This window comes from Bacillus thuringiensis, assembly GCF_022095615.2.
Classification (GTDB): Bacteria; Bacillota; Bacilli; order Bacillales; family Bacillaceae_G; genus Bacillus_A; species Bacillus_A cereus_AG.
Genome location: NZ_CP155560.1, coordinates 115,343 through 173,013, shown reverse-complemented (window position 1 = coordinate 173,013; position 57,671 = coordinate 115,343). Strand labels below are relative to the sequence as shown.

Genomic DNA, 57,671 nt, shown 5'->3' with positions numbered 1-57,671 from the left:
CTCACCATAACCATCGACATACACCTTTGTTCTTAGAGGGATTACTTTCGGATCAACAGCGATTAGTTTAATATTAGGATTTTTACCTATATCAATACCAGCTGCTGTAATTCTTTCACTTGGAGAACTTTTTTCTACACTATATGCAGTAGATTCAACATAAAATTCAACACTCTCATTTTCTTCAAACATGTTAAGCCACTTATCGCCTTCCCATGTTTGAACCTTCAACCAACCATCCGTTGTTCCGTCGATAATGTTAAAATCCTGTGGATTATATTTATAACCACCATTTCCTTTTACAGCGTTAAATGAAGGCTCATTATAGACATACAAAGATTTATTTACGAACCTTAGTTCTCCATTTGGAATCATCCATTTATCGCCTTCCCATGTTTGAACCTTTAACCAACCATTCTTTGTTCCATCGATAATGTTAAAATCCTGTACATCATATTTATAACCACCATTTCCTTTAGGTGCATTAAAAGATGGTTCGTTATATACGAAAGAAGGTGTATCTATTAATCTTAGTTCTCCATTTGGAGCGAGCCATTTCTCTCCTTCATAAGTAGCTACTTTCCACCAACCATTATTACGCTTTTCAATTACATTCCAGTCCTGCGGACCATATGGATGACCACTATTTGCTTTTTGTGAATTAAATGATGGTTCATTATAGCTAAAAACGTCTTTACCCACATACTCAGTTTGTTGTTGAGCTCTAGGATTTATCCATTTGTCGCCTTCCCATGTTTGAATTTTTAGCCATCCGTCTGTTGTTCCATCAATAATTATAAATGTTTGACGACCGTATTTCTGTCCACCATTTGCTTTTTGTGATGAAAAAGAAGGTTCTTCGTATGCGTAAAGATCTGCTAAAATACGTGATTCACCGTTTACATTAATCCATGAATCACCTTCCCAAGTTCCAATTTTCCACCAACCATTATCTCGTTTTTCAATTATTCTTACATCCTGAGGACCATATTGTACTCCACTATTTTGCTTTGCAGAGTTAAATGAAGGTTCTATATAACTGTAAAATGATTTATTAACATACTCAAGATTATTTTCGGCATGAGTCACCATACTAAATGTAGAGATAGATAAAAAGAGAATTAATAGCAATGATACGCTTTTTTTTAACATATAAATTTTTCACCTCTTTCTTTTTACAACGATATATTAACATAAAAACATTAACATAATTTTCTTTATTTATCTATAAAACCCCAAATGAGATAACAAATTTTTTAGAATCTTATAACCCTTTTAAACCCTCTCCGTTCAAAGGGTTATAAGGAGCAGCTTAATAAGAAATATAAAATATGCAATTTTGCATATTTTATATTAAATTATAGTTCCATTCCCTTCTTATATTTATTGCTAGTTGCTCTTCCTTTAAGAGGGAAAAGGTGGAATCTTATTCTCACAAGAAATTTCCCTTTTTCTTTCCCTATAATTCTATGCATCTTTTTATACATTCCTATTCTGGCGCGATTTTAGGGTTCTTCCTTGTTACTGAATTAGCCGAAAAAATGTATAAAATCTTGCATACTCTTAGCGTTGGAGTTTTCCAAAATGCTGGCGGTACCCCATGCCCATCAACTTAAGAGTGTAAACAAACTGAACTTTCGTTCAGCCGGGTTAAAGCATTCTTAAAATAGAAGTATATTCTTAAAAATACGCATACCAAATAAACCCTAACGGGTTTCACTTTTTTAATTATGCAATTTTCTTTTGTTTTCTCAACCATTATACTCATAGACAACACCCATAATATCAAAGACAGTCTTCTTCTCATATCTGTGAGATTTTCGTCCATTCTTCTGTAGAAGATGGAACAGGCGGATTAAAATCTTTGTTATTTCTCGGGTGTTTTGCTGTATGGTTCGATATAAAATGTGTAAATGATCTTGAATCATTCCAATTGCTTTATATTCACTTAATTCTTGTTTCTTCTTTTGTAAAATTAATTGTCGCATCTTAAACATAGTAGAAGAACATAGAAAAATGGCAATGAGTTTTCCATAAACATGGCATTCTAATCGCTCTTGTTTAATATTTTGCCAATGATGAATTTGAAATAGAGATTTCCATGTTTTAAATACAATCTCTATTTGCCAACGGAGAGAGTAAAAATCATGGATTTGTTCCATCGGAACAATTTCCCAAGGTGTATGGGTAACATATAGGTTCATACCAGCTAATCGTTTGCTTTTTTTCGAATATGTAATACCTTTTTTACTTTCCGTATATACTTGTTTTTTCATACGCTCACGAAGTTATTTTTCTGTTAATCGATACATAATCAATCGAGTGAATAGCTTTTTATCCTTTCCAATATAAGCTTCTTTTATTTCATAGGACTGCCCTGGTTTTAAGGTAACCATAATGTGTTCTAGATCAATTTTGATGTACTGAGATTGTTTTTTTATTGTCCCATTTTGAAAGTATTCGGGAAATTCATTTTTGATATATACCCTATTGTTTAATTTAAGCCGTGATATATAATACACACCACGTTGATCCATTTGATCTAAATCATCCAATGAATAATAGCCTAAGTCCCGAATACATAGATCCCCAGGACGTAATGTCGCTAAACACTCTGTTCCAAAGGTTTTATCATTATTTTTTCCCGGTTCAATTTGAACATTTAAAAACTGGCCACTGTGTAAGTCATATTCTAATTGAATTTTTATACCCGCTGTTTGGGCACAACCACCTGACCCAGGGTACACACTAGCTAAATGTTTTGGTACCTGGAAAATCGTTGCATCTAAAATACGAATTCGTTGAAAATAAGCGATTGAAGCGCTTGGAATCACTGATGTTTCACAAATTTTACTTTTTAATAGTGCAGAGAAAATATGCTTTAAAAAGAAAACAGCTTTTTTATTGAAACGCTTATTGAGTCCTTCTGGACTCATAAGTGTTCCTGTAACAGCATGAAGTTGACTACACAGTCTCACTAAAGAATCACTCGCTACTCGTTGACTGATCCAAACACATATAGTAGCTAAATCATGCCCTGAAAATTTACGTTTTCGTTGTACAAAACCTAGTTTTCTAGCAAGATTTTCTAAAAATGAAGGAGTAAGATATTCATATAATTCTTCAGAAAATAATTGTAATTCACTTTGAATCGAAAGACTCATAAAAAACGTCATCCTTTCTGTATATTTTTACAAAAAGAATAACGCTTTTTTGTATTTGAGGGTATTAAAATCTCTTAAGTTGAGGGGCATATAAGGTTAATTTTGTAAAAATGTATTATAATGGATTTTAGAAATATAAAATGTTAAATGTATTAGAGGGGAGATATATTATGGCAACATTTATACTTGTACACGGTGCATGGGATGGTGGATATGTTTGGAGGGAAGTTGCAACACAGCTGAGAAAAAAGGGACATGAAGTATATACACCTACATTAACGGGACTTGGAGAAAGAGCGCATCTTGCACATCCGGGTGTAGGATTAAAAACATATATTCAAGATATTGTGAACGTTATTCACTATGAAAAATTAAAGGAAGTTATTTTAGTAGGGCATAGCTATGCTGGAATGGTAATAACCGGGGTTGCAGATATTATTCCAGAATGCATTAAAAATATTGTGTATATTGATGCAATGATTCCAAATAACGGAGATTCTGTAATGGATATTTCTGGTCCGGAAATGTCTTCACATTTTATAGAAGAAGTAAAGGTTCATGGAGATGGATGGCGTATTGTTCCAAGAAATGCGTCAGATCAAAGAAAAGTTGCTATGCCGCTATTAGCATTTACACAATCAATTGAAATGAATAATTCGATAATGAATGAGATCCCACATACATATATAGAAATTCTTGATCATCCTGCAAATTGGCCAATGGCTCCTATTTTTCAAAGATCAGCTGAAATAGCAAAGGAGAGAAAATGGGATGTATATTCTATTCAAAGAGGTGGGCATTGGGTTATGCAAACAAACTATGAAGAATTAACTCTTATTTTAGAAAGATGTAGTTGATAACATAAAAGAATGTACATATGAAATTTGCTTAGTGTATATTTTCATTAAAATGCTGGTGGTACGTCTATTATGGATAATATTAAACCGGGAAAATTGCTAGACGTGACTGAAGTAGTTATTAAAAATCAAAAATAATCGTTGGACTTATATAATCTTAAAGGCTAAGGTATCTATGAAAATAAATTCTCACCGTTTGTAAAGGCTGTTCCAACTAATCAATAATTAAGAAGACTATCCCTATGCACAAGCAAGAAGATAGTCTTTTTTTTGAAAATCAAGTAACTGAGAAATAACGTTTTTTTACACTTGGGGATATTTCAAAATCTTAAGTTGATGGGCATGTGGCTGAACCCCATCGCTATCAACCTAAGCTTATGCAAAGTCAATTTTAGGCGAGATTGTTTCTTTTTTCTAAAGGGCAAGTGTAGGTGATTGAAAGATTTGCATACGAAATAAACCCTAACGGGTTTCACTTTTTTGAATTAAGCGGCTTGATTATCAGACATGGTACAATTGTAAACAACACCTAATATATCAAAGACTGTTTTTTTCTCATATCGATGAGATTTCCGCCCGTTTTGCTGTAGGAGATTGAACAGGCGAAGTAACATCTTTGATAGCTCTTGGGTGTTTTTTTGTATAGTTTGGAATAGAAGAAGAAAATAGTCTTTAATCATATATATGGCTTTATACTCACTAAGCTCTCGTTTTTTCTTCATGAGGAGCAATTGGCGCATCTGAAACATGATAGAAGAACAGAGTAGAATGGCAATCAACTGACCATATAAATGGCACTCCAATCGTTCAGGTTTTATCTTTTTACAATGATGAATTTGAAAGAATGACTTCCACGTTTTAAATAAAATTTCGATTTGCCAACGCAGAGAATACCAGTCATGTACCTGTCCCATCGGGACAATATCTGTAGGGGTGTTTGTCATATATACATTGATACCACTGAGTCGTTTACTACGAGGAGAATACTTCATTCCTTTCTTTTTTTCTCTTACAGTTTGATCTTGTAATCGTTTTTGTTGCTGTTGTTTTGTTAATCGATGAACAATTACACGAGCTGGCACTTTATCAATCATTCCTACATAAGCATCAGCTATTTCACATGTTTGTCCTGGTTGAAGGGAGTTCATTAACGCCTCCATGTCTATCTGTATATACTCCGTACCTTTCTTAATTCTTCCATCTTGAAAATAATCAGGGTTAGGATTTTTTTGATAAATACGTGTATTCGACTTAATACGAGAGATATAGTAGGCCTCTTTATCTTGTATATATTGAAGGTCTTTTAAATGAAAATAACCTAAATCTCGGATACATAAATCATTCGCTGCCACAGTTGGGACACACAGAGAGCCGTAAGTGCGATCATGTTGTTTACCTGGACCTGTATGAATATGTAGGAACTGTCCACTTAACAAATCATACTCAAGTTGAATTTTTATCCCAGCTGTATGGCTACATCCTCCTGCACCTGGATAAACTGATGAAAATACATCCGGGAGTTGAAATGCAGTTGAATCTAAAATACGAATACGCTTGAAAACAGAAGTGTATGGAGAAGAAATCGGCATAGATGCGACCAATTTTTTGCTTAGTAGTTCGGCTAGTATGTGTTGTAAAAGTTGGACGGCGGCCTTATTAAACCGTTGATTCAGTCCCTCAGGACTGATGAGTACTTCTGTTGATGCTTCTAAACAGCTAGATAACTGAGTTAAAGAAGTCATAGCTACATTTTGGCTCACCCATACACATAAAGCTACTAAATCTTTTGCTTGGTACTTACTGGTTCGTTGTACAAAACCAACATCTCTAGCAAGATCCCGTAAGGTATTTGGAGATAAAAAACTTTGAATCTCTTGAGCAAATAGTTGTAATTCATTGGATACAGAAATAGACATAAAAAACCGCCATCCTTTCCTATGATTCTACAGAAAGAATAGCGCATTTTTTCATTTTGGGGGAGAACTTTGTTTTATTAGTTTGATAGCGATTGAGTAGCACCACAGCGTTTAAGAGTACATCTGTATAACAGTTACTCATTAGGTATTCTATATTTCTGCTAAACAAGACTCCTAAAAATCAGTGCGTTTATAAATTCTCACCGTTAAGAAGTAAGAGCCGATAAATATAAGTATGGTAACGATTGAAACAAGTATAATGAGTTGATTAATAGTAAATTGTGTAGTCACGCTATATGCAAGGTCAGTAATATTTACATATGCCTCAATTGTTCTCCATAAAACAACAAATACAGGAAAAATAATGCTGACAGCAGCTATCAAATATTTATTGGTAAAGCGATAGAAAAATGGTAAGTAGAGAGATGTAAACAACATTGCAGTAAGAATACTAATCACAATTTCCTGTGGAGTTGCAATTTGGCCATAAGTCGGAGATACAAACTGAATTATTGCTTGAATCGATAAAGAAAATGACACCACTATAAGCATAAAAATCATTGTACCTATATATTTTGACATAATAATTGAATTTCTACTATAAGGAAGGCTGTTAATAAACTTGTGACTATTATTCTTTGCATCATAATAATGTAGATTTATCACATAAGACCCAACTGGTAAAACGACCATTAAGTAAAAGCTTCCAAATGTCATAATAAAAAAGCATATGATAATCAAATACAATAATATAATTAATTTTTGCAATCGAAAGTCCTTTAATATTAAATTATACATATTGAATATTCCCCTTTTTTGTATAGTACATAATATCTTCTAATGTCGCTTCTTCAATTAAAAAATCATTCCCTAGTTGAGTATGTGTATGGAGTGCATTACTTGTAAGTGCTTCAAATCCAATGTTTGTTTCACGAATCCCAATCAATTGTTCCCTGATTTTTGGTGTAAGTAAAGCTGTATCCCCTTTTACAATTGCATATTCTTCAGAAATACTATGCATATCTTTTTCGAACACAATTTCTCCATTATGAATAAATACAATATAATCAGCTATACGGTCTAAATCAGTTGTAATGTGCGTAGAGAAAAAGATTGTTTTATCTTGATCGACCATTAAATCATAAAGAATGTCTAAAATTTCTCTCCGAAATACAGGGTCAAGCCCAGAAGTTGGTTCATCCATAATAATAAATTCGGCATGGTGCGAAAGTGCAAACGCTAGAGAAGTCTTCATTTTCATCCCTTTAGACATCTTTTTCATTTTTATGTTAGTCGGTAACTCAAAGTTTCGTATGTAGGATTGGAAGCGATTTTCATCCCATTTTTTATAAGCTGGAGCAATGAATTTTTTCAGTTGATGAACTGTCATATCTTCATAAAAGATATTGTCATCATATACGAATCCAATACGCTCTTTAATAGAAACTTGATCCTTTTGATAATCCTTACCAAAAACTTTGATATCTCCACTATCCTTGCTAATAAGATCCATAATTAGTTTAATTGTTGTACTTTTTCCTGCGCCATTTCCGCCAACAAATCCCGTTACAAACCCCTTTTTTATGTTGAACGATACATTTTTTAAAGAAAATCCATTATATGTTTTTGAAACATTTTTCAGTTCTACAATGTTTTCCACTTCTATTCCTCCTCATAAATACGATGAATAATCTGTATTAACTCATCCTTTAATAAATGATTAGCCTTACTCTCTCGGACGATTATGCTGAACTTTTCACGTATTGGATCACTTGGTTCATCTACTTGTTTCTTTTTTGTTTGTTTTGCAACAAATGAGCCTTTCCCCACTATAGAGTAGATGTAACCTGCTTTTTCAAGTTCTTCGTATGCTCTTTTTGAAGTAATAACACTTACCTTCAAGTCTCTAGCTAATGAACGCATGGAAGGTAATGCATCATCTTCTTTCAATGTCCCATTTGATACTTGTAATATAATTTGGTCAATGATTTGTTGATAAATAGGAGACTTAGACTTATTTGATAGTAAGATTCTCATGATTCAACTCCTTGCGTCTTAAATGCTTATGAACACATTATACACACTATGCACAATATATACAATATATACATTTGGAGCGATGTTAATTTTTCATATAGGATACCGTCACATTGATAAAAAAACGTTATCCTTTCCTATGATTTCTCAGAAAGAATAACGTCTTTTTCATTTTAGGGTGTATTTTGTCTTGTTAGCTTGATAGCGATGTGGCTGAACCCCTAAACGTACAATTTTCTTTTTTCGTTCGTGTCGGGTCTTATAACATTTAGGTAATCAGCTATTTGTTAATTGTCAGGCAGATATTTTTAGCTAAAAAAACTATAATTGAAATATAATACAGATTACGAACCGTTTTACACGTATCTCGGTTGAACTTCTGAATCACATATTGTTATAATCACTGCTATTCTTCTCTAATTACATCTATAACGTTATCCTTTTTAATTTTCCCCAGCGGAATTAGTACCGATACATAACTAATCAACAGTGCAGTTATAAAAGTGATAAAGCTAGATTGATAAGGAATAATCCATTCAAACGAAACCGTATTTGACAGTGCTACATAAAGAATATATGACAACATACAGCCGAAAAAGATTCCTTGTATGCTTCCAAAGAAACCGTACAGGAGCCCTTCATATATAACCATCTTTTTCAAATCCTTTTGCGACATGCCAATCGATTTTAAAGCAGCTAATTCTTTTCTTCTCATAATGATGCTGACTGTGATGGTATTTAAAATATTTACACAACCAATTAGTGTAATAACAGCTATAAATCCGTACCCTAATATTTTTATATAAAGTATATTGTCTGTATGGAAATTACTTTGAACAATATTATTTTTCACTTCTATAGATGCATCTCCACCCAGTTTCTTTTGTATATCTAAAATTGTAGCATCAGCCTGAGATTGATTCTCTAAATCAATTTCAAAACCTGTTAATTTTTGTGGCGATGGTGTAATATTTTCGGCTATTTGTTCACTAGTAATAAAAGTTATGGTATCCATCACTCTGCTCATATTAAAAATATCCAATTCTACAATTGCAGCTATTTTTAAAGTTTCTAGTTTTTCTTCATTGTAGGAGATTTCCTCTATAGGTTTTCTTTCCTGCCGACTTGTTATTTGGATTTCATCCCCTACCTGAAAAGTACTTAGAGAACCTATATATTTTTTACTTGTATTCATATCATTTGATGCAGCTTGCTTTACTAAAATAACCTCTTTTTCACGATTTAATTTTGAAATATCAATTCTTCCACTAGTTACATTTTCAGCTAATTTCTTTAAACTATTCTCATCGTATGCTTTTATTTGCGTTTCCATAATTTCTACAGTTTGATTATTGTATTTTACTTTATGATACAGCGATTCATTTCCTTGTAATTCTTTAATTTGTTTATTTTTTGGTACTCTCGTATAAAAATCATTTGCCTGATATTGCTTGTACAGATTCTCTACGTTATTAACTTTATAAATATTTCGACTCATACGATCTATGCTAGGCTTGTCTAAATTTGAATTAACCGTAACTGATATATCCGATTTTAGAGCTTGAATTTCCGGTTGTTTACGCTGAATGACAGTATCTATGAGAAACGTAAACGTGATATACAGTACACTACTTATAATAATAGACAAAATTGTAACTGTATATCTATTGGGATTTCTTTGGATATTTTTCAATGCCATACTTAACGGAAAAGATAGTGGTTTCTTTAGTTTTGTTCTCTTTTTTTTCTTTATTTTTTCTTTTTTTATAGCCAATCGGCTACTTACGGCCAGTAGCGGTGAAATTCTACCTGCAAAAAAAGCAGGAAAATAGCTTGAAATATAAACAGTTATCAATGTAATTAACGAACTTACACATATAATTAACCAATCTAATTTAATTGTATATCCCATAGAGTTTTTAAGTACGTTTATCAGTACTTGATTAAGTAAAAAGACTACTGATATACTGCACAAAATCCCAAAAAAGATAGCAATAATAGAAAGAAATGTTGCTTCTCTTATCACAATTTTTCTGATTTGTTTTTTTGTAGCTCCAATACTCCTCAATAGCCCAAACTGTTTCATTCGCTCTACTATACTAATTTGAAATGCATTGTAAATAATAACAATCGTAGAAATCACAACAATCCCAATACTAATAGCGGCTGCCACCATTATCTCCACACTAGGCTTTAAGGATTTCTTTAATTCGTCATTCACTCTTATATTTTCTTTATTCGTCAATAATTTAAATTGGTTTTCAACTTCCTCAAAGTTTGCGTACTTATGCAATTCAATCAATACGCTACCTTCACCAACTTTGAACTTATTTTTATATGTAAATAATTGACCAGTTTTATTTTCCTGAGTACTACTAGACTTATTTAGCAAACCAACAAGTTTATATTTTTTTTCATGAATAGTAAACATACCGCCTAATTTAAGATTGGGACCGAAGTAAGGCAGCATCCATTTTTCCAAAACAGCCTCGCCTTCATTTGAAGGCAGCTTACCTTCCACAGGAATACTAGACTGTAACAGCTTCAATGCTTGATGATCTGCATACATATAAGAAACAGCTATATCATCAACATGGAGCACCTCTCCTGGAGTTATGATGCCATAAGAAGATATATTCGGATTACTTTTTATCATATTGAAAAGCTTTTGATTATAATTTTCAACTGAAATATTTGCAGAACCCATAGAACCTTTTTTAGCATTATCAATTCCCGAAGTGTATCCACTATTTAAAAAAAGTCCAATCGTTGTTATTAGCGCCAATGCTAGAATAATACCTGTTAATGTTAGCAGAGTACGTTTTATATTACTTCTGAGATATTTTTGACTTAACTGTTTGTAACTATGAATCAATACTCCTCCCCTCCACATTTCTCTTGATTTTGTACTAATTTTTCATCTGAAATAATCATGCCATCTGTAATGGTTATAATTCGATCAGAGTTTGATGCGATAGCAGGGTCATGAGTAATTAAAATCACCGTCTGATTATATTTTTTAGCCGTTACTTTCAATAAATTCAGAACTTCTTTTGTATTTTTTGTATCTAGATTTCCGGTTGGTTCATCCGCTAATATAATATCGGGTTTATTTATAAGAGATCTACCAATAGATACCCTTTGTTGTTGACCACCCGATAATTCAGAAGGCAAATGATCTCGTCTTTCATTTAACCCTAGCGTTTTTATAATTTCATCCAGGTAATGATCATCTACCTGTTCTTCGTCCAACAGTGCTGGCAAAGCAATATTTTCTTGTACATTTAAGACAGGAATTAAATTGAAAAACTGAAATATAAAGCCAACTTTTCTTCGGCGAAAAATGGAAAGTTCATTATCTTTATAATTGTAGACATTTTCATCACCTATAAACACATTTCCCGAACTCGGACGATCCAGCCCTCCTAAAATATGCAATAAGGTACTTTTACCAGAACCTGATGCTCCAACTATGGTTACGAATTCTCCCCTATGAATGGAAAGATTAATTCCTTTTAACGCCTGTACTTGCGTTTCTCCCTCTCCATATGTTTTTACAACATTTTCTAATCTAACAACCTCCATACAACTCATCCTTTTCACAGATTAATTTTGAATCTCTACAAAATAGATTTTATCCTTATCGTACTCACCATTCTCGTCTTTTACTGCATACACTTTTGAAACGTATTCGACCACCTTTTTTACTTTGTTTTTATTTTTATAATCAAAATTTTCTTTTGCAAACTGAATTAACGAAAGGCTTACTTCTTTTTCTTTTAATTGTTTATATGTTTCCTCATTAACAATTACTATCGGTGATGAAAAATAGCCAATCCAATTATTTTGTTTAATATGTTGAACAGGTATCATTTGTCCATCTAAATTTAAATTTCCATCCTTAACTTCCTCATCTTCCGCATTTTTTCTATAAAATAAGTTTTTTTCACTCGCTAATTCTTTTATTTCTCTTACCGGGGTTGAAGTTATTGAACTATCTTCTTTAGATAAGGGTGTTCTTACAATTCCTTTTTTTAAGAATTTTTCAGCTGTAGATTTTGTAATTACCGCATATTGTTTCTTGCTAACAGATGATGTATCAATTTGCTTGTCCATCTCTTCTTCAGTCATATTTTCTCCTTTTTCTTTCCATTCTTTCTTAATTTCTTCTTTCTGTTCGGTAGTGAGTTCTTGTTTTATTATTTCTGTAACCAATTTATAACTATAATCTGCTGTTCGTACGTTTTGATCTTTATACAGATTTTTGACAGCTGATATATTTTCTTTCGTTCCAGATACCATGATACCGTTTACTGGTTGTGAGGGACCATTTATATACCGATTTACAGCAAACCCTATACCTATAAAAATTACTGTTACTACTAGAAATCCTATTATCTTTTTCATTTTCTTCCTCCTCATATACTATGTTTAATCTGGGATTAGAACAGTAGGTTTTTTCTTTATATAAACAGTGGCTAAAATGTTACAAGTCTTAATAAAGAATGATTACCTTCAGTATAGACGTCTTTAATTGTTAATTGAATAACTCTTGTCTTACTATATATACTTTAATCTTACAGTTTAGTAAGATTACTAAATCTAACTTTTTATATACTCGTAACTCTGATCAAGATATACTTTAAAATTAAACGGCTTTTATACACTTATTTAAGTACACACATACTTTTCAAATTCTCAAAAATACGCTCCCATTCGGCTCTTATTCTCAATGATCTGTTTTTAAAAATTCATTTACATAATTAATGCGAATTTAAATTTCATTTAACATTTTTGTATTAGATAACTTAAACAAAACTTTACTGATTGTATAAAAACGTACAAATTCAACAAGACACTATTACAAGTTTTTTCAAAATATAAGCGAGTACATGTATGAATTACGTAAATATTCTGCTTTAAGTAATTGTTGTATCTGATTATGTACTGAAAAGCATTAAGCCAATTTGGGTATTATGCTTATACTCAGAAAAGCCTCTAAAAGTCCATTTCCATACTTAACTATTTTAAATTAGCCAATCAACGTGTAAAATAACTGTCATAATCTAAAATACTGCCATAATCAAAGACAAATGAGGAGAGATACTGTGGATAAAGTATTATTCGTTGAAGACGATAACGATCTAGGAATGGCTATTGAGTTTACTCTAAAAGGAGAAGGACTTGAGGTTATAAGAGTTTCTACTGTACAAGATGCAAAAGACCAATACGAAAATAATAATTTTGACTTAGCTATATTGGATGTTGGACTCCCAGATGGAAATGGGTATGATTTATGTACCTATCTTAAAAGAAAGGGTGATATACCTATTATTTTTCTCACAGCACTGGATGAGGAGGCAAATGTAGTAATGGGCCTTGATATTGGTGGAGATGATTATATAACAAAACCCTTCAGGGTAAAAGAGCTATTATCTAGAGTAAAAGTACAATTAAGAAAAAAAATTAAAACAGCTTCTAATACTATATTGAGGTCTGAAAATATACAGCTTGAAGTTGAAGCGGCCAGAGCCTTTAAGCATGAGAAAAGTATAAATTTAACACATTTAGAATACAAACTCTTATTAACGTTAATGCTAAATCCTCATAAAGTGTTACAAAGAAATGAGATATTGAAAAAAATAGCAGATGAAGGTGAAGTGTTTTTCGATGAAAATACTCTTTCTGTTTATGTAAAAAGATTGAGAAGTAAAATTGAGGATAATCCACAAAATCCTGACTGTATAATCACACAAAGAGGTGTCGGATATTTCTGGAATAAAGACGTCAGTAAGGAGTAATTTAATGATAAATAGAGAAATAAAAATTAATATACTTACATTAGCATTAATCTGTTTTTTATTTATTATATATCAAGTTATCACAGTTCATATTCTATATGACCATTTAAAAAATGATTATATTACTATTTGGAGTGAAATTACTGGAAAACTAATTGAACAAAACCCAGAAAATGAATACGAAATAATACAAGCACTTACAAATGATACAGCCAATAAAAAAGATTATTCCAGCGATGGAGAAATGCTATTAAAACAATATGGTCTATCTGCTGAATTAGATTCAAGACTTTTTCCTTATTTAAATAAACATATATCCCAAAACAATATATACATGTTCCTTGGAGCAATAGGGTTCAGCTTAATCCTAATTTTTCTAAATTACTTACAATATAAATCTTTTTTCTTAAAAATTAGAAATGTAACAGCTGCAGCGAATAAAATTATTGAAGGTGATTACACCATTGATATCAAGGAAAATAGAGAAGGTGATCTAGCTAAACTTGCTAATTCTTTTCATAAACTGAAAAATGTTATTAGAAAAAGTATGCATAATTTAATGGAAGAAAAACAATTTTTAATTCAAACTTTACAAGATATTTCTCATCAACTAAAAACACCCCTCTCAACACTAACAGTGAACAATGATATCTTATTACAAGGTAAATTAAATGAACAACAATATCATTTTTTACACAATAATGATATTCAAATTTCAAGAATCAACTTTTTAATACATAATTTATTAAAAGTTTCAAAAATAGATGCTAGAGCAATACTATTTGAAAAAGAAAACTCTGATATTATTGATACAATTTATGAGGTCATTGCTAGTTTGAACAGTAAATTAAATAAAAAAAATATGAACATACATTTAAAAACCAATGAAAAAATATCACTTTTCCATGACAGTATTTGGATGCAAGAAGCTTTATTAAATATTTTAAAGAATTCCATTGAACATTCAAATGATAATAGTTCTATTTATATTGAAGTCACAAACTCTCCTATTCATACTGAAATAATAATTCAAGATTTTGGTGAAGGTATTGCATCAGAAGATTTGCCATATATATTTGATAGATTTTACAAAACAAAAAATTCAAATAAAGAAGGCTCCATTGGAATTGGCTTAGCACTAGCGAAATCAATTATCGAAGCTCACCATGGATTTATTAAAGTAGAAAGTCAAAAACACTCATTCACAAAATTCACAATAACTTTTATGAAGTATTAATAGTTCACAAAATTCACAATAACTTTTTCGTTTTAGGGGTAATTAAGAATCTTAGCTTGATGGGTATATGGTGTTACCCCTAGTTTTATCTAACTGGAATTGAATCCCCTTGTTATAGATTTTTATTTTATTATTATTAATTATGGTACATGAAATTATTAATAATGAAATAAAAAAAGCTCCCCTGAAAGGAGCTCCTTACATTACAAAACACTTAAGAAATTCTGCTAATAACAGCTCTACTTATGATTTGGAGTATGGTTATAACTCATCCACCCCTGTTTGTTACGATAAATCATTGGTCGAAGACTATTCTTTTTCTGTATATTATTTCAAACTCTTTAGATTTTTTCTTTTTGTGAAATTTACCTCAAAACAAATTAACTAGATAACAAAACGTAAAGTAACAATGCTGCTGCCTCTTGTCGCTTCATACTTTGTTTTGATAGATAATCTGCTGATCCATCTTCATTATATATAACCTCAGGCCCTACTAAACGATGACCTACAATGTTTTTCACGGATTCTATTGCCCAATCATCAGTTTCTCCCTTTAATGTTGCATCTGCAGATGGCGCTCCTAACATTTTTAAATACTGCCAGGTAATCCATGCTGCTTCTTGTCTAGTAATTGCACGGTCTGGATGGAATTGTTCCCCTTCTTTTTCATATAAAATACCAATTTCATATAACTTTTGAATATGTGGTGCATACGAATGATTTTTCACATCAGAAAACACTGGTTCTTTTTTTGAAGGTGGCGTAAAGTAAGCAATTTGAGATAAACAATATGCAAATTCTGCTCGTGTAAGAGAAGATTCTGGAGTGAAATTCCCCTCCTTATTTGCTTGTAATACCTCGTATTGATGTAAAGGATTTATAAACTTAGCATATGGATGATTTTCATCTACGTCTTTAAATTTCTCAGGCTCACTTAACTTCACCGCTGAGCTGCCAGAGTTCCAATGTATCATTTCTTTCACAGTACCATCTTTGTGAAGTTTAAATGCCATATAATTCCCTTTTTCATCCTCAAATAGTAAAGGGTCTATTTGTTTTAGCTCCTGTTTACCATAAACCTTATCACTTACATATAACTTTCCTTCACTGATGTTCACATGTGACATTAGATTTTTTAATCTCAAATCACGGTAAACCCCTTCAAATTTCTTTAATTCTTCTTCATTAGGTTTTAAATATTCAGGCTTTGTCTTATCTGGGAAATATTCATTCATAAAATCATCAAATACTTCAACAGGTAGTGCTGAACTATCTTTATTTGTAACAACAAAAACTCCAATTTTATGCTCGGGAATTAACCACATTAAAGATGAAAAACCTGGGATATTTCCACCTTTCCCAAACACATATTGCCCGTTATGACTTTGCGGTGAAAAGAACTCAAATCCGTATGTCATATTAGGGTATTTAGGATGTAAAGCAAATTTTGTTTTTTGCATATCTTCTACAGTTTCTTTTTGTAGTATATGGTTATTTTTAAATTTACCATCATTCAATTGAGCAATCATGAAATTGGCTACATCACTCCCTGTAGAAAACATACTCCCTTGTGGCATATCTGTTGGTCTTGTTTGATAAAATGGAATGGTATTACCATTAGCATCATACCCTGTTGCAAGCTTCTCTTTAATAAAATTAGTCATAACAAAACTGCTATTATGCATTTCTAAAGGGTAAAAAATATTTTTGGCCATATATTTGTAAAAAGGTGTGTTTGTCAGATTTTGAACAATATACCCTTGAAGCATAGAAGCAAAATTATCATATGTATATGTATCTCCTGGCTTTCTCACTACTGTTGGCATATTATCTTCTACATAATCTTTAAGCATTGTATAATCATTCTCTTGATAATGGATGTCCTCTGGTCTAGGATCTACGTAATCAAACCCTGTTGTATGGGTAAGTAAATGCTCCATTGTAACTGGTTCACCCATGTTATTTTGGTACTTTAATCCCCCCATATAATTTACTATATCTTTATTTAAATCAATTTTTCCTTGTTCAACTAACTGCATGACAGCACTAGCAGTAAAAACTTTTGATATTGACGCTAATCGAAAAACTGTTTTTTTAGGATCGATAGGAGTATTCTTTTCTTTATCGGAAAATCCGAATCCCTTTTGAAATAGAATTTGATTATCCTTTACAACGACAAGAGCTACACCCGCTGCGTTTTCTTTTTTCATTTTCTCTGGAATTACTTTATTGGTGAATGCTTCTACATCTTTAGGATTTAATGTTATAGGTGCAACAGTTTCGGCTTTTGAATAATTGCTCCCCAGAAAAACTAATAAAAAACAAATACTTACAGCTACTAACCTTTGAAAATAATTTTTAATTCTTTTGTTCCTATTCCCCAAATTAATTCCCCCTTTAATAATAGATTTATTGATTATTCATTTTTAGGTTAACCAACCATATTCTACCATTACAAAGGTATTTTTTCTAATTTTATTTCAATTCTGTCATTTGCCCACTGTCCCCCTTTGAAATTAGTATAAATACCATTAGGTCTTAGTTATAGAGAATGCTATAGCATAAAAAACAGGACAGTCTTTAATGTAAACTTTCATCGACAGGTTTTTCATAACATCCTATATGAAGAAAACACCCATCCTTTATAATCAATATATTTGGATGAGTGTTTTGTAACGCATTACTTATTCTATTCTTACTGGGCACTAAGCGATTTAAAATGATACCTTAGTTTTTCAATTTCCATTTAAAGTCTATTGACTGTATATATCTTTCTCTATATTCTTTAACAACATTTCCAACCTGTCCCTAGTAACTTGATTAAAATGTGGATTTAATTCCTTTATTATGAATTCAAGTAACTCATAGCTTATGTATTCACCCAATTCCAGTGAATATTGTTCAGCTAAAAAAGACTTTAATTTTTTAGAGATATCAATCTTATCCTTTTTACTAATCTTTATCTCCATTCGATAACAAACCCCTCTTAGATTAATCTGAAAAGCTAATTAAAATAACTTTTTATTACCTGCGAACTGGTCACTGTTGAATTTTTTTTTTTTTTGAAGTATCTCTGTTTTATATATTACACAGCAGAATATATAAAACAAAGCCCAAATACAGAATTTTTAACTTTATCAACTTTTTTAGGAATTCCAAATAAAATTAACTTTTTCATATTATAAAAAAGTTTTCTATAAATTTTTCATACTTTCTACTTTTTTGGTACTTTCATTACTGTAAGTTGAAATTTTCCTCATTTTTAAAATAATACAACCTAGACTAAATGCAAAAAGAGAAAATATCCCAAAAGTAACAGTGATAGTATTTAATGATAGACTCCAGCTAATTAGGAAAGATACTAATGCCCCCCCTAAACTGGCCGATGCAATAAATAGACTAGTCACTTGATCAATATTATTTTCCATAATACGGGAAGCTAGGATTAATGTTATTGGAAAAACACCCGCTATGACTAAACCAATAATAAAGATGATAAACAAATACATACCTGTACCTCGAACAAAGGGAAATAGAGATAAAAGAATCACTAATGTAAAGCAACTAGATGTAATGTATGTCCAATAATTAAATTTATGGGCTAGCTTACCTACAAGTATTCTTCCTATAACTATTGCTAGCCAAAAACAAGATATACTTACTGAACTGATTAATTCATTATTGGTAAGAATCATTATTGTAGATAAAAAATTTGCAAGATTAGTTTCTATGCCTGCGTATAAGAATGCAAAAAGTGAAATGAATAATATAACTTTAATCTTCTCACTTTTAAATTTAAGAGTGAATGAGGAAAGGGATGCTCCTCCCTTTTCATTATTTTGAGGAGAAAAATTTAGAAATTTTGTACGTCCAAACATGTACCAAACAAATAGTGTAAAAATAAAGAATAGTAATATCCCATAAAGAATAAAATACCATTCATAAAATTTTATAATATAATTAACTAGTAACGGAAACCCTAGCGCCCCAACCCCAAACCATACTTCGAGAATACTAAATTTAGCAGCACTATTCCTTTCTGCTGAAATAATAAAGGAACCCACCGTAGTTTCTAACAAACCTGCTCCATAGCCTAATACAAAGCAAATAACGGCTAAATATGCCCATTCTTTAATATATATAAAACCTCCTAGAACGATAGACATTACTAAAACACCTAATGTTATTGTTTTAAAATAATGATACTTTCTTACTAGTATGGGTGAACTTAGAACACCGAATAAAAAACCTGTGAATTGAAAAAATATTAAAACACCTAATTGATCAGGGGTTCTTCCATAATATTGTATTAATGAAGGAATTAAACTACCTATGCAAACATGTATTATTCCTACAATAAAATAAAACAAGCAACCATAATAAAACATTAACCGCATCTTTTCTCAACTCCAATCCAAAATAAAAACAGGGATTTAAGTAAATGTTCTAAACCCCTGTTTTTACCATAAAACTAAATAGTTGCTACAGATTGTTCTTTATTACTACTGCTTTTATCAAAAAACATATCCAATATAACTTGTGAACGAAATCCATCTTCAAATGTTGCTACAGACTTTTTAGGGCCACCTTCCGCAGCCTTTGCCCATTCTATAATTTCATTTCTAAAAGAATCAGACCATTCAAAAATCTCATTTTCTGGATCGACTAGTAAAGGTAATGGTAATGGGATTTCATATTTTTCCAATCCATCAAAGAGTACATATTTATTTGGTTCTTTAGAAGAATACTTATATTCTTTCTTCGTACCTATTACCTCTATACTAAAACCACAATCGTCAAGAAACGAACTTTTAGATGTTGTAATATTAACAAAAACCTTATTGTTCAATTGGCCATACACCTCAGCATAGTCATCAACAAATACTGGTTTACTTTCTTTTTCCTTAACATTTGTTTTAATTTTAGTACGAACGGTATCCTCTCTAAAATCACTCTCGAACAAAAACCATAGTAAGTCTATTAGATGGATCCCCAAATCTCCCAAGGCCCCACTAGTTTTATTACTTTGAAAATCATCTCGCCAAGTAAACGAAGTTCTCCTAAAAGCGCTATTCTTTTTAAAATGCAATCTTATCACTACTATTTCCCCTAATTCTTCATTTTGAATTAATTGTTTTAAAGCCTTAACATAGGATAAGTAGCGATAGTTAAACCCCATTGAAGCGACTAAATTAGTATTTTTTGCTATTGTCATCATATATTTTGCTTCTTCACAAGAGATTGCCATTGGCTTTTCACATAACACATGTTTGTTTTTTAATAACGCCTGAACAGCTTGAGATTTATGACAAAAATTCGGGGAAGATATTATTACCCCATCAACTACTTCTAGTAAATCTTCATAGCTATTAAAAACCTTCCCACCAAAATCCCCTATCAATTTATCGGCATTCTCATAATTAACATCATACACTCCAACTAATTTACAATTATCAACAGTTGATAATGCTCTAGAATGAGCTCTTGCAATACTTCCTGCACCTATAATTCCAATATTCATTATATGAACATCCCCTTTTAATTAATAATGTGCTTTAGAGTATTTAAAATTCCAATCGAGTATTCACCTTGAGCTAACATTGAGTGTATTTTTTTAGCCTCTTCTGTTGCATTTTCTACTAAATAACCATGCCTTACAGCTTGTAGCATTCTTAAATCATTCCCACTATCTCCAAAAGCTATTGCATTTGTTTTATCTAGTTCGTACTTGTCTAAAATAAATTTCACTATCTCATCTTTACCTGTTCCAAGTGGAATAAAATCTACATCATAGCAATTTTCTGGATCACCAGCTAATGGATTACATTTGTTAATATTAACTCCAACTTGGAATATTTCTCCGATTTCTTCTATCTTTTCTAAATTCTTTGCATCAATAAATTCATTTTGCTCTTCATAATAGAAATTAAATTTGTACTTAGAACTTCCTAATTGTGTCTGAGGTCTTAAAAAAATTTCATATTTTATTTCTAGCAATTTAAGAATTCTTTCAATCTTTGAAGAATCAAAACCACCCTCTATAATTCTCCTTTCCCAAATTTGATCATCTATAGTAGTCCCATTACTATCAAAGTACGTTATTTCTGTACCTAATCCACTCGCCACAAAATGAGGGAAATACTGAATACCACTCTTTTTCATTTTTTCAACAATTGATTCTAAACTACTTCCCGTTACCCAACCAATTACTAAATCCCCTTTACTTCCGTGTTCATACAAATAACTTTCTAACAATTTCATATTGCTTCTTTTAGAATCATCCATGTTATGAGGATAATAAGTTTCATCAAAATCACAGAAAACTACATATTTAGGCTTTTGAACCTGTGGTAGTCTTTCAAAATTTAAAGACTTTAAAACTTCATTATTTATTGACATTGAATAATCCCTCCAAAACGAAATTTTGCTCTTCTAACATCATATTTGGGTGTAAAGGTAAATGTAATATTTCTTTATGAACTTGTTCTGTATTTAATATATTTTTTTGCAAATCATTTTCCTTTACCCACTTAGTATTCTGTTTATGAGATAATACCGGATAATAAATATCTGTTTCAATGTTATACAATTGGTACAATTTATTTTTCAACTCGTCTCTTCTTCCATTTTTAACTCTAATCGGAAAAAGGTGCCAGACATTATCTTCTGTCATCTTAGGTAGTTTAATTAACTCTCTATCCTCTAATTCCTTTAAATCACGTATATATCGTTGAGCTAAATACGCTCTTTTTAAATTGTTGTATGATAAGTACTTAATTCTTTCCAAACCAATAGCTGCTTGCAAATTATCAATTTTAGAATTGAATCCAAAGTCTAATACTTTTTTATTTTTTTTATCAATTTCAAATCCATGATAACTATATTGATTGCAACGTATTGCAAAATTTTCATTATTAGTAACTATTGCACCTGCCTTACCACATACACCAAAATTCTTATATGGATTAAAACTAAGGACAATAATATCTCCATATTCTCCAAGATTTGAAGAACCTATAGCTTGACATGCATCTTCAATAACTCTTAATTGATATATATCCGCGATTTCACGAATTTTTTTCATTTCACATTGCTTACCATACAAATGTACAGGTAAAATACATTTAGTTTTTTGGGTGATAGCTTCTTCTATTTTAGATGGATCAATACAATAACTCTTCTGATCTATATCTACAAATATAGGTTTTGCTCCGACCGCTAATACAGCATTTTCAGTAGCAGCAAAACTATTAGCTGGCATAATTACTTCATCCCCCGGCTGGATACCAATAGATAACAATGACACCATAAGAGCATCTGTACCACTACTTGTTGCAATTACAAACTTTTTATTTAAATAACTTCCGATTACTTCTTCTAGTTTTTTTGAAAATGGTCCACTTGTGAATTGACCTGTCGGTAAAACATCTTTTAAAACCCCTATAATTTTTTCAACCTCATCTTGAGAAATCAACCGATTAACTGGCATAAATTCTATTTTCTGTATATTTTTTCTGCTATAATTGAAAATATCTTTTTCTATATCAATATCTATTTTCAATTTGTTTTCCCTAAATAATTTCTCTTTCATCTTGTGATTCGGTAATATATTACTAATTTCAAATTCTTTTTCTTTTGTTTCCCCCTGTAGGCACTTTAATAAAGCTAAATTGTCTTTACTATGTCCAGAAATTGTAGTAAGAGTTTTCACGTTAAATCACCTCTAAGAAATTATTTTGAAAATCATGAGTAGACTATATTTTATGTTATCGATTACATGTCAACATATTTTTTACGGAGGGTTTCTCTATGGTAACAATTAATGAAATAGCTAAATTATGTAATGTATCAAATGCTACGGTTTCAAGAGTTCTAAATAATCATCCTTATGTAAATTCAGAAAAACGTGAGAAAATAATAAAAGTTATGCAAGAATTCAACTATACTCCTAGTTCTATTGCAAGGAATCTTAGGATAAATAAGACACAAACCATTGCACTATCAATTCCCAATATAGATCATCCCTTTTTCGGAAAATTAGCTAGAGAAATTTCTAAAGAATTATTAAAGCATAATTACAAATTGCTAATTTATCAGACTTTTTATGAGAAAAAAATTGAACTTGAATTACTTTCCTTACTAAAGAATAAGGCTGTAGATGGTGTAATTCTCGCATCCCTAGAAAATAGTTGGGAAAATATAGAGCATTATTTAGCATATGGGCCCATAATACTTTGTAATGAGTATGAGGAAAATGCACCTATTCCGATAATTTGTTACGATGAATTTGAAGCTGGATACAAAGCTGTTAAACATTTAATAAGCAAAGGTCATAAAAAAATTGGCTTTTGTTTTGATTCTCTTAATAGTCAAGCACAATTAAAACGCCAACAAGGTTATCTGCATGCCTTAAAAGAAAAACAATTACCATTCAATAAAAAATGGCTATTTGGCGATGCAATTACTATTAATGATGGGTTTAGAATTTTTGAGAAGCTAGATAAATTAAAAGATAAACCTACTGCATTATTTACAGGAAATGATCAAGTTGCTGCTGGAGTCATTAAAGGAGCTACTATTAAAGGGTATTCTATTCCAACTGACTTAGCTGTTTGTGGTTATGATAATCAATTAATTTGTACAGTTACATCCCCAGCAATTAGTACTATTGATATTCCAATTGTTAAACTGAGTAAACGAACCGTTAACGAGATACTAATATATATAAATACAGATGAATCTATTAAACGTAAAATTATTGAATATCCTACTAACTTAATTATTCGTGAATCTACATAATTAAAATAAAAGTTTCTGCTTAAATTTATCTAATATATAAAAAGAGGACGTAAATAATAATGCGTCCTCTTTTTATATTAAGCTAAAACAATCTATTAAAATGCTTTTCACGAAGCCAAATATATAATGTCATTAAGAAAGATAAGTACTAACATTTTAACTGTTACAATAGGTGACATCACATAATTCATACCCACGACAAGCATTACATGTCACTCCATATCCAGCAATAAATTTCATTGTATTCTAATATTTAGATATTATTATTAGGAGGGTTTAGATGATGAAGAAATCAGTATTAGTAGTTGGTTTATCGGTTGTAATGTTAGCAGCTTGCGGCGAAAAAGAAATGGTTCAAAAGGAGCAGCCAAAAACACAACAAACAACGGTGAAAACAGAACAACCAAAAGATGAGCAGACACGAATGACGAAAAGTACTGAACGTAGAACCAAAGAGATTATAGAATATTTCGGTGGTACTGTAACAGCAGTTGAATTAAATAAAGAAAATAACTTGTATGTCTTATATGTTTTCGTTGACAAAACAGCATTATCAAATGCTGACGAAGGCTTACGGAAAAATTTTGGCTACAGAACGAGAACAAAGTTAAAAGACGCCGTTGCGCAGAGTGGCTTGCAAGAATACGACAAAACAACCATAAGATACTTCACATCAGATGGTAAAACAGAAATCGAATTTGAATAAGCACTCCTACGAGAGTGTTTATTATTTTCACCTGTTATTTCAAGGTTTGGAATATTATTTCTAACCTTGAAAATTCAACCAATGTTCGAAATATTATTACGCTCTTTTCTCTTTTCTTTCAATACATCATAACTTTGATTCTTTCTCATTAATATAATAAGCTAGCATTCCAGCAAGAAAAGAAACAGTTAATGGATCAATTATTACAGTTAAAAATCCCTTCAAAAGCTTACTCCCCTTGAATCCCCCCCTCTTTCACTTCATTTAGAAGTGAGGGATTCCTAAGAAAAGAGTTCTATCAAACTCTAATTGATTAGGCTATTCCCGCATCCCTTGTGGTTAAAATCCCTATTACTCCATTCTTTAAAAGAAAAAATTGTGAAATTTTATAGAATTATGTAAGACATTTGATATCAAATATATTACATTCACTATGAAATTAGCTTATTTATAGGATTTCTATAGATAAACAAGGTACTAAATTGACTCTTAAGAAGTCATTATCATTACATTTGTCGAAAAATTGAAAAAATATGTGTAGATAGATATCATCTAAAATACATATATAATTAATTTTAATTCTCTGACATAATTCCACATAATCTTTAGTTTTTTGTGCATTATGAAATAAAATGTTGCACAATGTCAGTCTTTAAAAGATTATATATCAAAACTTTAAGAGAGGAAGAAAAACTATGAAGATGAAAAGAAAAATCATGATGACAACAGCACTTGCAGCTACATTAGCTACAAGCGCACTATCTACTACATCAGTGTTTGCTGCAGAAAAAGAGACTCCTATCCAACAAAAAGAGGCTCAAATGAGTATTCAACCATTAGCACAAAATAATTTAGAAACAGCTGTTAATGCTGCCTTAAATGGTCCAGAAGTCAAAAAAATAAAAGTATTTGAGCATGAATTTAACGTAAAAGAAATAGAAGTAGTAAATTTAGGTGCAGGAAAAAAATATGTTAAGGGACAAATTTCTCATCATTTAAGTTTCCGTCCAGATGACCAATTTTATTATGAGTTTACTGTGCAAGATGGAAAGGTAGTAGATAAGCCTGTATTTAATATTGATAGAGGTGGTTGGACACCATTTGCTGCTCCACTTTTATCAATTCTTGCTGCGTATAATGGAATTCCAGTTAATCCAAATGATTTAAATACACTTGGTCAGCAGATTGGTAAAGTTATAGATGGAAGCTGGGAACATGCAGCCCAATCTATCGCAACTGTAGTTAGTCTAAGTTTTAATGAGTAGAATGTTTTAATTTTTATTAGCATTGTAGGGACCACTTTTCCTAAATAGCCTTGTTATAAGTAATTCTGAAACAGCTATAAATAGATTTTTACCGCTCACTCACATTATCTTAGTTTGTTAACCACCTTATCATTTATAATATGTCACAAAATAGAAGTCTTTTTAAGGCTTCTGTTTTGTTTGTATGCAATACAGCAACAAGCTTGTTTTTTATCTATCTTTGCTTCAATTCTTTAAGAGTCCGTTTGGCTATTAGATATAATTTATTGCAGTAAACTAATAATATCTCAAGTTAGCTCACTACCCCTTTTTCAATTACAAAAATTCATTACATTAGGAATAGAAAACAATAAATATAGTAAAAAACCATCTTATTATAGCTATTGTTTAAAGGTTAGGAGAGATAAAATGAACAAAATAAAAATGAAAAATTTCTTTAAAGTTAGCATCCTCACTTGTTTTACACTAGCAAATTTAGGTACAGCATCTACTATTTTAGCTGATAGTCATCCAGGTTATTCCTATGAATCCAATATAGGTTATCAAAATCCATCATGGATGTCAGAAGTAGCAGATTCAACAAAATTAAGTGAACTATCTATTCCAGGAACTCATGGTACAATGGCTTTACATGGAGCAAGTTTTCTTGATGAAAATTTGACAAGAAATCAAACTATGAGTCTATCCCAACAATTAAATTCCGGAATTCGATATGTAGATATGCGTGTTAAACGTGTAAAAGATTCTTTTGCAATGTATCATGGCGTTGTAAATCAAAAAGCTGTGTTTGAAGATGTATTAAAAGAGACCATTCAATTTTTAAAAGATCATCCAACAGAAACAATATTAATGCGCTTAAAAGAAGAAACTACTCCTGAAAGTGGATCTCTATCATTTGAGGAGATATTTTTAAAATATAAAAACGTTAATGCTTCATATTTTTGGGATCCTAATTCCGTACCAACTTCAGATAGAAATAACCCTACTTTAGGAGATACCCGCGGGCAAATTGTAATCTTACAAAACTTTACATCCTCTCAATTGTACGGGATTGATTACGAAGGTTTGAATATACAAGATAAATTTGAAATTGGAAGCGGACCAGACGAACTATATACAAAATGGATTGCGATAAAAAACCATCTACAAAATACAAATACTAACTTTAATAATCGGAAAATTTATCTCAACCATTTTAGTGGTACGGGAGGCGCAGCCGCATTTTTAAATAATGTATATCCTTGGTTTGTTGCAAGCGGAAAAGAGAGCAGAAATACTGACAGTAGTCCTAAATTGATTCAAGCGAATTCCACTAGTGCGTGGAGTGATTTCCCTCGCGATAGAAACGGACAAGTATACTATGGGGGGATGAATACACTTGGGACCGAACTCTTACAACAAGGCGCAATTAAACATTCTGGTATCATCGCAGCTGATTTTCCCGGTCCAGGTTTAATTGATAGTATCATTAAATTAAATGGTATACATTCAAATGAAAAAGAAATATTAATTTCACAAATATCATCTGAATCTAGTCCTTTATCCGGACAAAAAAATCGATCCAGTCAAAACTTTAAAATTGATAGTTTACCTGTAGGTACCAAAGAATTAAAATGGGTTATTGAACCTTCAGAAAAAGATCATCCTTCTACTATCTCTTTCAATGTAATGATTGATGTTTCCCTAGGTACCGATTCTATTCGTTGGAAAAATATCTCACATGGATCTAGGACTGAAGCTTACACAAATACTAAATATTATATCGCAAGTCCAATTGGTGCGACTAACAAATTCACTGTGAAAATATACGCTATTACAAATTAGAAAAAAAGAATCCCAATGGTATTCCACTGGGATTCTTTTTTGATTTCATTTCATAAATATTAGATGAAGATTAAATGTATTAGTATATCATTTAAACCATTAAGGGATTTATATTTGGAACGACCCTTTACTTTCAAAGAAAAAAGAAAAAATGTTAACTACATTCTCCTACTTATCATTTATTTAAAATTGGCTTCCAAAGCGATAGGGCAAAAATCCAATTTGTGTCACCTTTGCCTTGATAATCTTGAACTGCTTCATACACTTTTCCCTCATGTAGTACTCTATCACCTTTAGTATACGCTTTTCTCGCATCCCATTTTTCATATGTGGAATCCTCTGACTTTGTTGTTACATTCAAAATATCACTTCTACTAGATTCATTTCCAGCTAAATCAACCGCCGTCACTACATATTTATACGATGTATTAGCCTTTAATTCTTTATCCATAAAGGATGTATTATCTGTTGTCCCAATTTTACTCATAACTCCAGCGCTTTCCCTATATACAATATAATGGTCTACACCTACATTATCTTCAGACGGACTCCACATCAAGTCAACAGTTGTTGCTGTTGTACTCATACTATGTAATCCTTTCGGTTGAGTCGGAGCTTCTATATCTGGGACTTCATTTGTTGTCTTAACTTTTAGCTCTTCACTTTCTTTTGATACGTTCCCAGCAGAGTCTAATGCCTTTATTGTATAGGTATATTCAGTATTTGCTTTTAGTTTTTTATCAATAAATGTTGTACCTGGTATCGTATCAATTACTTCTCCATTGCGTAACACTTGATATTCTTTTACACCTATATTATCCGTAGAGGCCTTCCATGTTAGTGCAACACTATTGGCAGAAACTTTAGACGCATTTAATCCAGTTGGTTGACTTGGAGCTACTGTATCTGGAGTTTCATTATTTACTAGATTTACATCAATTACATTATAAAACGCATTTGACGTATCTGCTACATCCCATACAGCTAAAATAACATGATAACCATTTCGATCAGTTGGTACATTAATTGTATGTGTTAAATTATTTGATGCGGCAGAACCGTCATGTTTCACAGTTCCAATTGGCTCTAATTCAGCACGCGTTAATGGTTTATTAGGATCCCATCCCTTTTTTGTAATGTAGTAATGCCATTTACTTGTAAGATGTGCAGCTGTATATTTCCATGTAAATGTATTTGCTCCACCCTTAATCGTATTTTTGAACCAGCGATTTGATGTTTGTTGGTCAAGATTTCCTCCAAACAGTCCTCCTGCCGAAGCGATTTTCCCATCAATCGGTCCACCATCTGGAAATCCTTTAGGCGCTTCTAAACTTTGAGGTTCGTACATTATATTTCCACAATTCAAATTTAATGCTCCATAATTCTGACTACATAAAGCAGCACGACTGGTTGGCTTTTCAACAAATCCATGTGCATACGCACTTTGAGGAATCATTGTAATCGCCGTCACCCCTGCAGCTAAAACACAAGCACCAATTCCTTTTTTACTTTTTATTAATCTTTCAAATTTAGAAGTAAATTTCAAATTCATTCTTGTCCCCCCAATATATTATTGTTATCGCTAATATAATAGCAATATAAAGATAAACGAACAAATTACTAGTAAATATACTATTATCATTCATACATTGGTACATTTATTATTATTTTTAATCTCATATAAAAATAAAATAAATACAATAACTCTATTTTGTAACATTATGTATTAATAGAGGAATAAAAAGCTTGCTTTATTTCACAAAAAATTCAAATATTAATTTGAAGAATTATATTTACCCTCATGCAGAAAAAATACAATTTTAAAGTAAAAAAGTCTGGAAGAAACTGATTATATCAGTCTCTTCCAGACTTCATATTTCTGCTATACAGCATATAAACAAGTCATTTCCAAGGCAAAATTCACACATATTTTCTAAACCTTAATAAACACATTAAATAATCTGTTTATATTCAAATGGTGAATGCGCACAAATTCTTTAATCTTAGATATATTCTCCTATAAAATACCTGAAACCAACTTAACTTTATAGCCCTTGTGAATGGCCATCTTCTCCCTTGTGAATCCTTACTTTAAACAAATCATCTAAAGATTGATAATGTAAGATATGAAAAAGAGAATTGACAATCCAATTCCCCCATAACATTATATTAATTTATTATGTCATTTTTACCTAATAAGGTACAGGAACAAACAAAAAACTTCAGTGTGCTCGTTATATAAATATAAACGTTCTTAGGGTGAAACGTTTAAAGGGTACTTTACTGAATTGTTATTAACTGCTCCTGTACCTAGTATTTAAATTAACTTATGTCAATATATTTTACAATACAAGTGTTAAACGTTACATATTTCTATATTTAATGATACATTTCATCAATATAGCCCCCTAAACTTTAGGCTAAATATAGAAATTTAGTCTCGTTAGGATTTAATTGTGGAATTCTAATCAATGCAAATGCATTGATTATACACATAACTGTCACAAATTAATTACTTATCTATTTTTTCAACTATGAAAATTTTATTACTTCTTCAATATTTACTCTTAAACTAAAACACATTTATACCTACAATTAATTTATTATCTTTCAAAAGAGTCGATAGTTTTATTTTTTTTATTTTTTTATTGTACATTTGTACATTTGATGTTAGGATTATGCCTATTAAAATTGAATCCGAATGATTCTTCTTTATACTTTCTATATTTTAAATACCAAATAAAAATATAGATTCTGAAACACGATCAAAATCAGAACAAAAATGTCGTTATTTTACAATGATGTCGTGGAATGCCTTTAGAATGGAAAGGTATATGCAACAACGTGTTAAGGGGTTACAGGGGGAACAAAAATGAGAGACTTTTTTGATGATAAGTATAAAAATATTGAATTAAAAAGGAGGTTAATAAATTTAATAAGTGACATTAGCGAGTTCAAAGGAAAATTAGCTGCTTATCAGGAACAAAACCCTGACATATTTAATAGTTTAGAAAAAACTATACCACTACATTACATAAAAAATTTCACTACTATTTACGAGGATATAAAAGTTCCTAATAAAAGATTAAAAGAGCTTATTTTAGATGATATAGTACCTCAAAATATTTCGGAGGATGCTATTTTTTGTTATTATCAAACACTTTCTTTTGTACATAAAAATTCCTGTACTTTATTAATTAATCCAGCAACTATACAGGAATTACATTTTCAACTGATACATTACCTTACCTCTGACAGTGCCAAATGGCGTGAAAAACCTTTTATTATTCCAGGTATTCCAGAGCATGGAATGCACTTGAATAGTTACCGCATTCTTCCACATGAACTTATTCCGCAGTTTATGGAGCAATTATGTGATCAATACAACTCATTAAATACTAGTAAGGGGCTACATTCGCTTTTAATAATAGCTCGTTTTATATTAAATTTTTATTGCATAGTTCCTTTCAATCAAGGTAATAACAGGTTAGCATTTATGCTAATGCAATTACTGTTAATTAAGAGTGGACATACATTTGTAAAATATGTATGTTTGGATAAATATATTAAGAAAAACGAATCTGATTATTACAATTCGATTTATAAGTCTTCGATGAATTGGCACTGTGAAGAACATAATAGTAGCTTTTGGTTAAAAACGTTTTTAACAATTATATTAGAGGCTTACAAAGATCTTCATAACACAGTTCTAGATTCTATTTGTAAACATACTAAAGTTGAGAGAATTCAGGATTTTATACTTAAACAAAAACACCCCTTTACTAAGGAGAGTATTCGTAACACTTATCCAGACATTGCAGAGAGTACAATCAGTAAGGCTTTAAATTCATTGCAATTATTTGGCCATATTAAGCTAGTTTCAAAAGGAAGAAACGCAAAATGGACTAAAGTTTGACTATACTTTTAAAACTCTTACAGTTTAAAAATTCAATGGTAACGTTATCAATGGTTTTCATGACTTTAGGTTCAAATCCATTGAATTTCATTTTAATTTTAGGCTATTATTACTTTAATTATTTCTAATTCCTACAAAAAATTTATAGGAAAAGGTACGTTTCCCTTCACCTTTTCCTATAAAAATATTATATATAAACACAGATGAATTGTCGAAAAAAGTCGCATTTTGATATTTTTTCTTTATTTTCTGGTTGTAAACGTTTCATTTTCGTGTTACCATCTTAATCAAACAATAGAGGGTAATAAAAATGAAAGTATTTCTTTTCCTTAGGAACATATAAACGTACGGTGACATCAAGTAAATAAGGCCAAAGAAATATTTGATACCTACCAAAATAACCAATAGGAATTTTGCGTTTTAATTTTTCTGTTAATTCAGAAAAACATTTTGTCCCTAAACAAAAATTGTTAGCATGCAAAGTTCAAATACACTAGAACACCCAAATAAATGTAATGTCCTTTTTAATCGATTATTAAGATATGAAAAAAGAATTCTTCCTACAAAATTCAACTAATTAACTTAAAGACATCTAAATTACAGCCTTAATTGCCCTCTATTGTTTACAGCATATTTACCAACTATGAAAAAGAGCCTATCAAGGGTTCTTTTTTTTTTAATCATTCAAATTTCAATTCTATCTTAATACTTAGATTTCCACACAAATTAACTCTACTTTTTTGCTCTTAATTTTTAACTTCCTTTCCCAATTTATTTAAATTTGTGAATAAAATTCCATCATTTAAAAATAATAAATACAACTAATCGTTATATATTAAAGAGGTGTCAATTTTGCCCTTAAATGAAGAGGCTTTAGAAATTAAATCCGATAAAAACATTGAAAAGATCCAAACAAGTAACTTAGAAGAGCTAAAAAATACATTAGTTAATATCTTTGATATTAGTGCAGATTTAATCGAACATCCTTTGCAATTAAAAACAAACACGAATATTTTACTATATTATTTTGAAGGCCTTACAGATGGTGTCGCTTTAAAAGGCAATGTTGTTACACCATTATTACAAAAAGTAAATGAGGACAGCCAAATATTTAATTCTAATATTATTGCTACTCATACCAAAATAGTATATACATGGAATGACATTAAAGAAGGATTACTTGAGGGTCAATGTGTTCTATTTATGGAAGGAGAAAAGCGGTCACTTCTAATAAATACAAAAGGCTGGGCAGAAAGAGCAATTCAAGAACCCATCTCAGAAGTTACTATTAAAGGCTCACATGATGGATTTATTGAGAATGCCACAAAAAATATAGGCTTAATTCGTCGATATCTTCCTTCAACAGAGTTAAAGATCAAAAAGCTGACAATTGGAGAACGAGCAACTTCAGTAGTCTATTTAATTTACTTAGGTGATGTAGCAAACGCAGATGTAGTCCAAGAAATAGAAACAAGAATCTGTAGAATTAATACGGATGCGGTATTGAGCATTGGAGAACTATCTAATTATACAAAAGATCAAAATTGGACTCCTTTTCCACAAGCTTATTTAAGCGAACGCCCAGATGCAATTTCAAATCATATTCTTGATGGGAAAGTAGCAGTATTAATGGATAGATCCCCTGGTGCAATGATTGTTCCAATGAATTTAATTGGATTTTTTCAAACTCCAGATGATTATAATATCCATTGGCTCATTGCATCATTTTTTCGCTTATTACGATTTGCAGGATTTATTATAGCTATTTTTTTACCGGCATTTTATATTGCTATAGTCTCTTTTCACTTTGAAATCATTCCTATAGATTTATACACTTCTATTGCAACTTCAAGAGTCAAAGTCCCTTTCTCTCCCCTATTGGAAGCTTTTATAATGGAAATTACACTCGAAATGCTACGTGAAGCTGGTATTCGCTTACCACAACCCATTGGACAAACCATAGGAATTGTTGGAGGGATTGTAATTGGACAGGCGGCTGTTCAAGCTGGTCTTGTAAGTAACGTTATGGTTATTATCGTATCTATTACAGCCATTGCATCATTTATTGTTTCTAATTATGATTTATCAAGTTCTATACGCCTTATTCGTTTTCCAATGATGTTATTGGCATACTTTTATGGGATTGTAGGGATTGTTAGTGGATTAATGCTCTTATTCGCTCATTTTGTTTCATTAACTTCCTATGGTTCACCATACGGATTGCCAATCGCGCCCTTTCGACTCAAAGAATTAAAAGATTCTTTTGTAAGATTTCCTATTTCTATGATTACCACCCGCTCAAGTACAGGACAGCCGAAACAAAAAAAGAAAAAAGAAGGTGGTTCGCATGGGGAATCTTAAATTCCAAAACATAACTTTATTTGAATTTATTATTTTCATTCATTCACTGCAACTAGCATCAGGTATGTTAATTATGCCAAGCCCACTTGCTACTACGGCTGGCACAGATGGCTGGATTTCTATCATTCTTGGCTGGATAACTACTTCTATAATCGGCGTATTTATTATATTAATGTTACAAAAAAATCCCAACAAAAATTTCTCACAAATCCTAAAAACGTACTTTGGTAAATGGATAGGGACAATTCTTTTTCTTTTATATGCCTTTTATCTATTTTTTGCTGGCTTTAATACTTTATTAAAGGCAACCGATATTGTAAAAGTGTGGATATTCCCTTCCACTCCTGCTTATCAAATCACCATATTATTACTATTGCCTTTTATTATTTTAGCCCTGAGCGGGTTAAGGGCTCTTACTAGTTATTCTATGCTTGTTTTCTTCTTCACTACTTGGATGCCACTGTTTCTTCTTTTTTCACTACAGACTAACTACAACCCTTTACACCTACTACCTATTGTTAAAGATGGATTATACCCTATTGTAAAGGCAACAAAAGAAACCATCACTCCTTATGCTGGCTTAGAAATTGCATATTATATATACCCGTTCTTACAAAAAAAACAAAAAGCCATAAAAGGACTACTAATTGCGAATACCGGAACCATGTTTTTCTATCTATATGTGACCATTCTTTCTTATATATACTTTAGTCCGGAGGGGATAAAAGACGTAATCTGGCCAGTATTTCATCTGTTAAAAGGGGTTCGTTTTTCTTTCATGGAACGATTAGAAATTATATATATCGCTTACTATTTAATTGTATTTTCTACTACGATATATCCGTATTTATTTTTCAGTTTTGAATCTGTAACCATTTCACTTCAAAAAAACGCCCGCAATTGGGTGCTGCTTGCTTTTATATTATTTATAATTGGCCTATTTATTTTCCTAAATCCCGATGTGGATCAATATTTGTTTATATATTCTCTTATGGACATCTTAAATGTCGTTTTCTTTATTCTATTACCAATTTTATTTTTCGCTTACAGTATTCTTTTCACTTGGATTACTAGGAGGAAACAACTTTGATTCGAAAATGGATATGGATTGTAATTTGTTGTATATATATAATTGGTTGCAGTCAGAGAATTCCTCTTGAGAAGGTTTCATTAATCCTGTTAATTGGCTTGGATAGAACCCCTAATGGAGACATAAAAGTTGGAACAAGTATACCACTCTTTCATCATAAACAGCCCAAAAGTACTATAGAACATTGGACACAAGCATCAACTGTATATACTGGATTCAGTAAGATAGATACAAAGTTAACGGGCTTTATGACAGCTTCCAAGGCTGAAATCATTTTAATTGGGAAAAAATTAGCGCAAGAAGCTAATTGGTTGCAGGAGCTTGATTCTTCTTACCGTGATCCTTACGCTACCATTAATGCTAAAGTAGTACTTGTAGATGGACCTGCAGAAGAAGTTTTTAAAATTCAGAAGCCTAGTAAACCATCACTTTCATCTTATATAAATGGTGTAATCGAATCGTCAATTCAAAATAACCAATCCGTCTCTTCTACAATTCAACAATTAATGAGAGAACAAAATGAAGAAGGAATGACGCAAACTGTTCCAATTATCAAAAAAACAAAGAATGAAATCGACACAGTAGGAATTGCATTTTTAAATCGAAAAGGGAAATATTTAACTCAAATTCCTAAAAAAGATGTTAAATTTTTCAATCTTATAAATAAGCAAAAAAGTAGCGGGCGAATGATACTACACCTTGCGCTTCCCCCTAAAAAGTCCAACAAAAAAATAAACACTTCTATCTTCGTACAGAACGCGACAAGAAAGATAGATGTTAATTTTCAAAACGGAAAATTTGTATTTAATCTCGATATATATGCTAATGTAGCTTTAATAGAAAAAACAAATGCAAATTTAATTAAGGGGCACTATGATAATAAAAAAAATATAAATAGTTTAAAAAGGACTATTCAAAAAGAAATTAATAATAATTTACAAAATATAATAAATGAAATACAGCAGAACAAAATTGATCCAATCGGATTATCCCTATATGCTAGAGCCTTTCAATATAAAGAGTGGAAAAAAGTAAAAGGAGATTGGTTGCAAGCGTTAGCAGAGGCTAAAATAAATGTAAAGACACACGTCAAAATAAAAGATACTGGGACCATTAGAAATTAGTCTAGCATTTAATTGCACTTCTCGATGGAATTTTTCCTATTTAATAATTATTTTGTAAAAGATGCTAACTCAAAGAAAAATCTACTGTATAAAGGACAATTATTATAATTGTTTTTCAATGCATGACTTTCCTATTAACTCAGATGAGGATTGGAAAGTAACCTATCCTTCTTTTATAGCTACATTAGGTACTAAAATTAATCGATTCCTTGAAAAATTAACTAGTTGTGAATCAATCTTATTTATTAGAATTTGGGGAAATCGTGATGAAGCGGTTGAATTACAAAATGCGTTATCCAAAATTACAAATAAGGATTTCAATATTCTTATTTGTAATTTTAAGGAGGGCATATCTAATATCGTTGAGCAAAATTGGGGCATATCAAGGGTTTGTTCTATTGAACTCCCACGTTATCAGAATAGATGGGAAGGTGATGATTCTGATTGGGATTATATTTTAAACAAAATAACTTTAACTTATTAATTTTCTATTTACTTTTAACATGATTTTGTCTGTAAATTAAATAGGTATAGGGAAATAAAATTCCCATTTAATTGATACACACTTAATTAATAAACCGTTCATATAATAATTCATAAGTCCTTCTTTATAGGATCAATGGTTCTTTACAAAATTAATTCCATCACTAGAGCACCTTTATACGGTGCTCTTTTTTTAATTTTTAGAAAGTAAAATATAATATTTTTCTCTTTTCGTTTAAATAGTTATTTTCCTTTGGTATTCTTATGTTAATATCTTCGAAATTATTTATTAAATCAGCATATCATGCTTATATAGTATAATCATGACTACTTACTTCCAAACTTTATCTTATTTTCAGTATAATTTTATCTTCTTAGATTTTTCATAATAAGCTTTTTCAAGTCCCCTGATGTCCATCCCCCCTCTTTTATCTTACGAACAAACAATTTCTTTCATTAGTATTAAATAAAACGCAAGTATAAATTTTTAAAATAACCTAATTTACATAAAATAGATGAAATACTACAGTGCGTATTATCCTTATTTAATCAGCATTTGAATTATAAATCTAATATATTTTTTTAGTTGATTGTCATTATGGTACAACCGTGTATACATTTATCAAACAAACTACATAGTTTAAATTAGTAAAATATATAGAGAGGAAGGAAATAGATCTATGAAAGTCATAATTTTGTGTGGTGGAAAAGGGCTTCGGATGCAAGGAATTTTAGAGGACATTCCCAAACCATTAGTTCGAGTTCAAGGAAAGCCTCTCCTCTTGCATATAATGAATTGGTATAGAAAATATGGACATTCTAATTTCATTTTGCCCTTAGGATATAAAGGTGAGAAAATTAAAGAATATTTTATGGATTTTAGCTGGAAAGAGAATGACTTTAGTTTGAATTTTAAAACCGGTCAATATACGCTACTTCAGGAATTAGAGAATTGGAATATACACTTTATAGATACAGGAATTGATACAATGACCGGGGCAAGACTAAAAAAACTTGAACCCTTTGTACAAGGTGAAACCTTTTTATTAACTTATGGCGATGGATTAGCCAATATAGATATTGATCAACTAATAGCATTTCATAATGAGAAAGGAAAAATTGCTACATTAACTGGAATTAAAAAGAACAATCAATATGGCCTATTGGCGGTAGAAAATGGAATTGCTATTGATTTTAAAGAAAAACCATTACTTGATGAAGTAATTAACGGCGGTTTTTTTGTATTTAACAAAGAAATATTCGATTATTTAGGTAACAATGATGATTGTGTTCTAGAAGAAGATCCTCTCCAAAATTTAATAAAAGATAATGAGCTCGCAGTCTATGAACACAATGATTTTTGGGCTAGTGTCGATACTCCTAAAGATATAAAAACTGTAGATGAAAGTTGGAACCCTAATAAAATTTAGTGGAGAGGACTGAATAAACATTGAACTTTAATGATAAAAAAATAAGTTTACCTCGATTGTATATCCCCTCTAATGAGAAAATAGTTAACCCGCTTTCAACAGGAACTAAAAATTCAAATCCCTCCCCTAAAAATACTCAAAAAAAAATGAACCCCCATTTCAATAATCAACAACATGATCTAAATAATCATTTCTGTGTCATTGTAGGTAGTGAATATGTTTTGAAAATCATTGCCTTACAGCAATCATTAATGCAGTACTCAGAAAAATTCACATTATGGATTTGTTGTATAGATCCTTTTGGATATTCATTATTAAAAGAAATGAATCTAATTAACGTAAACCTTTTACAAGTTGAGGAATTAGAAGATAGTGAACTAAAAGCAATTAAGAGAAAAAGAAAAGTAAATGAATATTGTTGGACTTTAAAATCTGTCTTGATAGAATATTTATTGGTAAATTATAATTTACCGTCTATTCTATATTGTGATGGTGATTTATGCTTTTTTTCTGATCCTAATATTATTTTTGAAGAGTGGGGTGAACATTCTATTTTCCTTACCCCACAAAGAGATCGTGATTGGGTAGAAAAAATGTATGGAAAATATCAGGCTGGTCTAATTGGATTTAAGAATGATCTCTATGGACTAAAAAGTGTAAGATGGTGGAAAAATAAATGTATAGATTGGTGCAGTGCTGAACCTGAGGAGGGAAAGTTTGGCGATCAGAAGTATTTAGATTATATCCCAATATATTTCCCAAAAGTAAAAATTTCCAATAACTTGGGTATAAATGCTGCGCCTTGGAACTGTATATATAATAACGATTACAAAATTGACAAGAGTAAAAATGATGTATTTATTGAAAATGATAAACTAGTTGTTTACCATTTTGCATGTATTACTATTTTTACTGAAAATGACTTTGATCTTTGGTCTTTGGGATCAATTTCAATACCAAACAATATATTAAATCATATTTACACTCCTTATTTAGAGAGAATCCAATTTGTTTTAAAGCAATTAAAAGAAAAATTCAATAAAAATACGAAACAATTTTTAAGTAAAAAAGATATAAATGAAGCTCAAACCTTATATAAAGATTCACAATTAAGAAGAAAAATGAATCAATCCAATCATTTTATGAACTTTTCTATGATTATAAGTAAAGAACGATTAATTCAAGGATTGACCTCTTATTATTCCTTAGAAAATCTCAACGCTAAATTTACTGTATGGATTTGTTGTATGGATGATTCGACTTATCAAATATTAGAAAAATTAAAATTAAAGCACGCCATACTCATTCCGTTAAAAGATATTGAAAATCATGAACTCCTTAGTATAAAGGATGAAAGAAATTTACAAGAATATTGTTGGACGTTAAAATCTACTCTTTGTCTACATGTCCTTAGTCTTTATCCCGAAGTTGATCACATCATATATTGTGATGCTGATATGTATTTCTTTACAACACCTAATATCATTCTTGATGAATGGTGGAAATACTCTGTATTCCTTTGTCCTCAAAGAAGTTCGGCTGAAATTGAAAATATACACGGTATATACCAGGCTGGTTTAGTAGGCTTTAAAAACGATCAAAATAGTAAAGAAATTTTAACATGGTGGAAAGATAAATGCCTAGAATATTGCAAAAATCATTATGATGTTGAAATGAATAGATGGGGTGATCAGAAATATTTAAATTACATCCCTAACATTTTTTCTAATATAAAAATCATGACTCACAAAGGTATTGATGCAGCACCTTGGAATATTATTCTAAATAGCAGTTCTATATCAAAAACAGATAACAAAGTTCTTATTGATCAAGATGAATTAATAGCTTTTCATTTTGGAAGTATGCAGATTATTAATCCAAATGAGTTCGACTTATGGAAACATGAAACTTTAGAATTACCCCCAGCAATTTTAGATCATATATACGTTCCTTATATTGAGCAATTGAACAAGACATGCCATATCCTTCAAAATAATTTCCAAATATCCCTATCCCCTTTATTTGTTGAACAAATTGATACAACTACAATAAAAAATTATTTTAAATACTCCTCCCCTCATCACAGCTAAGACTGATATTCTCCTTATGTTAATATAAGTAAATTTATTCCATTAACTAAAAATACATCTTAATAAAGGATAGATTATCACTATGATTACTTCATTTAAAAATAAAACTTTTCTTATTACTGGTGGATATGGTTTTATTGGTTCTCACTTGGTACGAAGACTTTTAAATTTACAAGCAAAAATTGTTCTTTTGATAAGAACATCATCCAATTCTTGGAGACTGAACGATATTCTAAAAAATATTGAAACCTATGAAATAGATATACGAGATAAAAAACAAGTACAAGATGCAATAAAGAAAGTGAATCCAGATTATATCTTTCACCTGGCCGCCTATGGTGTAAATTCTGCCCATACAGACTATATGCATGCTATAGAAACAAATATTATAGGGACATGTAACATAATTCAGGCAGCAAAATTAGTAAATTGTAAAAAAGTTATTCATATGGGCAGTAGTTCTGAATACGGTAATAAAATGGAGCCTATTCATGAAAATATGCTACTATCACCTGTGGATATTTATGGAAGCACCAAGGCTGCTGCTACTATACTTGCCCATCAAATTGCTAGTGAAAACAATATTAATCTTATAACACTAAGACCCTTTGGCATATTCGGAGAGACCGAGGAACCGCATAAAATATTCAGCTATATTATCTTGCAAGTATTACAAAACAAAGATGTAAATTTAACTTTATGCAATCAATTAAGAGATTATTGTTATATTGAAAATATAATAGATGCCTGTATCCTAGCGGTAGAAAATACTACTGTACAAAATGATATCTTTAATATCGGGAGTGGTACCATTCATCCTTTAAAGTATTATGTAGAATTATTATTCAAACATTTGAACACCAATTCCAGACCGAACTACGGTGCAATTTCCTCTAGAATAAATGAAAGATGGATTCCTGAAGCAGATGTTCACAAAATTAAAGAATCTCTTTCTTGGGAACCTAGAATTAATATTGAAGAAGGAATTATTAAAACTATTAATTGGTATAAAAATAATACACATTTATACCGAATCCCCTGAAAACATTGTACTAAAGGAGGTGGATTAATTGTTAAACAAAAACTTTAATAATGCTTTTCATGGAAAGAAAATTTTAATTACAGGACATACTGGTTTTAAAGGTTCTTGGTTATCCCTATGGTTAAAGGAATTGGGCGCTACTGTAATTGGATATTCATTAGATCCTAAAAATAAACATGATAACTTTAATGTTACTAACCTTCAAAATGATATAATTGATATTCGTGGAGATATAAGAGATTTTAGTAAACTAAATAAAGTTTTTACAGATTATAATCCTGAAATTGTATTTCATCTAGCTGCACAACCTCTAGTTAAATATTCATATGAATATCCTAGAGAGACATACGAGGTAAACGTTGTAGGAACTATGAATGTACTAGAAGCAATTCGATTACATGAATCTGCTAAAATAGGAATTATGGTGACAAGTGACAAGTGCTATGAAAATAAAGAATGGCCATGGGGGTATCGTGAAATTGATCCTATGGGTGGCCATGACATATATAGTTCAAGCAAAGGATGCTGTGAGCTTTTAATTTCTTCTTATCGAAATTCTTATTTTCCGGAAGAAAAGTTTTCTCACCACAAGAAAATAATTGCAAGCGTTCGAGCTGGTAATGTAATTGGTGGTGGTGATTGGTCAATAGATAGGATTATTCCCGATTGTATACGAGCATTAGAATCGAACAAAAAGATTATTATTAGAAACCCTATTGCTATTAGACCCTGGCAACATGTACTAGAACCCTTAAGCGGGTATTTACTCCTCGCAGAAAAAATTATAAATAATGGTATTATTTTTTCAGGAGCATGGAACTTCGGACCATCCTTAGACAATATTGTTCCAGTAGAAAAATTAGTGACGAGTTTACTAGATATTTGGGGTTCCGGAGATTGGACAGCAAAAAATATAGATCCAATGAATTTTCATGAAGCAAATTTACTAAACCTTGATATTAGTAAAGCAAAATTCTACCTTAATTGGCAACCGAAGTGGTCCCTACAGCAGACTTTAGAAAATACAATAGAATGGTATAAACATTATAAATCTAACACCCGTGAAGAGATGATAGATCTATGTGTTAGCCAAATCAAACAATATTGCATGCTTTAAACTATCTCCACTTACTCATATACACAGAGTATTCCTTAAGGAGGGGCTCTTCTTGGCTAAAATAATAAAGGGCACATTAACTTTTGTAGTCTAAATTATCAGCCTACTATTCCTAGAATCATGTGATTGTCCATTAACAATTTTTTTCTTCGGTTATTTCAAATCAATCATAGACATTATACTGAAGAATAAAGGAATCACATGTTGTTTTAGTGATTCCTTTGTTTAGAGAGAATAATGTCTTACTTTAACGACAATACATTATATGAACTTATTCGTTTATTTGTTCTAATTATAAAAAAATCTATTCCTGTCAAAAAAGCTTAGTTTTAAAAAAACTTCCTATCTTCTTCTACTTATCCTATCCGAAAAGCAAACATGTTGAAAACTTCAATAATTATACTAATCTTTAACAATTTTATAACTATCTCCTTCTTCTAGTTACTCCACTAAAGCTCTTGCTTATATATGGAGTCTCTCGTTTACTTTCACCAATTGTGATAAATTCATGAACTGCTTATTCTATACCTAAATAGCTTTTAAAATCATCTTTTCAGAACAATTAAAGGAAATTTTCTCTTTTATGCACCTTGTCCCCTACCTGTCTTTAATTCGCCTTTAATCAACTATAAAAACAAATCCTTAAAATAGCACATTTTATTTATCTATTAACAAAATTTTAAAATATCTAAACTCTAAATGTTAATACTCGTTATATAATGAAATCAAGCCATAAGTAAGATAGTTTCCCTGTTACGAATAATGAGGTAGGCTGTTTCACTTTTTTAGATTACCTCAAAAAAACTTGTAGGAATTCCTACAAGTTTTTTTACTTACTTTATTTATTCTCTTCTTATTTACATATGCAAAGTTTATACATTTTGTAGGGATTCATACTATAGTACCAAATAAAATAATTTGAATTCTAAATACATTCGACATAAATTGATTATTTTTTATGAATTTTATTGAAAAACATTGTAAAATACTCTCATTTCCCCTACTATTTTGCTATGATAGTTACAATTAAATTGGATTAGGATATTTCTATAGGATGGGGGAGTATATAATGAGTGTTTCATTAAAGAGAAATGAAGAATTAACCTCTCTATTGAACGACTGGTATCGATCTATGCTATCTCAACAAGTTATAAAAGCTACTAATCTGAAAAAGAAAATTGATGAAAAAATTAATAAGTTAAGCATTGAGTCGAATCAAGAACATCAGGATCAAAATTTGTTACTTTATTACTCACTACTTGAATTTCGTTACACAGTCTTAACAGATAGCCTCGGTATTCAACAAAATAGTTTTGATGCTATTAGTGATTATGATATGCCTACAGACCATTTTCTACGCTTCTATTATCACTTTTTTAAATCCATTCATTCCACTTTTATATCAAGTTTTACTGAGGCAGAGGAACATTATAAACTGGCAGAAAAGATATTAGTAGACATTCCAGATGAAATTGAACACGCTGAATTCTACTATAGAATTGCTACTTTTTATCACCATACCTACAACATGCTGGCTTCTATCGAATACGCAAATAAATCGAGAGAAATCTTTTCGAAGTATGAAGGTTATGAAGTAAAAACAGCCTTTTGTAATAGTTTGCTAGGTGGCTGCTGTATCTATTTAAAGCAATACGAACAAGCAGAAGAATATCTGCATTATGCAATTGAATTACTACAACAGAATAAGGAAGAAGATTTCTTGTTATTCGTAAAAAGCACATTAGGGTGGCTGTATTCTGATCGAAGTATGTCTATGTTAGCTATTCGTCACCTTTCAGAAGTAACAGAGAAACTCCCTACACACTTCAAGGCTATCTTCCTACAAGCTAAGGAGCATTATAAATTAGGAGAACAATCAGCAGCTAGCAAACTCATTGATAAGGGATTACAGATTTGCAGAGGAATTCATAACGAAGAATACACATACCACTTCTCTATTTTAAAAAGATTAAACGAAAATATACCATTGGAAGAATTAGAAAAAATCATCCAAGAAGGAATCTTATACTTTGAGGAAGAAGAATTATGGGAATATGTTGTCGAATACGCTGAATTATTTGCCACAAAATGTAGACAATTAGAGAACCATCAAAAGGTAAGTGATTATTTCCATATTTGTTACCAAGCAAGACGAAAATCAATTGAAAAAGGAGTGTTAAAATAATGAAAAAAATCAGCCTATTATTATCAGGTATTGCTTGTATTGGGGTTCTAACAATAGGGATTTCTCAATTTTCTAAAGCGGATCAGTTTGCTACTCATGGACATTACCCTGCTCCCACATATAGTGTTGGCGATCATGGTGGTGCACCACAACAAACTTAATGTAAGTGTATGTAAAGACCCTCCATTTGGAGGGTCTTTACATATCAAAATATGAATAGTTCTTTTTGGCTACACCAAACCAAAATTCATCTCTCCCCTATCCACCTGCACTCTCTTAAGACAGGAGCACTCTCCGAAAAATCCGTTAAATGATAGAAATTGACTAACTATTATATCTACAAACTCTTCATATGCAATATTACATGCAAAGTGCCTTAAATATTTTGTTATACTATGTATGTGGATTTTTCATCCAAAAATCCTCTTAAACGCATATTTTTGTATATGCCACCCTAATTGATGAAAGTGAGAAGAATGTTTATCATTTTTCTCACTTTTTTTATTTAAATTGTAGGCTTGTACTTAATTCTTTAGTTATCTTAAATAATAAAAACTCAAAAAGAGAATTCACTTTTCAAAATCAACCTATCGAATCAATTATTGTCTAATAATACCACATCATCTTTATCAACTCATTTCGGAATATTTGAACAATAATTTTATATACAAACTCTGCATAAATTATTCATTTTCATTTATATAAGTCCTACATTTTTACTTCTGATAAATTATCAAACATTGAATTATTATACACAAACCAAAAAACAAGAGGTATTTTGTAGAATTTTGTCTATCAATATGTATGTACACCCTTATGTTGTGGATATAGACTGTGAGGTGTAAGGAGGTACCTTACAAAATAATGAAAAGGAGATTATAAAATGATTAGATTAACAAAATTCTCAAAGTTAGCATTTGCAACATTAATTGTGGGAAGTAGTTTAAGCGTCTTTGTGTCGTCACACAGTGTACAAGCTGAAACCTTAGATCATAATTACCAAGACACTGTAAGATTCATACCACCTTCTAGTGCTAGGCAAACATTGGAACAAAAAAACACTATTGTTCCAGAATCAAAAGTTATTAAAAACCATTATGTAAAATACTCTAAAACACATTTCCAATCTAAAGAAAGTATACCAAAAGAAATTTATTATTCTTCAGAAGGTTTTAAGGGCTATATACAGGCAAGTACCGTTTTGGATATGGGAAATCATTTCGTAACGCTATATTCTGGAACCGTTATTCGATGTTAGATTTTTAATCCTACCTCTTTAAATGCTTATAATGATCAATAGCTCACTGCCAATAATGGAATATCTATTGTTCAAAAAATAAACCACAAAATCTTTTGATTTCATGGTTTATCAAATATAAAGATAATGCTAAATATATACTCTAACATTACCTTCCCCAAAGTTAATTATAGAGTATTTTCTCAAAAAAGACACTCCTGTAGTGTCTTTTTTATATTATTTTGATTTACTCCCATCTTACTTTTGTTAAACTCATATATGTAATAATGCATATTTTTTTGATTGTATATTATGATATACTCTCATTGTGAGCTGATACATAATTTCTTTAGATTGGAAAACTAAAACCTCGTTTACCCAATTTGGGGGCGCCTTATGGCGTCTTTTTTTATACTATTGAAGTAAAAAACAGGACCGTAATATTATTGTTAAAAAAAATTGTATACTTTAACAAGAATTCCGCCTACTAACCCTTATTTTTTGCGGCTATTTATTTGTTTCAACATAATAATTTTTCATCTCGTATATGCAATAGACAATGATAGCTAAATTCCAACTGACACCATAGTAATCATGTGTGTAGAAATCATAACCTGCCTTAATACCTTTTTCCATTACAACTAACGTAAATCCTAACGCCACCCACTTGTTAATTTTCATCTTAATATACGTTATCGCTATAATTATTAAAAATAAAATATTTGTAAGGTAGTTTATCATTAGCTCGTATTTTTGAATGTATACTGCCATTATACACGCAACGATATTAGTCGCAATGCCCAAGGCAATCACGGATCCCCAAATCCTGTCCGAAATTCCCACTCCTGATTCAGTCCCTTCCTTAATCACATTCTTTTTCTTAATTCGTTCCACCCCCCTATTCAAGGTATGCTGTATTATCCTTGTCTGATGAATATCTATTTATCTTTTCATATAGAGCAAACAAAATTTCCACTCATAATTTTTTCTTTATCAGGCAAACTAGGTTTAAGCCGTTTGAACTAGCGGCTTCACTCTTCTGGTAATGGGGTAGCAATTTATAGGAATTGTCTAACTCATTCAATCCCTTGGCACCAGCAGGCGACAAAATTGTTGTCTGCCATTTTCATGTATACTTTTTCTGATTCCATTCCAAACTATATGTTTGCTGTACAAATTTTAAAAAGAGCGGGATTTGATTTTTGAATAAGTAAAAAAGATAAAGCTCAGACCACTTTTGGTATAGGACTTTTTCTTTTTACATATACTATTTTTGAGCCTTTTTACCAATACGTGTCCTATTGGTGTCTTGAATTCCTCCTAAATGGGGCGGCAGATACGACTGCATGCCCTTTTTATTTATATTGTTTTTCTATATCCAATACAACAATTAAAAACTAAAGATGCACTATTACATATTTTTTTCAGTCCAGATTATGTTAAAATTTCTTATGTTGTTTATTTCATAGTCGAATTATGGTTTCGTATCTAATTCAACAATATGTGAGCTGTATACAAAAAGAAAAGACACCCAAAAGGTGTCTTTTCTTCTTGTAATCTAAAAAACATTTTTCTTTTTCAGGAAGATTAATTATCTCACTAACCTAAGCCTCTAATTCAATGCCCTTTTGATCACGGTGCTCAAAAGGTTTCATCTATATTAACATATAAATAGTTCACTTCCTAATCATATTTCCACCACTATATTTGATTTCTCAAAGATTTTCTGTCTTGTTCTTAATTTTGTCAAAATCTTCATATAGCTACACAAAATATATATGCTATTATGTTTTTAAGAAACTATGCGTTCCCTTAACCCTGTATCCGACCCTGTATTTTTTTACAGGGTCTTTATTTATTTTAATTTACTTTCATTAGCTTATAAGAGTTAATACACACCCCATTTCAATTATAATCGTTTAAATGTTAGTTAGAATTTGAAATGATAAACCTATTAGCTTTTTAACACTTGTAATCTAATACTAGATTTCTAAATGTATACTACACTAAACATCAGTTAACACTATACACATAGTGTTAACCATATTAATTGAATATTAGTAATAGTAAGTATAAATATTATCAATTTACTATATCTTACATTTATGTAAAAATAGATGTATGTTAAGCTTTTTCAAAATCTTTCCCCTAATAAAGATTTGAAGTAGCATTTCATGATTCTCCTTACGGTTAATATGCCTTGAAAAAGAACCCTATAGGGTTCTTTTTCTTCTTATTACATCCACAGCAGATACTTAATTAACATACAAAAAGGACTGACAGTTACTTGCAGTCCTTTTTGTACCTAAATATACACTTATATTAAGTACTTAACTCTTTATTGTATTTGGCATGCATATGAACTACACATGTCATTATCATCTAGATACATAACACTTCCAAATTTAGAAGTACACAATAACAAATCTTTCCCAGCTTCCAGCTACATAACTATTAGCAGTTAATTCTCTACCGCCATTTGCTGATATAAATCTACCATTACTTAGCGCTTGTAATACATATATCCTATTGTCTCCACCATTATATAAGATAAATTTTTCCCATGCCCCAATTGATGTACGATCTGCTACTACTCTACCATTTGGCTCAAACGAAACGTACTTTCCATTACTTTTCGCTTTTAAAGCAAACGTATATAATTCCCCAGTCGGAATTAATTCAAATTTCTCCCATTCATTAATTGCACTACGATTTGCTACTACATTTCCCGATGGTTCAGCAGACACATATTGTAAATTTGCAGCTTGTATAGCAACAGTCCAGCTTCCATTAAATAGATTCACACCTTTTAGTGAACTTGCATTTGATTGGTCGGCTGCCAATGCATCATTCGATGGGGTTATCATCATTAACATTAGAACCATTGGTAACACCATTAAAACTAACTTTTTAAAGATCTTATTACCATTTGCATGAGCTATGAACCTCTTCATTCTCATTCCTCCCTTAATATATAGCACTCATATACATCATACCAAATATGTAAAATATTGTAATACCAAAGAGTCTTTATCAACAAATACCTTATTATTCTGTTTCTTTTTTCTCAAATCTACAGCACCTAAACATCACTCAGTCCTCAAACATATTTTTAAAATTAATTTCACTTTATATTAAATAAAAGCCAAATAGCCGTTCATAATGAACGACTATTAAGCATCTAACTAAAAATTTGAATGTTTTTCATGTTAATCTATTTTGTTTAATCCCGTTGAAGTAACTTGATAGATTCTTTTTTTTCCTATATATTCTTGTTTATTATTCTCAAGGTTAGTAAGTTTAGCCCGTGTCTTTTCATTTACTGCTTCCCCTTCTATATGGGTAAACTCGATATAATCTCCCACTTTGACCGGCACAGTTTGGCTTTCAGCAGTTTGCTGTCTATTTCCCACTATTTCTTTATTGTATACAACACTACCGGATGAATTCTGTACTTTGATACTCGCATACGTATTATTAAAATAAGAATGTGGTACGCCTGTTTCTAAATTCACCTGCATTTTCTCTGTTACCCTATTATAATTTACTTTTGCAATTTCTCTATCACTATATCCTTTTAAAGACCAACTAAATTGATTTCCGTCTAAAACCGTTGTTTCTGGCATTTTTTCTACTTTCTTCAGACCTTCTTTTGTAACTTCGTACATTGCTTTTTTTCCAAAGCTTTCTTGTTTGCTATTATCTACATTTGTTAAAGTAGCTCTATGCACACCTTCTAGATGTGTTAACTCAATATAATCTCCTACTTTAACTGGAACTTTTTGCGATTCAGCATTTTGTTGTTTATTTCCATAAATGTCTTTATTGTATACTACTTTGCCTGATGCATTTTGTACTTTAATACTCGCATATGTTTCATTAAAATAATGATGCGGTACGCCTGTTTTTAAGTCTACTTGCATTTCTTCTGTCGACTTATTGAAATTGATTTTAGCAAACTCGAAATCACTAATCCCTTTCATTGACCATGCAAATTGATTTCCATCTAAAATTGTTGCTTCTGGCATTTTTTCTACTTTCTTCAGACCTTCTTTTGTAACTTCGTACATTGCTTTTTTTCCAAAACTTTCTTGTTTACTATTATTTACATTTGTTAAAGTAGCTCTATGCACACCTTCTAGATGTGTTAACTCAATATAATCTCCTACTTTAACTGGAACTTTTTGCGATTCAGCATTTTGTTGTTTGTTTCCATAAATATCTTTATTGTATACTACTTTGCCTGATGCATTTTGTACTTTAATACTCGCATATGTTTCATTAAAATAATGATGCGGTACGCCTGCTTTTAAGTCCACTTGCATTTCTTCAGCCGACTTATTGAAATTGATTTTAGCAAACTCGAAATCACTAATCCCTTTCATTGACCATGCAAACTGGCTTCCTTCTAAAATATTATTTGCATTAGGCACATCTGGTTTAATCGGATTAGAATCTGTCCCCTTCCAAATCTCTGCTGTTAAAACTGGATATCCTAATGCAGCCACTTTTTGAATGGTATCATTATTTGGACGTAATCCCCACTTCTCAAAGAAAGGCATCAAATTTTGTTTGGCTACTTTTGATGCTGAGATCATAAATAATTGTTTTTTATTTTCATCAGTTTGTGGAAGTTCATTAGAAGGCATATCTCTATACAATTGATGCAGTTTAGGATAGAAGTCTTCTCCATATGCTAATTGTAGTTGCCAAAGCATAACAAGCTTGACAAAAACATCACTTATTTCGTCATAATTTTTATTCGCTTGTTCTAGATATTGAAACGCTTTCGGGTAAATACCACTTTTCTCTAAATTGGATGGTTGATTAAACGCCTTTTCTACAGAAAGGCTGTAAATATTATTTTGTACTTCTGTCATATTATAAAACTTCCAAGGTGCTTGCTGTCTCAAATGCCCTGCCTCATGCCAAGGACCCCAACCATCTTTAATAAATTTATTTATATCTAACACGTATTGAATTGCATCTCCTACATATGCAGTTCGATAAGAAGTCGCATACATATAATAATCTGGTGAATGATTTTCTTCTACGTAATGAATATAATGCTTGTCAGCTTGTTCTTCGGATAATCCAGCTACTTTGTCTTGAATTCGGGTAGCTTCATCCATCTTTTTTAAGAGTTGTACAGGATCTGTATTAGAACCCAGCAAATATTTCTTAACACGTGCAGGGCTGGCCGTAATTAATACACGTTCTCCTTTTAGCTCCACTGCATGTGCATTTGGATTTTGGTTCAGCATGTCTATTAAATCTTGTTTTGTATGTTTGCCTAGTTCAAAGAAAGGAGTAGTCGTTCCACCAGTTGTGACTGTTGTTCGAATGGTACCACCTTGTTGTTTATTGTAAAAATAAATCATTCCTCCATTTGGAGATTGGATTGTGTTTATACCTGGTTTTAATGTAAATGATTTTATTTTAGAATCTTCTCTCCAAGAAGCATCATACGAATACGTTCCAATGTATGCTTGAATATTTTCATTTCCTTCTACATTAATCGTTATTTGTTCATTTGGCTTTGCATATAAACCAGTCGGTTCATATGGACTAAATGCCATACTTTTTCTTTCCTGTTGTTTCAATACCTCAACATCCCCTTTTCCTGGGACTGTATACGTTCTGTTTTCTGATTTAACTGACTTTTCCTCTTGAAGTGATGTCGATATTTTATTTTGCTGCTGCGTTTCCTCTGCAATGATATCTGTTGTAGAAATCATTCCAGTTGCAAGCATAGTTACTGTAGCGGTGGCTGCAAGTATTTTTCTAGTTTTATGTTTTGAATTATTCCCCATGTTTTCTCCCTCATTTTTCCTTAATATGCTTAAGGATTGATTTTTTCGCTTTCATGTTTTTTCCCAAAACCATTCATGCTATTTATGTTGTATCTTTTAATCTATTTTTTTCATAATAATCTCCTTTTCTTTAGTTATCATTGTATACAAATACTATTTGATGACACATTAAATAACAACTTTACGATAAACTCATCAATAACAAACTATTATGTTTTGATACAACACCCTTAACTTCCATCTAATTGTATAAATGTATTCATTTGGCGAAATAAGTAAATAAATTTCAACATTTAAAGCTTATAATCTAGCGAAAAATTCATAATTTTTTTAAACTTCAAAGGTTTACATAATTGCAACCACATTTATTTAAACTTCCTTAACTTTTTTCTAAACTATTCTCTAAGAATCTTATTGTTAATTGTAAATAAACCAGGTTGCTACTATTTATGTAAAAGAAAGGCGGAATCTTAAATATGACTCCGCCTTTTTTGATATAAAAAGCATCTAATTCTATTTGAATTAGATGCTTACATTTAGTTCTTAGACCAAGAATTCTAAACTACTTATGCCCCTGTAAATCTTTTTTTATTACATCCCATAGTGGATTATCTTGCCGTATCGGTTTACCCTCTTCGTCCCATTTTATTTTTCCTGTTCCCAATTCATAATTCATTCCCGTCCATGTGTCTTCACGGAATGCATAGAATGATTTATGCCACCCTTTTTGGTTGAAGATAGAAATAAGATCTTGCATGTATTGGGTAGCTCCTGGAACGGTACGGTTAATTCCAAACTCCTCTGCAATAATTCGATTAGATGGTACATGATTTTTCTTAGACCATAGCTGGATTGGCTTTAAAAATTTCTCTAATCCCTGTTTATTCCACATTACAGGTTTCTCTAAATCCCCTACTTTTACTAATCCTGGATATTGATATTCCTTATTTTGTTTTTCACCTTGACTCGTTAATTCATATGGTTCATACATATGAAATGCGTAAAGTGTTTTTTTATCCTCTACTGGGTTTAAATATTTAAAGGCCCATGGAGTAGCATATAAACCTGAATCTAAAATAATCGGTGTTTCTTGGTCCACTTCACGGATAGAATGAATCACCTTTTCATAAAATTCGTTTAAATCTGCTGTCGTTCCTTTCACTTTTGCATACCATTTCTCGTAATCTTCCGTCCAAAAGTCATTATATCTATTATTTTTAGCTGTTTCTGGATGCGGTTCATTTATAATATTATAACCGACCACTGCAGGGTGATCTTTTAGTTCCAAAGCAAGGTCTTTCCAAAATTGACTTGCTTGTTCTTGATACTTCTCTTCTTCCCATATTCTGTCGTCATTCTTGTTATTATTAAATTGGCGCCACCGATCACCAGGCAAGGATAACATTGTAAGAACAACTTTCATTCCCTGCGATTGTGCGGCATCTAAATCCGCTTTTAATTTTTCTAGATCCTCCTTTACTAATCCCTGATAGTTATCTGCATTACCTATCAGAAAATCCTTCCCAGAGGTATCTGGTTTATCCTCAAATAAAAAATCTTTATCCTTTGCCCATTTATCAGGTGCTAAACGAACATATTCAATATTAGCTTCTTTTGCACTTTTATAGTTTTCAGGTAATGACGTACTATTCATGAAATTAGTACCTTTCCTTTTTGAATCCCAAAAACTAATTTTTGAATCGCTCTTGTGATAGGTATCAGCTCTTACATTCATTTCCTGTACTCCAAAATTCATCATGCCTAACAACGCAACAATTGGTAAAATTTTTTTCACAACTTTCTCCTTCTTTCTCTTTCTCTTTATCTTTTACACACATAACATACCTTTGTTTTGTTACAGGAATGTGGCAATTTTCCAAAAATACCTGTTATGTTTATAAAAAAGACAGAGATAATAGGAAGTTGCTTCATTTACTAAAAAACAAAAAAGGAATCCTTTACGGATTCCTTTCTGACTTGCACTCTTTTTCAAATAGCGCATTTTTGCACCTACTTTTAGTATACCTTACAATTCTTATAAAATAAATAAGATTAAATAAATTTTATTTCTATATTTTCAAAAAACATCATATTCCTTATAATTTTACAAATAAAATAGCGTATTATTAAAACTCATCTCTTGAACATTCCTTTAGTTGTTCCATAGCAATTTTACGCGCATGTTCCTCACTATCTATCAAAGTCAATCCTTGTGATATATAACTCCAAAATTCATATCCACAATCCTCCATCCATCTATAAGCTTCTGTTGTGTATAGCCCATCTTTTCTTTTAATGATTTGAACCTTATAGTTTTTACTTGGAGAAAAAAACTCTTGTATAACCTGCTCCATTTATGAAAAATCCTCCTTCAATCTATTATGTGAAATTATATTTTCACATAATCTCGTAATAGAAACCTCTTTTTACGATAAATTACTATCACCTTTTGAAAGGATAATATACCTTACATCCTCCCATCATTTTCTTCCTGTACTAACCAATATAAATGATACAGCTTATATCCTAGAAACTTCAATAACATTTGGCCGTTATTTCTCTCTGTCGTTCTACTTATTTCTACTACATATAATTAAATATTTTTTCAAAAATCACTTCATAAAAGAACGTAAGTTCGTGTATAATAAGAACAAGAATAAGAACAAACGTTCTCGTTATTATTAGGAGGAGTTATAGTGTATGACTATTCAATTTTACCGAATAGAATCATTTTATGTGTCGATCTTCGCAGCTTTTATGCTTCTGTTAGTTGCATCAAAATGGGATTAGACCCACTTCATACAAAATTAGCTGTAGTCGGTGATGTAAATAGGAATGGGTCCATTGTTTTAGCCGCAACTCCACCTTTAAAAGCAATGGGTGTAAAGAAGATGGCAAGGCTATACGAGATTCCTCGACAAAAAGATATCCTTATTGTGAATCCAATTATGGGAACCTATATTAAGTGCTCCAATTACATAACGAAGTTAGCTCTACAATATGTTCCTATTGAAGACTTTCATCAATACAGCATCGATGAATTTTTTATGGATATTACCGATAGCATCCATCTATTTGCCCGGAATCCAAATGAATTTGCATTACAGTTTAAACGTGAAATATATGAACACACACGAATTGAATGCACAATCGGGATTGCACCTAACCTATTGATGAGTAAGGTAGCTTTAGATATTGAAGCAAAGAAAAATAAAGACGGAGTCGCTTATTGGACATACGAAGATATACCTACAAAATTATGGAGCATACGACCGCTTAATAAGTTTTGGGGGATTTCGCATAAAACAGAAACAAAATTAAATCAAAAAGGAATACATTCAATTGGAGATTTAGCTAATTATCCTCTTAAATATTTAAAACAAAGCTTCGGCGTGATTGGCGAAGAATTACACTTACATAGTAATGGGATTGACTTTAGTCGCATTTCAGAAAAATATGTTCCTGCCACAACTTCTATAGGAAAAAGCCAAATTTTAATGCGTGATTATACAATAGAAGAATTTCCGATTATCCTACTGGAACATACCGAAGAAGTTTGCTATCGATTAAGACAACAAAACAAACTTGCTCAAACCGTTCAATTTTCAATTGGATATAGTAAAAGTTATTCGGGTGGCTTTAGCAAAACACATACCTTAAGCCGTCCGACCAACTTAACCATGGACATTTATCAAGTTTGTCTATATTTTCTACATCAACAATATACTGGAGAACCAATTAGAAGTATTACTATTTCTCTAACAAAACTAATTGGTGAAGGAGAAGAACAAATTTCTCTTTTTGATAACATCATACAACGAGAAAAAGAAATAAAGCTAACGAAAGTAATGGATGAAATACGCACAAAGTTTGGAAAAAATAGCATATTAAGAGGAATTTCCTATACAAATAATGCAACAGCTAGATACAGAAACACACTGTTAGGGGGACACAAATCATGAACAACGCTAATATGCCAAAAGGCAGAGGAATGGTAAAATGGACACCATTTGCAGCAATGCCAGAACAATTCGTCGGAATACGTGAAATAATCAAAGAGAAAAATAAAGTTGCACGCCCCATTTTAACTTCAGAAGAGAAAGAACTGATTGAGAACATGTTACTATGTTCATTGCTATCTGAAGAAGAGATATTAATTACATATTATGAAGACGGTTATTTATTCACTAACTATATGACCGTTATCGATATAGATCCATTAAATAGCTCCATCATATGTACGGATGCTTTCTATAATATGATGACAATAAAATTTTCGAATATAATAGACGTAAAATAGAATACATTTAGGTGATGATGTTTGGAGTGTTATAAAGGAATGTATACAATGCAAGGGAATCAGATAAGAAAGAATACAGCGCGAACAACTATTCATAAGGATATAAATAATTATCCCTATCTAAATATACCCATGATTATCAATGAGAAAGATGGAATAACTTACGAGGTTTTAAGCGCTGGTTTTCATAATAATGATGCAGTAGCGATGATAACAACAGATGGTTTTGCTACAACTAGGATAAATACACCAATCGTAACAGTAAAACACAATGATGGTAGTATCCAGGCATTCCGCTTACCTATAGAATTGGAATATTGGGTACTTTCATGTATGTCTGATGCTTCAACAGGGAGAAATCCATTCCCATGTAAAGTCGCTTTTGGAATAATCGATACTAAGTTTCATGTGGAATTTAAGTGAAAAAGGAGCAAATTAATTTGCTCCTTTTATCGTTATGTATGCTCTTGTCCTTTTCTTTTTACATTGTTTGCATACAATATTTTTGATAATTATAGGAGCGGACCCCTGAAATAGCATTCAACTGGATTCCTACTTGCTTTGCTAAATCAAATAACTTTTCAAGTGCTTCTGCTGCTTTTTTACGAAGGTGACTCTATTCTAACGTTCCACTAAATGAGAACAGTACATTTGGTACAACTAAATCCTCTGGTTTCTATTCTTCGGGCAATCCATTCATTTTGCTAAGAATTAAATACAAGGTGCAAAAAACCGACCCGGGTTAATTCCTTATTATCTCTTTCATTAAAGTCATATCCTTGTATATTGGAAATTTCTTAGTTAATTCTTTTACGATAGAATATGCTTTTTCTTTAGCTCTTACATTCTGGGGATTCTTTAATACTAAACAAATGATTTCAGCAATTTTAATCATTTCTAGTTCACCCATTCCTTGTGTTGTAACTGCTGGTGTCCCCAAACGAATTCCACTCGTAATAAAAGGACCCTTTTTATCAAAAGGAATGGAGTTCTTATTAACCGTTATCCCTACTTCCTCTAATAATATTTGAGCCTCTTTTCCTGTTAGGTTCATATTACAAAGATCTATAAGTAGCAAATGATTGTCCGTTCCACCTGTCAACACATTAAAGCCTAACCCTCTTAGTTCTTTTGCTAGCACCTTAGCATTCTTTATTGTATTTGAAACATATTTTTTAAATTTGGGCTGCAACGCTTCATTAAAAGCGACTGCCTTGGCCGCAATCATGTGCATAGCTGGCCCTCCTTGTATACCATACCAGGGAATACACTCTTATCTATTGTAGCAGCCCAATCTCTTCGGCAGAGTATAATTCCCCCTCGAGGACCACGCAGGGTTTTATGGGTAGTGGTAGTAACAAAATCAGCATATGGAACTGGGCTCGGATGCATTCCAGTAGCTACAAGCCCAGCAATATGGGCTATATCTGCCATAAATAATGCATTCACTTCTTTTACAATGCTCGATAATCTCTCAAAATCAATGATCCTTGAATATGCACTTGCACCAATTACCATCATTTTAGGTTGATGTTTCTGCGCTAAAGTTCTAACTTCATCATAGTCAATATCTTATGTCGCTTATTTACTCCATAAGATATAAAATTGTATAATACACCCGAGGAATTAACAGGGCTCCCGTGTGTAAGGTGACCACCGTGGGATAAATCCATTCCTAATACTGTATCTCCAGGCTTCAAACAAGCAGAGTAAACAGCCATATTTGCTTGTGCCCCGGAGTGAGGCTGCACATTCGCGTGGTCCGCATCCTTTCCTAGGAAGCTACAGAAAGAATAGCGTATTTGTTCCAAGGTGAGCTATTTTATTGAAAAGCTTTGGTTTTATATTATAGCTAAAAGGGCAAACAGTGCTAAAAT

42 protein-coding genes and 4 pseudogenes (2 of these 46 running past the window's edge) are annotated in these 57,671 nt (G+C 31.3%); 22 read left to right on the top strand and 24 right to left on the bottom strand.

Translation table 11 applies throughout. From position 1 onward, the window contains the following. Positions 1 to 1,152, bottom strand: the 5' portion of a protein-coding gene (locus KZZ19_RS27670) for a 3D domain-containing protein (protein ID WP_348638067.1). 120 nt of this gene lie to the left of the window's left edge; 1,152 of the gene's 1,272 nt are visible here — the first part of the coding sequence; its start codon is at positions 1,150 to 1,152; its stop codon lies off the left edge, out of view. A 576-nt stretch (positions 1,153 to 1,728) separates the two neighbouring features. Further along, positions 1,729 to 3,164: pseudogene (locus tag KZZ19_RS27665) on the bottom strand (IS4 family transposase). 170 nt (positions 3,165 to 3,334) lie between these two features. On the opposite strand from KZZ19_RS27665, the gene KZZ19_RS27660 reads away from it, so the two are divergent. Next, the gene (locus KZZ19_RS27660; protein ID WP_348638066.1) at positions 3,335 to 4,021 is read left to right on the top strand and encodes an alpha/beta hydrolase; all 687 of its coding nucleotides are present in this window, start codon (positions 3,335 to 3,337) and stop codon (positions 4,019 to 4,021) included. 485 nt (positions 4,022 to 4,506) lie between these two features. Here the strand turns inward: KZZ19_RS27660 and KZZ19_RS27655 are convergent, their stop codons facing one another. The 7 genes from KZZ19_RS27655 to KZZ19_RS27625 all read right to left on the bottom strand — a co-directional run bounded on the left by KZZ19_RS27655 (position 4,507) and on the right by KZZ19_RS27625 (position 12,381). After that, positions 4,507 to 5,937 (bottom strand): IS4 family transposase, encoded by a 1,431-nt coding sequence (locus tag KZZ19_RS27655; protein ID WP_348638065.1) that lies wholly within the window; start codon positions 5,935 to 5,937, stop codon positions 4,507 to 4,509. 174 nt (positions 5,938 to 6,111) lie between these two features. Continuing rightward, positions 6,112 to 6,735 (bottom strand): ABC-2 transporter permease, encoded by a 624-nt coding sequence (locus KZZ19_RS27650; protein ID WP_088362898.1) that lies wholly within the window; start codon positions 6,733 to 6,735, stop codon positions 6,112 to 6,114. Then, positions 6,728 to 7,597 (bottom strand): ABC transporter ATP-binding protein, encoded by an 870-nt coding sequence (locus tag KZZ19_RS27645; protein ID WP_237982532.1) that lies wholly within the window; start codon positions 7,595 to 7,597, stop codon positions 6,728 to 6,730. Before KZZ19_RS27645 ends, KZZ19_RS27650 begins: the two co-directional genes overlap by 8 nt. A gap of 2 nt (positions 7,598 to 7,599) precedes the next feature. Beyond that, on the bottom strand, positions 7,600 to 7,974 hold the full coding sequence (locus KZZ19_RS27640; protein ID WP_237982533.1) for a GntR family transcriptional regulator: 375 nt from the start codon (positions 7,972 to 7,974) through the stop codon (positions 7,600 to 7,602). 406 nt (positions 7,975 to 8,380) lie between these two features. Continuing rightward, complete coding sequence (locus KZZ19_RS27635; protein WP_237982534.1) at positions 8,381 to 10,849, bottom strand: ABC transporter permease; 2,469 nt, start codon at positions 10,847 to 10,849, stop codon at positions 8,381 to 8,383. Further along, entirely contained in the window at positions 10,846 to 11,559 is a 714-nt protein-coding gene (locus tag KZZ19_RS27630) for an ABC transporter ATP-binding protein (RefSeq protein WP_098344025.1), read from the bottom strand. Before KZZ19_RS27630 ends, KZZ19_RS27635 begins: the two co-directional genes overlap by 4 nt. A 21-nt stretch (positions 11,560 to 11,580) precedes the next feature. Beyond that, on the bottom strand, positions 11,581 to 12,381 hold the full coding sequence (locus KZZ19_RS27625) for a lipoprotein BA_5634 family protein (protein ID WP_237982535.1): 801 nt from the start codon (positions 12,379 to 12,381) through the stop codon (positions 11,581 to 11,583). A gap of 701 nt (positions 12,382 to 13,082) precedes the next feature. On the opposite strand from KZZ19_RS27625, the gene KZZ19_RS27620 reads away from it, so the two are divergent. Together KZZ19_RS27620 and KZZ19_RS27615 are read left to right on the top strand one after the other, a co-directional pair. Further along, positions 13,083 to 13,775, top strand: a complete 693-nt coding sequence (locus tag KZZ19_RS27620) for a response regulator transcription factor (protein ID WP_098344027.1) — start codon at positions 13,083 to 13,085, stop codon at positions 13,773 to 13,775. Positions 13,776 to 13,779: 4 nt separating this feature from the next. Then, positions 13,780 to 15,012, top strand: coding sequence for a HAMP domain-containing sensor histidine kinase (locus KZZ19_RS27615; protein ID WP_237982536.1), 1,233 nt, complete (start codon positions 13,780 to 13,782; stop codon positions 15,010 to 15,012). Between the two features lie 380 nt (positions 15,013 to 15,392). Here the strand turns inward: KZZ19_RS27615 and KZZ19_RS27610 are convergent, their stop codons facing one another. The 6 genes from KZZ19_RS27610 to KZZ19_RS27585 all read right to left on the bottom strand — a co-directional run bounded on the left by KZZ19_RS27610 (position 15,393) and on the right by KZZ19_RS27585 (position 22,723). Continuing rightward, positions 15,393 to 17,375 carry a serine hydrolase gene (locus KZZ19_RS27610; protein ID WP_432442735.1) on the bottom strand — a complete coding sequence of 661 codons (1,983 nt, stop codon included), beginning with the start codon at positions 17,373 to 17,375 and terminating at the stop codon, positions 15,393 to 15,395. 390 nt (positions 17,376 to 17,765) lie between these two features. After that, positions 17,766 to 17,981: a DUF2164 family protein gene (locus KZZ19_RS27605; protein ID WP_000403244.1), complete on the bottom strand. Its 216-nt coding sequence runs from the start codon at positions 17,979 to 17,981 to the stop codon at positions 17,766 to 17,768. Positions 17,982 to 18,206: 225 nt separating this feature from the next. After that, entirely contained in the window at positions 18,207 to 19,409 is a 1,203-nt protein-coding gene (locus KZZ19_RS27600) for an MFS transporter (RefSeq protein ID WP_226545903.1), read from the bottom strand. Between the two features lie 74 nt (positions 19,410 to 19,483). Continuing rightward, a complete protein-coding gene (locus KZZ19_RS27595; RefSeq protein WP_237982538.1) occupies positions 19,484 to 20,533 on the bottom strand; it encodes a Gfo/Idh/MocA family protein in 1,050 nt (349 codons plus the stop codon). A gap of 17 nt (positions 20,534 to 20,550) precedes the next feature. Beyond that, the gene (locus tag KZZ19_RS27590; RefSeq protein WP_237982539.1) at positions 20,551 to 21,411 is read right to left on the bottom strand and encodes an HAD-IIB family hydrolase; all 861 of its coding nucleotides are present in this window, start codon (positions 21,409 to 21,411) and stop codon (positions 20,551 to 20,553) included. Beyond that, entirely contained in the window at positions 21,398 to 22,723 is a 1,326-nt protein-coding gene (locus KZZ19_RS27585) for a DegT/DnrJ/EryC1/StrS family aminotransferase (RefSeq protein WP_237982540.1), read from the bottom strand. The genes KZZ19_RS27590 and KZZ19_RS27585 overlap by 14 nt, the downstream gene beginning before the upstream one ends. A 98-nt stretch (positions 22,724 to 22,821) precedes the next feature. Here KZZ19_RS27585 and KZZ19_RS27580 point away from each other — a divergent pair, with 98 nt between their 5' ends. The 4 genes from KZZ19_RS27580 (at position 22,822) to KZZ19_RS27565 (ending at position 27,606) form a co-directional block, all read left to right on the top strand. Further along, a complete protein-coding gene (locus KZZ19_RS27580) occupies positions 22,822 to 23,811 on the top strand; it encodes a LacI family DNA-binding transcriptional regulator (protein WP_237982541.1) in 990 nt (329 codons plus the stop codon). A gap of 280 nt (positions 23,812 to 24,091) precedes the next feature. Then, entirely contained in the window at positions 24,092 to 24,517 is a 426-nt protein-coding gene (locus tag KZZ19_RS27575; RefSeq protein WP_322349776.1) for a hypothetical protein, read from the top strand. A gap of 695 nt (positions 24,518 to 25,212) precedes the next feature. Further along, positions 25,213 to 25,782, top strand: a complete 570-nt coding sequence (locus KZZ19_RS27570) for a methyltransferase (protein WP_098264754.1) — start codon at positions 25,213 to 25,215, stop codon at positions 25,780 to 25,782. A gap of 408 nt (positions 25,783 to 26,190) precedes the next feature. Beyond that, positions 26,191 to 27,606: a phosphatidylinositol-specific phospholipase C gene (locus tag KZZ19_RS27565; protein WP_237982543.1), complete on the top strand. Its 1,416-nt coding sequence runs from the start codon at positions 26,191 to 26,193 to the stop codon at positions 27,604 to 27,606. A 175-nt stretch (positions 27,607 to 27,781) separates the two neighbouring features. Here the strand turns inward: KZZ19_RS27565 and KZZ19_RS27560 are convergent, their stop codons facing one another. Next, entirely contained in the window at positions 27,782 to 29,158 is a 1,377-nt protein-coding gene (locus KZZ19_RS27560) for a lytic polysaccharide monooxygenase (protein ID WP_097863682.1), read from the bottom strand. Between the two features lie 1,320 nt (positions 29,159 to 30,478). Between KZZ19_RS27560 and KZZ19_RS27555 the strand changes: the two genes are divergently transcribed. The 12 genes and pseudogenes from KZZ19_RS27555 (at position 30,479) to KZZ19_RS27500 (ending at position 45,702) form a co-directional block, all read left to right on the top strand. Further along, positions 30,479 to 31,522: a Fic family protein gene (locus tag KZZ19_RS27555; protein WP_237982544.1), complete on the top strand. Its 1,044-nt coding sequence runs from the start codon at positions 30,479 to 30,481 to the stop codon at positions 31,520 to 31,522. Positions 31,523 to 32,374: 852 nt separating this feature from the next. Beyond that, the gene (locus tag KZZ19_RS27550) at positions 32,375 to 33,883 is read left to right on the top strand and encodes a spore germination protein (protein WP_237982545.1); all 1,509 of its coding nucleotides are present in this window, start codon (positions 32,375 to 32,377) and stop codon (positions 33,881 to 33,883) included. Further along, positions 33,870 to 34,973: a GerAB/ArcD/ProY family transporter gene (locus KZZ19_RS27545; RefSeq protein ID WP_237982546.1), complete on the top strand. Its 1,104-nt coding sequence runs from the start codon at positions 33,870 to 33,872 to the stop codon at positions 34,971 to 34,973. The genes KZZ19_RS27550 and KZZ19_RS27545 overlap by 14 nt, the downstream gene beginning before the upstream one ends. Next, a complete protein-coding gene (locus tag KZZ19_RS27540; RefSeq protein ID WP_237982547.1) occupies positions 34,970 to 36,097 on the top strand; it encodes a Ger(x)C family spore germination protein in 1,128 nt (375 codons plus the stop codon). The genes KZZ19_RS27545 and KZZ19_RS27540 overlap by 4 nt, the downstream gene beginning before the upstream one ends. A 70-nt stretch (positions 36,098 to 36,167) precedes the next feature. Then, a pseudogene (locus KZZ19_RS27535) lies at positions 36,168 to 36,581 on the top strand (DUF1796 family putative cysteine peptidase); the annotation flags it as partial. A 679-nt stretch (positions 36,582 to 37,260) separates the two neighbouring features. Continuing rightward, the gene (locus KZZ19_RS27530) at positions 37,261 to 38,010 is read left to right on the top strand and encodes a sugar phosphate nucleotidyltransferase (protein ID WP_237982548.1); all 750 of its coding nucleotides are present in this window, start codon (positions 37,261 to 37,263) and stop codon (positions 38,008 to 38,010) included. Between the two features lie 20 nt (positions 38,011 to 38,030). Further along, complete coding sequence (locus KZZ19_RS27525; RefSeq protein ID WP_237982549.1) at positions 38,031 to 40,100, top strand: glycosyl transferase; 2,070 nt, start codon at positions 38,031 to 38,033, stop codon at positions 40,098 to 40,100. Between the two features lie 82 nt (positions 40,101 to 40,182). After that, positions 40,183 to 41,142 carry an NAD-dependent epimerase/dehydratase family protein gene (locus KZZ19_RS27520; RefSeq protein ID WP_097863660.1) on the top strand — a complete coding sequence of 320 codons (960 nt, stop codon included), beginning with the start codon at positions 40,183 to 40,185 and terminating at the stop codon, positions 41,140 to 41,142. Between the two features lie 28 nt (positions 41,143 to 41,170). After that, a complete protein-coding gene (gene rfbG, locus KZZ19_RS27515) occupies positions 41,171 to 42,259 on the top strand; it encodes a CDP-glucose 4,6-dehydratase (RefSeq protein ID WP_237982550.1) in 1,089 nt (362 codons plus the stop codon). A gap of 1,069 nt (positions 42,260 to 43,328) precedes the next feature. Next, positions 43,329 to 44,444, top strand: coding sequence for a tetratricopeptide repeat protein (locus KZZ19_RS27510; protein WP_237982551.1), 1,116 nt, complete (start codon positions 43,329 to 43,331; stop codon positions 44,442 to 44,444). Further along, complete coding sequence (locus tag KZZ19_RS27505) at positions 44,444 to 44,605, top strand: hypothetical protein (RefSeq protein ID WP_000724100.1); 162 nt, start codon at positions 44,444 to 44,446, stop codon at positions 44,603 to 44,605. The genes KZZ19_RS27510 and KZZ19_RS27505 overlap by 1 nt, the downstream gene beginning before the upstream one ends. A gap of 722 nt (positions 44,606 to 45,327) precedes the next feature. After that, positions 45,328 to 45,702 carry a hypothetical protein gene (locus KZZ19_RS27500; RefSeq protein ID WP_226545915.1) on the top strand — a complete coding sequence of 125 codons (375 nt, stop codon included), beginning with the start codon at positions 45,328 to 45,330 and terminating at the stop codon, positions 45,700 to 45,702. 486 nt (positions 45,703 to 46,188) lie between these two features. Here the strand turns inward: KZZ19_RS27500 and KZZ19_RS27495 are convergent, their stop codons facing one another. The 5 genes from KZZ19_RS27495 to KZZ19_RS27475 form a co-directional block, all read right to left on the bottom strand. Next, on the bottom strand, positions 46,189 to 46,524 hold the full coding sequence (locus tag KZZ19_RS27495; protein ID WP_237982552.1) for a hypothetical protein: 336 nt from the start codon (positions 46,522 to 46,524) through the stop codon (positions 46,189 to 46,191). A gap of 1,562 nt (positions 46,525 to 48,086) precedes the next feature. Beyond that, a complete protein-coding gene (locus KZZ19_RS27490; RefSeq protein WP_016090045.1) occupies positions 48,087 to 48,635 on the bottom strand; it encodes a fascin domain-containing protein in 549 nt (182 codons plus the stop codon). A 255-nt stretch (positions 48,636 to 48,890) separates the two neighbouring features. Beyond that, entirely contained in the window at positions 48,891 to 51,494 is a 2,604-nt protein-coding gene (locus KZZ19_RS27485) for a putative mucin/carbohydrate-binding domain-containing protein (RefSeq protein WP_226545916.1), read from the bottom strand. 562 nt (positions 51,495 to 52,056) lie between these two features. After that, positions 52,057 to 53,319, bottom strand: a complete 1,263-nt coding sequence (locus tag KZZ19_RS27480; RefSeq protein WP_226546077.1) for a glycoside hydrolase family 5 protein — start codon at positions 53,317 to 53,319, stop codon at positions 52,057 to 52,059. A gap of 301 nt (positions 53,320 to 53,620) precedes the next feature. After that, on the bottom strand, positions 53,621 to 53,848 hold the full coding sequence (locus KZZ19_RS27475) for a hypothetical protein (RefSeq protein ID WP_000438639.1): 228 nt from the start codon (positions 53,846 to 53,848) through the stop codon (positions 53,621 to 53,623). Positions 53,849 to 54,190: 342 nt separating this feature from the next. Between KZZ19_RS27475 and KZZ19_RS27470 the strand changes: the two genes are divergently transcribed. From KZZ19_RS27470 to KZZ19_RS27460, 3 genes are read left to right on the top strand one after another with little or no spacing between them, the layout of a single operon-like run. Further along, entirely contained in the window at positions 54,191 to 55,456 is a 1,266-nt protein-coding gene (locus tag KZZ19_RS27470; RefSeq protein WP_098538622.1) for a Y-family DNA polymerase, read from the top strand. Continuing rightward, a complete protein-coding gene (locus tag KZZ19_RS27465; protein ID WP_226545918.1) occupies positions 55,453 to 55,794 on the top strand; it encodes a YolD-like family protein in 342 nt (113 codons plus the stop codon). Before KZZ19_RS27470 ends, KZZ19_RS27465 begins: the two co-directional genes overlap by 4 nt. A 48-nt stretch (positions 55,795 to 55,842) precedes the next feature. Continuing rightward, complete coding sequence (locus tag KZZ19_RS27460) at positions 55,843 to 56,217, top strand: hypothetical protein (RefSeq protein ID WP_226546079.1); 375 nt, start codon at positions 55,843 to 55,845, stop codon at positions 56,215 to 56,217. Between the two features lie 35 nt (positions 56,218 to 56,252). On the opposite strand, the pseudogene KZZ19_RS27455 reads toward KZZ19_RS27460, so the two are convergent. From KZZ19_RS27455 to KZZ19_RS27445, 3 genes and pseudogenes are all read right to left on the bottom strand, one after another. Beyond that, positions 56,253 to 56,497 (bottom strand): annotated as a pseudogene (locus tag KZZ19_RS27455) (D-alanyl-D-alanine carboxypeptidase family protein); the annotation flags it as partial. A 39-nt stretch (positions 56,498 to 56,536) separates the two neighbouring features. Beyond that, positions 56,537 to 57,560 (bottom strand): annotated as a pseudogene (gene glyA / locus KZZ19_RS27450) (serine hydroxymethyltransferase); the annotation flags it as partial. Between the two features lie 75 nt (positions 57,561 to 57,635). Continuing rightward, on the bottom strand, positions 57,636 to 57,671 hold the final stretch of the coding sequence (locus KZZ19_RS27445) for a DUF1304 domain-containing protein (protein WP_237981980.1). The gene runs 336 nt beyond the window's last position; the window shows 36 of its 372 coding nt (coding positions 337–372); its start codon lies off the right edge, out of view; it ends in the stop codon at positions 57,636 to 57,638.

Bases quoted from the DNA above. Each gene is read 5' to 3' on its own strand.
- KZZ19_RS27660 (WP_348638066.1), top strand. From the start codon at position 3,335: ATGGCAACATTTATACTTGTACACGGTGCATGGGATGGTGGATATGTT.
- KZZ19_RS27655 (WP_348638065.1), bottom strand. From the start codon at position 5,937: ATGTCTATTTCTGTATCCAATGAATTACAACTATTTGCTCAAGAGATT.
- KZZ19_RS27650 (WP_088362898.1), bottom strand. From the start codon at position 6,735: ATGTATAATTTAATATTAAAGGACTTTCGATTGCAAAAATTAATTATA.
- KZZ19_RS27640 (WP_237982533.1), bottom strand. From the start codon at position 7,974: ATGAGAATCTTACTATCAAATAAGTCTAAGTCTCCTATTTATCAACAA.
- KZZ19_RS27630 (WP_098344025.1), bottom strand. From the start codon at position 11,559: ATGGAGGTTGTTAGATTAGAAAATGTTGTAAAAACATATGGAGAGGGA.
- KZZ19_RS27625 (WP_237982535.1), bottom strand. From the start codon at position 12,381: ATGAAAAAGATAATAGGATTTCTAGTAGTAACAGTAATTTTTATAGGT.
- KZZ19_RS27615 (WP_237982536.1), top strand. From the start codon at position 13,780: ATGATAAATAGAGAAATAAAAATTAATATACTTACATTAGCATTAATC.
- KZZ19_RS27605 (WP_000403244.1), bottom strand. From the start codon at position 17,981: ATGGAGATAAAGATTAGTAAAAAGGATAAGATTGATATCTCTAAAAAA.
- KZZ19_RS27600 (WP_226545903.1), bottom strand. From the start codon at position 19,409: ATGCGGTTAATGTTTTATTATGGTTGCTTGTTTTATTTTATTGTAGGA.
- KZZ19_RS27595 (WP_237982538.1), bottom strand. From the start codon at position 20,533: ATGAATATTGGAATTATAGGTGCAGGAAGTATTGCAAGAGCTCATTCT.
- KZZ19_RS27590 (WP_237982539.1), bottom strand. From the start codon at position 21,411: ATGTCAATAAATAATGAAGTTTTAAAGTCTTTAAATTTTGAAAGACTA.
- KZZ19_RS27580 (WP_237982541.1), top strand. From the start codon at position 22,822: ATGGTAACAATTAATGAAATAGCTAAATTATGTAATGTATCAAATGCT.
- KZZ19_RS27575 (WP_322349776.1), top strand. From the start codon at position 24,092: ATGATGAAGAAATCAGTATTAGTAGTTGGTTTATCGGTTGTAATGTTA.
- KZZ19_RS27570 (WP_098264754.1), top strand. From the start codon at position 25,213: ATGAAGATGAAAAGAAAAATCATGATGACAACAGCACTTGCAGCTACA.
- KZZ19_RS27565 (WP_237982543.1), top strand. From the start codon at position 26,191: ATGAACAAAATAAAAATGAAAAATTTCTTTAAAGTTAGCATCCTCACT.
- KZZ19_RS27560 (WP_097863682.1), bottom strand. From the start codon at position 29,158: ATGAATTTGAAATTTACTTCTAAATTTGAAAGATTAATAAAAAGTAAA.
- KZZ19_RS27555 (WP_237982544.1), top strand. From the start codon at position 30,479: ATGAGAGACTTTTTTGATGATAAGTATAAAAATATTGAATTAAAAAGG.
- KZZ19_RS27545 (WP_237982546.1), top strand. From the start codon at position 33,870: ATGGGGAATCTTAAATTCCAAAACATAACTTTATTTGAATTTATTATT.
- KZZ19_RS27530 (WP_237982548.1), top strand. From the start codon at position 37,261: ATGAAAGTCATAATTTTGTGTGGTGGAAAAGGGCTTCGGATGCAAGGA.
- KZZ19_RS27520 (WP_097863660.1), top strand. From the start codon at position 40,183: ATGATTACTTCATTTAAAAATAAAACTTTTCTTATTACTGGTGGATAT.
- KZZ19_RS27510 (WP_237982551.1), top strand. From the start codon at position 43,329: ATGAGTGTTTCATTAAAGAGAAATGAAGAATTAACCTCTCTATTGAAC.
- KZZ19_RS27505 (WP_000724100.1), top strand. From the start codon at position 44,444: ATGAAAAAAATCAGCCTATTATTATCAGGTATTGCTTGTATTGGGGTT.
- KZZ19_RS27500 (WP_226545915.1), top strand. From the start codon at position 45,328: ATGATTAGATTAACAAAATTCTCAAAGTTAGCATTTGCAACATTAATT.
- KZZ19_RS27490 (WP_016090045.1), bottom strand. From the start codon at position 48,635: ATGAAGAGGTTCATAGCTCATGCAAATGGTAATAAGATCTTTAAAAAG.
- KZZ19_RS27485 (WP_226545916.1), bottom strand. From the start codon at position 51,494: ATGGGGAATAATTCAAAACATAAAACTAGAAAAATACTTGCAGCCACC.
- KZZ19_RS27475 (WP_000438639.1), bottom strand. From the start codon at position 53,848: ATGGAGCAGGTTATACAAGAGTTTTTTTCTCCAAGTAAAAACTATAAG.
- KZZ19_RS27465 (WP_226545918.1), top strand. From the start codon at position 55,453: ATGAACAACGCTAATATGCCAAAAGGCAGAGGAATGGTAAAATGGACA.
- KZZ19_RS27460 (WP_226546079.1), top strand. From the start codon at position 55,843: ATGCAAGGGAATCAGATAAGAAAGAATACAGCGCGAACAACTATTCAT.